This is a genomic window from Variovorax sp. 01T432 (assembly GCF_056398605.1).
This window is the reverse complement of the sequence record NZ_JBFTPS010000036.1, coordinates 1-57,671: the sequence shown is the minus strand read 5'-3', so window position 1 is coordinate 57,671 and position 57,671 is coordinate 1. Positions and strand designations below refer to the sequence as shown.

Here is a 57,671-nt window from a genome sequence, read left to right as displayed (position 1 = left end):
GCAGGCCGCGCCCAGGCTGGAGCAGCTGCTCGCCGACGGCGTCTGCGCCATCGAGATCAAGTCCGGCTACGGGCTCGCGCTCGAACACGAGCGCAAGCAGCTGCGCGTCGCGCGGCGGCTGGGCGAGGCCTACGGCGTCACGGTGCGCACCACCTTCCTGGGCGCCCATGCCCTGCCGCCCGAATACGCGGGGCGCAGCGGGGACTACATCGAGCTTGTCTGCAAGAGCATGCTGCCGGCACTGGTGGCCGAGGGGCTGGTCGATGCCGTCGACGTGTTCTGCGAGCGCATCGCGTTCTCGCTGGAGGAGACCGAGCGCGTGTTCCTCGCCGCCGGCGCGCTCGGCCTGCCGGTCAAGCTGCATGCGGAGCAGCTCTCCGACATGGGCGGCGCGGCGCTGGCGGCGCGCCATGGGGCGCTGTCGTGCGACCACATCGAGCACCTGTCGGCGCAAGGCATCGCGGCCATGCGCGAAGCGGGGACGGTGGCGGTGCTGCTGCCGGGGGCCTACTACACGCTGCGGGACACGCACTTGCCGCCCATCGATGCGCTGCGCGCCGCGGGCGTGCCGATGGCCGTCTCCACCGATCACAACCCGGGGACCTCGCCCGTGCTGAGTCTGCTGCTGATGGTGAACATGGCTTGCACGCTGTTCCGCCTCACGGTGCCGGAGGCGCTGGCGGGGGTGACCGTGCATGCGGCCAGGGCCCTGGGACTGCAGGATTCGCATGGGGTCATCCGGGTGGGGCTGCCCGCCAACTTCGTGTTGTGGAATGTGCGCGAGGCGGCGGAACTGGCCTATTGGTTCGGGCAGCGGCCCGTCAAGCGGATCGTCCGGCAGGGGCGGGTCGCGTCGTGAGCGCATCCCTCTTCGCGGCCAGCGCCTTGCTCCCCACGGGCTGGGCCTCCAATGTCCTGCTCGGCTGGAACGAGGCGGGCGAGCTGACGCAGGTGCGGCCGGACGCACGGCCGTCGGGCGACTCGCCGGTGGCCGGGGGCCCCGTCATTCCCGGCACGCCGAACCTCCACTCCCATGCCTTCCAGCGCGCCTTCGGCGGGCTCACCGAGTTCCGCGGCGCGGCGCAGGATAGCTTCTGGAGCTGGCGCACCCTGATGTACCGCTTCGCCGCGCGGCTCTCCCCCGAACAGGTGGAGGCGATCGCCACCTGGCTCTATGTCGAGATGCTCGAAGCCGGCTACACCGCCGTGTGCGAGTTCCACTACCTTCACCATGACATCGACGGCAAGCCTTACGCCGATGACGCGGAACTGGCGCTGGCATTGCTGCGCGCCGCGCGGCGCAGCGGCATCGGCCTCACGCTGCTGCCCGTGCTCTACCAGGCCAGCGGCTTCGGCGGCTTGCCGCCCGGCGAAGGGCAGCGCCGCTTCATCCGCTCGACCGATTCGATGCTGCGCCTGCTGGAGCGCCTGCGTCCCCTGTGCGAGGCGCAGGGCGGCCGGCTCGGTCTCGCGCCGCATTCGCTGCGCGCGGTGCCGCCCGCGGCCTTGCGCGAGGCGCTCGCGGGGCTGGATGCCATCGACGCGACCGCGCCCATCCACATTCACATCGCCGAGCAGACGGCGGAGGTCGATGCCTGTCTCGCGTGGAGCGGCCAGCGGCCCGTCGCGTGGCTGCTCGACCATGCGGCGGTCGACGCGCGATGGTGCCTGGTGCATGCCACGCACATGGACGCGGACGAATACCGCTGCGCCGCGGCGAGCGGCGCCGTCGCCGGCCTGTGCCCGACCACCGAGGCCAACCTGGGCGACGGCATCTTCGATCTCGGGGCCTGGCGCGCGGCGGCGGGCCACTGGGGCGTCGGTTCGGACAGCCATGCCTGCGTCAGCGCGGCGGAGGAACTGCTGATGCTCGAATACAGCCAGCGCCTGGCCACGCGCCAGCGCAACGTCGGCGCCGATGCGGCGCAGCCCTCCGTCGCGACCGCGATGACGCTCGCGGCGGCGAGCGGCGGCGCACGGGCTTCGGGCCGCGCGGTGGCCGGCCTGCAAGAAGGCCAGCAGGCCGACTTCGTCGTGCTCGATGCGCGGCATCCGGCGCTGCAAGGCCTGCCGGCCGTCGACATGCTCTCGGGCCATGTCTTCGCGAGCCATCGCACGAATGCCATCGACGCGGTGTGGGTGGCCGGACGCCCTGTCGTATCGGCCGGCCGCCACCCGCATCACGACAGCGCCGCGGCGGCCTTCGTCGCCGCGCGCGCACAATTGTTGAAACCATGAACTTCCAGACCACCGAGCCTCCTTTCCGCTTTCACCAGGGCACGCAGCCGCTGTTGATATCGATGCCGCATGTCGGCACGCACGTGCCCCCCGACCTGGCCGCGCGCCTGACCGACGAGGCGCGCCAGGTGCCCGACACCGACTGGCACCTGGAGCGGCTCTACGGCTTCGCCGAGGCGATGGGCGCATCGGTGCTCGCGGCCACGCATTCGCGCTACGTGATCGACCTCAACCGCCCGCCGGATGGCGCGAGCCTCTACCCCGGCCAGAGCGTGACCGGCCTGTGCCCGATCGACACCTTCGATTCCACGCCGGTCTACCGCGACCCGGCCGACCTGCCGGGCGAGCCGGAAGTCGCCGCGCGGCGCGATGCCATCTGGTACCCCTACCACCGCCAGCTCGAAGCCGAACTCGCCCGCCTGAAGGCGGCGCACGGCGCCGTGGTGCTGTGGGATGCGCATTCGATCCGCTCGGTGCTGCCGCGCTTCTTCGACGGCAAGCTGACCGATCTGAACTTCGGCAGCGCCAGGGGCGCGAGCTGCGATCCGGGGCTCTCCAGCGCATTGATGGCCATCGCCGATACCGTGCCGGGCCACACGGCGGTGTTGAATGGCCGCTTCACGGGCGGCCACATCACGCGGCAGCACGGCCACCCGGAGAAGGGCGTGCATGCCATCCAGCTCGAGATGACGCAGTGCAGCTACATGCGGGAAGCCCTGCCTTTCGAGTACCTGCCGGAAGTGGCGGGCCGCATCCAGCCTTACCTGCACCGCATGGTCGAGGCGGCGCTCGCCTTTGCCCTGGCGCAAGCGCGAGGCGCCACCAGGGCCTGATCCGGCGCCCATGCCCGCCCGGGATGGAGGGGCGGGGCGCGCTCCCTACAATCCGGGCCATGAAGCCCGTCGTCTATACCCGCGCCCAGCAACTGCCCGGCATCCTGGCCCAACGCATCGTCATCCTCGATGGCGCGATGGGCACGATGATCCAGCGCTTCAAGCTGACGGAGGCGCAATACCGCGGCGAGCGCTTCAAGGATTTTCCGCGCGACGTCAAGGGCAACAACGAGCTGCTCTCGCTGACGCGGCCGGATGTGATCCGCGACATCCATGAGGGCTACCTCGCCGCCGGCGCCGACCTGATCGAAACCAACACCTTCGGCGCGACCCGCATCGCGCAAGAGGACTACAAGATGGCCGATCTCGCCCGCGAGATGAACCTCGAATCCGCCCGGCTGGCGCGCGCGGCCTGCGACAAGTTCAGCACGCCGGACAAGCCGCGCTTCGTCGTCGGCGCCCTCGGCCCGACGCCCAAGACCGCGAGCATCAGCCCCGACGTCAACGACCCCGGCGCGCGCAACGTGAGCTTCGAGGAGCTGCGCGCCTCCTACTACGAGCAGGTCGAGGCGCTGGTCGAGGGCGGCGCCGACGTGCTGCTGGTCGAGACCATCTTCGACACGCTCAACGCCAAGGCCGCGCTGTTCGCGATCGACGAATACTTCGACAACAGCGGCGAGCGCCTGCCCCTGATCATCAGCGGCACCGTGACCGATGCCTCGGGCCGCATCCTCAGCGGCCAGACCGTGACGGCCTTCTGGCACAGCGTGCGGCACGCGCGGCCGATGGCCATCGGCCTCAACTGCGCGCTCGGCGCGGCCCTGATGCGCCCCTACATCCAGGAACTGGCGCGGGTGGCGGACGACACCTTCATCAGCTGCTACCCGAACGCCGGCCTGCCCAACCCGATGAGCGAGACCGGCTTCGACGAGACGCCGGCCGTGACCTCGCGCCTGCTGCACGAGTTCGCGGCCGAAGGGCTGGTCAACATCGTGGGCGGCTGCTGCGGCACGACGCCGGAGCACATCGCGGCCATCGGGCAGGCGGTGGCGCCGATCGCGGGGCGCGCGCTCCACCGCGCGGCCTTCTACAGCGAAGCGGCCTGACCGGGACGTCGGGCGGGCAGGACGGGGCGGGGCGAGGCCCCGGGACGCGGTCGTGGCTGATTGACAACATGTCGAGCGCCAGCCTAGGCTGACCGCAAAGGAACCTATCCCATGTTCAAGTACGCCAAACGTTGGATCGCCATCGGCGCCTTCACCCTTGCCTTGCCGGTTGCCGCGTCGGCGCAGCAGGCCTTCGCGCGAGGTGCGGTGAACCTGCGCGCCGGGCCTTCGGCCAACTACCCGCTCGTCGCGCAACTGGGACCGGGCCAGCCGGTCGAGGTGATGGGTTGCACCAACGGCTACGGCTGGTGCGACGTCGTGCTGCCCGATGGCCTGCGCGGCTGGGTTTATGCGCAAAGCCTCGACTACGCCTACGAAGATCGGCGCGTCCCGCTCGCGACCTACGGCGCCCTCATCGGCGTGCCCATTGTCAGCTTCGTGATCGGCAGCTATTGGTCAGACTACTACCGCGACCGGCCCTGGTATGGCGACCGCCGCTGGTGGCGCGGCGGTCCGCCACCGCCGGCTGCCGGCTGGCACCCGCCGCCGCCGGCGCGTCCGGAATGGCGGCCCCAGCCGTTTCGTCCCGGCCCCGGCTTCGCGCCGCAGCCCGGCTACAGGCCGCAGCAGCGGCCGCCCGCCGTCCAGCAGCCGCACGAGAACATCATGCGACCGCAATTCGCTCCGGGTCGGGAGATGCGGCAACCGCGGGCCGCGCCTGAAATGCGGCCGCAGCAGCGCGCGCCGGAAGTGCAGCCAGCCCGACCGAGCCCCCAGGTGCGGCAGCCCCCCGCAGCCCAGATGCGATCCCAGCAACCCGGGGGCCGCCCGGCCGCCGGCGGCCCACCGCCCGGCRCCGCACGCCCGCAGGGAGGAGGTGGCCGACCCGGCGGTGGGGGCGGSCGCCCGCAGGAGGCGGGCGGTGGCGCGCCCSGCGGCGAGCCGCCGCCGAACATCATGGCGCCGCGTCGATAGAACGCGACCATCGCGCCTGATCGCGCTCAGTCCTTCTTGCGCGCGATGAGCGCGACGAAGCGCTGGGCGCCCAGGCCGAGCGGTCGTTCGCGCGACCACACGACGTCCACCCACAGGTCCAGCCCGTTCGACAGGTTCTCGAAGGGGATCTCGACCAGCGCACCGGCGGCGACGTGCGGGCGGACGAAGTTGCGCGGCAGCCAGCCCCAGCCGAGGCCCGCCGTGAGCAGGCTCAGCGCCGCGAGCGCGTTGTCGGCGCGCCAGACGTGGCGCGCGAAGACGAAGCGCGGGTCGCTGGTGGCGAGATCGCGCCCCGCCACCACGATCTGCCGCGTGGTCGTCAGGTGCTCCTCGCGCAGGCGCCCGCCGGCGGCGGCCAGGACCGGATGGTCGGGCGCCATCACCGCGACCATCGTGTCGTTGGCCACTTCCTGAAAGCCCTCCCGGCCGTCGAGGCTCGGGCGCTCGAACACCAGCGCGAGCTGCGCGCGGCCGCTGTGCAGCAGCTCCAGCGCGTCGGCCTGCGGGGCCGCCAGCACCTCGACTTCCAGCAGCGGGTATTCCTGCGCCAGCGCGGCCAGGGGACCGCTCCAGGGCGCGGCCAGCAGTTCGGGCGCGATCGCCAGCGTGAGCCGGTTCTCGAGGCCCTGCGTCAGCGCGAGCGCCTGGACTTGGAGCTGCTTCAACTGGGCGGCGAGCAGCCGCGCCTGCGGCTCCAGCGAGCGCGCCGCGGGCGTGGGCTGCGGTTCGCGGCCGGCGCGGTCGAACAGCGGCAGGTCGAGCTCGGCCTCCAGGGTCGCGATCGCCATGCTGACGGCCGAAGGAACCCTGCGCAGCGCCCGCGCCGCGGCCGAGAAGGAGCCGTGGTCGAGCACGGCGAGGAACACCTGGACGTTGTCGCTGGAAAAGCTCATGCCGGCCTATCTATCAAATTTTCTGAAGGAACATGACTTTTTATATCAGAGATGCGCACATAAAGTCGCTGCAAACATCGATCAAGAAGGAAGATTCATGCAAGGGCTCAAGCGCCGCGTCGTCTACATCACGCTCTACGAAGGCATTGCCATCGTCGCGGCCAGCGTCGGGCTTTCGCTCGTCTCGGGGCAGGGGATGGGCCATTCGGGCGTGCTGGCGGTCGTCGCGTCGGTGATCGCCGTGGTCTGGAATCTGGCCTTCAATGCCCTGTTTGAGCGCTGGGAGTCGCGCCAGGCGGTGCGCGGGCGCGGCGTGCGGCGGCGCATCGCCCATGCGGTCGGCTTCGAGGGCGGGCTCATCGCCTTCCTGGTGCCGATGTTCGCCTGGGGGCTGGGCGTGAGCCTCTGGCAGGCGCTGGTGATGGACCTGGGCCTGGTCGCGTTCTTCCTGGTCTACACCTTCGTCTTCAACTGGGTCTTCGACCTTCTGTTCGGCTTGCCCGCATCGGCGGCCGGGGCGGCGCAGCCGGCGTAAAATCCGCGCTCCCCAAGGAGCGTTGCAGCGCGGGCCGTCGCCATTCGACGGCGCCGCGTCAGGCTTGGGCTTCCAGCCACTGGATTGCAACGACGCTCGCCTGAACCCACGTTGCGCAGGTGAGCCCATGTCTACTTCCGATTCTTCCGCCCTCCCGGTCCCCTCCATGAAGCTGTCCGGCCTCGAGCCCGTGCAGATCGGCGAGGGCACGCTGTTCGTCAACATCGGCGAGCGCACCAACGTCACCGGCTCCAAGGCCTTCGCGCGAATGATCCTCAACGGCCAGTTCGAGGAAGCGCTGGCCGTGGCCCGCCAGCAGGTCGAGAACGGCGCGCAGGTGATCGACATCAACATGGACGAGGCCATGCTCGACAGCAAGGCCGCGATGGTGCGCTTCCTGAACCTGATCGCGAGCGAGCCCGACATCGCGCGCGTGCCGATCATGGTCGACAGCTCCAAGTGGGAAGTGATCGAGGCCGGCCTGCGCTGCATCCAGGGCAAGGGCATCGTCAACTCCATCAGCATGAAGGAGGGCGAGGCGCAGTTCATGCACCAGGCCAGGCTCGTGCGGCGCTACGGCGCGGCGGCGGTCGTCATGGCCTTCGACGAGAAGGGCCAGGCCGACACCTACGAGCGCAAGATCGAGATCTGCGAGCGCGCCTACCGCCTGCTGGTCGACGAGATCGGCTTTCCGCCCGAGGACATCATCTTCGACCCCAACATCTTCGCGATCGCCACCGGCATCGAGGAGCACAACAACTACGCCGTCGACTTCATCAACGCCGTGCGCTGGATCAAGCAGAACCTGCCGGGCGCCAAGGTGTCGGGCGGCGTGTCGAACGTGAGCTTCAGCTTCCGCGGCAACGACCCGGTGCGCGAGGCGATCCACACCGTGTTCCTGTACCACGCGATCAAGGCGGGCATGGACATGGGCATCGTGAACGCGGGCATGGTGGGCGTCTACGACGACCTGGAGCCGACGCTGCGCGAGCGCGTGGAAGACGTGGTGCTCAACCGCCGCCCCGACGCCGGCGAGCGCCTGGTCGAGGTGGCCGAGAGCGCGAAGAGCGGCGCCAAGGACGAGAGCAAGAAGCTCGAATGGCGCGGCACGCCGGAGAACTTCGTGCACGTCAACCAGCGGCTCTCGCATGCCATGGTGCACGGCATCACGGACTTCATCGTCGAGGACACCGAGGAGGCCTACCAGCAGATCCTGGCCACGGGCGGGCGGCCGCTGCACGTGATCGAGGGCCCGCTGATGGCCGGCATGAACATCGTCGGCGACCTGTTCGGCCAGGGCAAGATGTTCCTGCCGCAGGTGGTGAAGTCGGCGCGCGTGATGAAGTCCGCCGTGGCCCACCTGATTCCCTACATCGAGGAAGAAAAGCGCCAGGACGAAGCCGCGGGACGCGACGTCCGCACCAAGGGCAAGATCGTCATCGCCACCGTCAAGGGCGACGTGCACGACATCGGCAAGAACATCGTCACCGTCGTGCTCCAGTGCAACAACTTCGAGGTGGTGAACATGGGCGTGATGGTGCCCTGCCACGAGATCCTCGCGCGGGCGAAGGTCGAGGGCGCGGACATCGTCGGGCTCTCGGGCCTGATCACGCCCAGCCTGGAAGAGATGCAGTACGTCGCCGGCGAGATGCAGAAGGACGATCATTTCCGCATCCGGAAGATCCCGCTCATGATCGGCGGCGCCACCACCAGCCGGGTGCACACGGCGGTCAAGATCGCGCCGCACTACGAAGGGCCGGTGGTCTACGTGCCCGATGCATCGCGCAGCGTGAGCGTGGCGCAGTCGCTGCTGTCCGACCAGGCCACCAGCTACATCGACGAGCTCAACGCCGACTACGACAAGGTGCGGCTGCAGCACGCCAACAAGAAGCAGACGCCCATGTGGCCGCTCGCCAAGGCGCGGGCGAACAAGACGCCGATCGACTGGTCGAGCTACACGCCGCCGGTGCCCAAGTTCATCGGCCGCCGCGTGTTCAGGAACTTCGACCTGAGCGAACTCGCCAGGTACATCGATTGGGGGCCGTTCTTCCAGACCTGGGATCTGGCGGGTCCGTTCCCGGCCATCCTGAAGGACGAGATCGTCGGCACCGAGGCCGTGCGCGTCTACGCCGACGGCCAGCGCATGCTCAAGCGGCTGATCGAAGGGCGCTGGCTGACCGCCAGCGGCGTGGTCGGCTTCTGGCCGGCCAACACGGTGAACGACGACGACATCGTGCTGTACACCGACGAGTCGCGCACCGAGGTGGCGCTCACCTGGTACGGCATGCGCCAGCAGACCGAGAAGCAGGTGATCGAAGGCGTGATGCGTCCGAGCCGCTGCCTGGCCGACTTCGTCGCGCCGCGCGAGAGCGGGCTCAAGGACTATGTGGGCGTGTTCGCGGTCACGGCAGGCCTGGGCGTCGAGAAGAAGGAGAAGTATTTCCTGGACGATCTCGACGACTACTCGGCCATCATGCTGAAGGCGCTGGCCGACCGGCTGGCCGAAGCCTTCGCCGAGGCGCTGCACCACCGGGCGCGCACCGACCTGTGGGGCTACGCGGCCGACGAGGGCTTGAGCATCGAAGACATGATCCGCGAGAAGTACCGCGGCATCCGGCCGGCGCCGGGCTACCCCGCCTGCCCCGACCACAGCGTGAAGCGGCAGATGTTCGAGCTGTTGAACTGCAACGAGATCGGCATGATCCTGACGGAAAGCCTTGCCATGATGCCTGCGGCCAGCGTGAGTGGTTTCCAGCTGAGCCATCCCGCCGCGACCTACTTCAACGTCGGCAAGATCGGGCGCGACCAGCTGCAGGACATGGCCGCGCGCCGCACGGAGAGCGAATCCGACCTCGAACGGCTCCTCGCGCCGAATCTTTGACTCACCCCCAAGGCTTCGCGCACTTCGTGTCGCTGCGCCTTCCCCCTCACCGGGGGCAACATCGGCGGCCCGGCGGAGCCGGTTCCGCGGTGTTTCTGGGCTCACCCGGCCCAGGCTTGGCCGGACCGGCGTCGCTCAGTGGGCGCCGGAGACCACGGTGGGCACCTCGGTGGCGGGGGGCGTGTTGCGGCTGCGGCCGCAGCGCACGATGCCGTCGATCATCACCATGCCGACGCCCGGGAGGTCGCCGAGCCGCACGCTTTCGAGCAGGCCCGCCGCCGGCGAGTGCTGCGCGCGGTCCATGAAGACGAAGTCCGCGTCGCGGCCGACCTCGATCAGGCCGCAGTTGAGCTTGCGGATGCGCGCCGTGTTGCCGGTCGCGAAGCAGAACACCAGCTCGGCCGGGATGTTGGCGATCGACGACAGCATCGCCACCATGCGCAGGATGCCCAGCGGCTGAACACCCGAACCGGCCGGCCCGTCGGTGCCGAGGATCACGCGGTGCGGACACTTCAGGTCCAGCGCCGCCCTGGCCGCCGCGATGGCGACACGCTCGTTGCCGTTGTGCACGATCTCGATCGCGCGCGAGGACTTCTCGCACAGCTCGCACACGTGCGCCTCGGGCAACGAGGTATGGCCACCGTTGATGTGGCCGATGATGTCGGCGTCGGCTTCGAGCACCACATCCTTGTCGATCAGGCCCGAACCGGGAATCGAGGGGCCGCCCGTGTGGATGGTGCTCTGGATGCCGTACTTGCGCGCCCAGGCCACCATCTCTTTGGCCTCGTAGCCCGCCTTGACCGAGCCCAGGCCGACCTCGCCGAGCAGCCCGACGCCGGCCTCGGCCAGCTCCTTGAAATCGCTCTCGACCATGCCCTTCTCGATCACCGGCGCGCCGGCCAGCACCTTGACGCCGCCGGGGCGGAAGTTGTCGAAGGCGCGCTGCGCGGTGATGGCCAGCGCCTTCAGGCCCACGATGTCCTTCGGCCGGCCGGGCAGGTGCACCTCGCCGGCGGAGATCATGGTGGTGACGCCGCCGTTCATCGTCGAATCGATCCAGCCGAGCTGGCTCTGGCGCGGCGTCCAGTCGCCGAACACGGGGTGCACGTGGCTGTCGATCAGGCCGGGCGCCACGCAGGTCCCGCGCACGTCGATCACGGTCTGCGCGCCTTCGAGGTCGCAGTCCTTCTCCTTGCCGACCGCGACGATCAGTCCGTCGTTGACGACGATCGTGTCGGCGTCGAGGATCGGCTTGTCGATGTCGCCCGAGAGCAGCAGGCCTATGTTCCGGATGACGACCTTGCCCGACTTTGCGCCGGTTGCGACTTCTGCCATTTCTTTGCCTCGTGGGGTGGGGTGGTTTGTGTTTCCGCGTCGGAAGCGCCCGCGTCGACCGTGCGCAGCACGGTTTCGATCACGAAGTCTTCCCAGTGCGCGACGGCCTCCGGCGTCTCCAGGGGCTCGCCCAGGAAGGCGGTCAGCGTGTGCCGGTTCGACGTGTAGAAGTAGCCGGTCGACGCGATCAGCAGGTAGAGATCGCGCGCCGCCACGTCGCCGCGGAACAGGCCCTGCTCGGCGCCGCTCTCCAGCAGCTTCTGGATGATCGAGATGGCCCGCGAGGAATACTCGCGCGCGCGCAGCGACTTCGCGACGTGCCGGCCCTTGTGCAGGTTCTCGGTGTTCAGCAAGGTGACGAACTCGGGGTTCTTGCGGTAGTAGCCGAGCACGAAGCGGATCACCGCCGTCAATGCCTCGACCGGCCGCGTCGCATCGAGGTCGATCGCCGCCTCGGCATCGTCCATGCGCCGGTAGATGCCTTCGAGCACGGCGATGAAGAGGCCTTCCTTGCTGCCGAAGTAGTAGTAGATCATCCGGTCGTACGACTTGGCGGCCTTGGAGATCTTCTCGACGCTGCCGCCGTCGTAGCCGTACTTGGCGAACACCTTCGTGGCCGCCTTCAGGATGCTGTCGCGCGTGGCCTGCGCGGCCGCCTCGCGCACGCCGGTGCGGCGTGTCGGCTTCGCGGCGGCCTTGCGCTCGGCCATCATCGACTCCTGCGCAAGGCGGCCCAGCGGCCGCCGCCGGGCCGCCCCAAGGCGAGCCGCGCCTCCCCCCCGCGGGGTGGCGAAGCACACGAAGTGGCAAGCCGGGGGGCTGTCATTTCTCGGCGAAGGCGCGTTCGACCACGAAGTCGCCGGGAGTCGAGGTGTTGCCTTCCTTGAAGCCGCGCGCTTCGAGGATGTGCCTCGCATCGACCAGCAGGCCCGGGCTGCCGCAAAGCATCACCCGGTCTTCGGCGGGATTGAGCGGCGGCAGGCCGAGGTCGTCGGTCAGCTTGTTGTTCTCGATCAGGTCGGTGATGCGGCCCATGTTGCGGAACTCTTCGCGCGTGACAGTCGGGTAGTAGAGCAGCTGCTTCGCGATCATCTCGCCCAGGAATTCATGCTTGGGCAGGTGGTCCGTCACGAGGTCGTGGTACGCCAGCTCATCGACCTGGCGCACGCCGTGCACCAGGATGACCTTCTCGAATTTCTCGTAGGTGTCGGGGTCGCGGATGATGCTCATGAACGGTGCGAGGCCTGTGCCGGTGCCGAACAGGTAGAGCCGCTTGCCGGGCAGCGTGTAGTCGATCAGCAGGGTGCCCGTGGGCTTGCGGCCGACGATGACGGTGTCGCCCACCTGGATGTGCTGCAGCTTCGAGGTGAGGGGGCCTTCCTCGACCTTGATGCTCAGGAACTCAAGATGTTCCTCGTAGTTGGGGCTCACGATGCTGTACGCCCGCAGCAAGGGCTTGTTGTTGACCTTGAGGCCGATCATCGTGAAATGGCCGTTCGAGAAACGCAGCGCGGGGTCGCGCGTGGTGGTGAAGGTGAACAGGCGGTCGGTCCAATGGTGGACGCTCAACACGCGTTCTTCGCTGAAAGCACTCATAGGGATCAGGGCTGGTTATGAATGAAAGGGAACCCGCCGATTGTCGGCGACCGCCGCGAAAACACCATTGCAAGCATCGGACCTGTTTGCTACATTGACCTTCAATGTAGTGATTGCCACATGAAAGTGTAGGGAATGCTACACAAACGTCAATTCCGGCACAAGCGGGTTCCCGGCACATTTGTTGCACACCCGTCTGTCTCCATTGGCCCGTTCTCCACGAGATCCCCGCGATGACCGAACACACGAAGACAGACGGATTGCCCGGCATGGACATGCCGGTGATGCCCGAGGCCACCGGCCGGGCGCCCCTGCGCAACGAGCGCATGAACGCGGCCAAGGTCGAGTGCAACGCCTGCCCGGTGCTGTGCCAGATCTCCGAGGGGCGCACCGGCGCCTGCGACCGCTATGCCAACCGCGAAGGCGTGCTGGTGCGCGTCGACCCAGTCGTGCTGCTGCGCCGCGAACTGGCGAGCGAATCCCCGGCGCTCGTTGCCTTCGCGAAGTCGGGGGCGGCCGAGACGCCATCGGCCGATCCCGACTGGAACGGCGATCTCCTGCACGCCGACGAGGTCTTCGTGACCGGCGTGGGCTCCTCCACCACCTATCCCGACTACAAGCCGGCGCCCTTCATCGTCGCCTCGAAGGCGCAGGGCGTGGACATGGTCACGGTCGTCACCGAGGGCATCTTCAGCTACTGCAGCTTCAAGGTGAAGATCGACACCGACCGCTTCCTGGGCGCCGAGCAGGCCAATGTGCGCTATCGCGGCGAAGTCGTCGGCCATGTCACCACGGCCGAATACGGCTCCCAGATGCTGTCGCTCGGCGGCGTGCACCACCTCACCGGCGGCAGCAAGAAGGAGGGCCGCATGACGGTCGAGCTGATGCAGCTGCTGGGCAACAAGAAGCCCGTCGAATGCGTGATCGACGGCGGCGCCAGCATGGTGATCCAGGCCGGCCGCGCGCCCATCGTCAACGGCGTCGAGGAGAAGCGCATGCGCGTGGGTTGCGGCTCGGCGGCCATCGGCATCTTCGCGCGCCAGTTCTTCGGCCAGGCCGACGAGGTGGTGGTGGTCGACGACCACATCACCGGCGTGCTGACCGAGCACCAGGCCGGGCGCTGTCTCGACATGCTGCCCTCGGGCATCCAGATGCGCGGGCGCAAGTCGACGCCGGGGCGCTACTTCCAGGTGGCCAACCCCGGCAACGGCTGGGGCGGCACCGACATCGACGATCCGCTCTCCATCATCGAAGGCTGGGAGGAGGGCGTGGCGCGCCCGGGCCTGCGCCTGCTGATGACTTCGACCACCGGCGAGCATGCGCAGTGGTACGTGCTCGACGAGCAGCTGCGGCCGGTCGAGCAGGAGATGCCGGCGGAGGTGCGCCGCATCGTCGCGCGCATCGGCGAGAACTGCGAGCCATCGCTGTGCAGCGTGCTCTTCCTCGGCGGCGCGGGCGGCAGTCTGCGCGCCGGCGTCACCGAGAACCCGGTGCTGCTGACGCGCGCGATCAAGCGCGCGCTGGTCAACGTGACCTGCGGCGGCGCGCCCGCCTATGTGTGGCCGGGCGGCGGCATCACGGTGATGGTGGATGTGCTGCGCATGCCGGACGACAGCTTCGGCACGGTGCCCACGCCGGCAATCGTCGCGCCGATCGAGTTCAGCATGCGGCGCGACGATTACGCCGCCCTCGGCGGTCACATGGAGCATGTGTTCTCGCTCGAGCAGGCGCTGGCGCGTGGCGCCTGGCAGGCCGACGGCGCGCCGCTCGCGCGCCAATGGCTGCGCATGGACGCCGCCAATCCCTGGCCTCTTGGGCAAGCCCCGATGCTCGGCTGAATGGACCTCCTCCCATGAGCGCCCAACGCAGCGCACTCGAAGGCGGCCGCTGGCACCTGAACCACGGTCCGATCGATATCGTGGCCGAGGCGCACGGTGAGGCCGCGGCCGTCGCCGCCGCGCACGAATCGGCGTGGCAGCGCTTCGGCACGGTGCTCGGCGAACTGGTGGCGGAGCTGCCCTTGCTGCGGCAGCCCGTGGGCGCGGCCTGCCCGCTGCAGGGCCGTGTCGCGTGGCGCATGTGGCAGGCTTGCGCGCCGTTCCGCGCCGGCTTCATCACGCCGATGGCGGCCGTCGCGGGCGCGGTCGCGCAGGAGCTCATCGCCTGCTACGAGCGCCCCGGCGTCGAGCGGGCGTGGATCAACAACGGCGGCGATATCGCGCTGCATCTTGCGCCCGGCCAGTCCGCGCGCGTCGGGCTGTTCGCCGACCTCGCCCGCTTCGATCCGAGCGACGGCGCGCCGCTCGCGACCGATGGCCAGTTCGAGGTCGGCGCCGCGCTGCCGGTGCGCGGCATCGCCACCAGCGGCTGGCGCGGGCGCAGCTTTTCGCTCGGCATCGCCGACAGCGTGACCGTGCTCGCGGCCACCGCCGCGCAAGCGGATGCGGCGGCCACCGTCATCGCCAACGCCGTGAACGTCGACGACCCCGGCATCCACCGCCTGCCCGCGAGCGCGTGCAAGGACGACAGCGACCTGGGCGACATCCCGGTGACCACGGGCGTCGCGATCCTCGCGCCCGCGCAGGTGCGCCGCGCGCTGGATGCGGGCGCCGCGCGCGCCGCCGCGCTGCAGCGCGGCGGGCTCGTGTGGTCCGTCGTGCTCGTTTGCCAGGGGCAGTGGCGGCTCGTCGAGCCTTTAAGCTCGCAGGATCCCGGCGCCCCGCGCCTGGCGGACCGAAGTGCCGACGATGCAGTTGGTTCAGTATTTGCTTAACGAAAAGCAGGGCTTCTTTTCATGATCGATATACGTCGCGTCTTCACCCATGTCGAGCACATCCACCACGAGTTCGGGCCGCGCGCCGCGACGCCGCTGGTGCGTGGCGCCATCGGCGCCGTGCTGACCAATCCTTTCGCGGGCCGCTACGAGCCCGACATCCTGCCGATGATGAGCCTGCTCGATCCCGTGGGCCTCGACATGGCGCACCGGCTGCACGCCGCGATGGGCGTGCCGCTGGAGCAGATCGCGACCTACGGCAAGGGGGCCATCGTCGGGGCGGAGGGCGAGCTTGAGCATGGCGCGCTGTGGCACGTGCCCGGCGGCTATGCCATGCGCGAGCTGCTCGGCTGGAAGGGCGACCGCAATGCCTACCGCAAGGGCGAGGCGGAAGAGAAGACGGGGCAGCCCGCGAATGCGCTGTCGATCGTGCCCTCGACCAAGAAGGTGGGGCCGCCCGGCGCCACGCTCGACGTACCGCTCACCAACATCAACGCCAGCTACGTGCGCGGCCAGTTCGATGCGATCGAAGTGCGCGTGCCCGGCGCGCCGGCGGCGGACGAGATCGTGTTCATCCTCGCGATGTCCACCGGCTACCGCATCCACGAGCGCGTCGGCGGCCTGCGCGCCGAGAACATCACCAAGTGGGATGGATTGAGATGAAACACCCCCGAAGCGCCTGCGGCGCCTCCCCCTCAAGGGGGCGATACCGGCGGTCCGGCAAAGCCGTTGTGGCCGCTGCCGGCTTGAACCGCCTGCGTCGGTTCCCAACGAAATGAACAAAGGAAAGTCAATGAAGGCCAACATTCGCAAGCTCGTCGTTCAGGTCGACGAGACCCGCAAGGAAATGGGCAAGACCATCGAGCCGCCGGCGCGCCGCGCGGTCGCCATCGCGGTGATCGAGAACCCCTACGCCGGCCGCTACAGCGAATCGCTCGACGAGCTGATCGCGATCGGCGAGGAGCTGGGCGCGCTGCTCGGGCAGAAGGCCGTGCAGGCGCTGGGCATCGAACCGGGCCAGGCGCAGAGCTACGGCAAGGCCGCGATCGTCGGCGAAGGCGGCGAGCTCGAACACGCCGCCGCCATCCTCCATCCCAAGCTGGGCGCGCCGCTGCGCCTGGCGGTGGAGAAAGGCGCGGCGCTCGTGCCTTCCAGCAAGAAGCGCGGCACGCTCGGCACCGCCATCGACGTGCCGCTCGGCCACAAGGACGCGGCCTTCGTGCGCAGTCATTTCGACGCCATCGAGGCCCGCGTGTCGGACGCGCCCCGCGCCAACGAGATCGTCGTCGCGGTCGCCGTCACCGACAGCGGCCGGCCGCTGGCCCGCATCGGCGGCCTGCAGGTCTCCGAGATCAAGGGCGAGGATGGTCTTCGCTGACCGTCCGATCCCGCTGCATCCTTCCAGCCGCACCTCTTTCTTCCGTTCGACCTCCAGGAGTTTTTTGATGAATCCATTGCGTCATGTGTTCACCGCGGCCGCTGTCGCCACGCTCGCCACCGCACTCGTCCCGGCGCACGCGCAGGGCGTGATCAAGATCGGCGAGATCAACAGCTACAAGGCGCAGCCCGCCTTCCTCGAGCCCTACAAGAAGGGCATGGAACTGGCGGTCGACGAGATCAATGCCGCGGGCGGCGTCAACGGCAAGAAGATCGAACTCATCAGCCGCGACGACAACGCCAACCCCGGCGACGCCGTGCGCGTGGCCGAGGAACTGGTCTCGCGCGAGAAGGTCGACATGCTGACCGGCACCTTCCTGTCGAACACCGGCCTGGCCGTGGCCGACTTCGCCAAGCAGAAGAAGTTCTTCTTCCTCGGTGGCGAGCCGCTGACCGACAAGATGACCTGGCAGGGCGGCAACCAGTACACCTTCCGCCTGCGCCCCGGCACCTACATGCAGGCCGCGATGCTGGTGCCCGAAGCGGTCAAGCTCAAGAAGAAGCGCTGGGCCGTCGTGTACCCCAACTACGAATATGGCCAGTCTGCCGTGGCCGCCTTCAAGCAGCTCATGCAGGCCGCGCAGCCCGACGTGGAATTCGTCGCCGAGCAGGCCACGCCGCTCGGCAAGGTCGATGCCGGCAGCGTGGTGCAGGCGCTGGCCGATGCCAAGCCCGACGCCATCTTCAACGTGCTCTTCGGCGCCGACCTCTCCAAGTTCGTGCGCGAAGGCAACACGCGCGGCCTCTTCAAGGACCGTGAAGTGGTGAGCGTGCTGACCGGCGAGCCCGAGTACCTGGACCCGCTCAAGGACGAGGCCCCCAACGGCTGGATCGTCACCGGCTACCCCTGGTACGGCATCACGACGCCCGCGCACAAGGCCTTCGAGCAGGCCTACCAGGCCAAGTTCAAGGACTACCCGCGCCTGGGCTCGGTGGTGGGCTACAGCATGATCAAGTCAGCCGCCGCGGGCATCGCCAAGGCCAAGAGCACCGACACCGAGAAGCTGGTTGCCGCCTTCAAGGGCCTGCAGGTGGACACGCCCTTCGGCAAGATCACCTACCGCCCCGAAGACCATCAGTCGACGATGGGGGCCTTCGTGGGCCGCACCAAGAACGAGGGCGGCAAGGGTGTGATGGTGGACTACGTCTACCTCGACGGTGCGGATGCGAAATACCAGCCCTCCGCTGCCGACGTCAAGAAATCGCGCGCCGCCGATTGACATGTTGCTCGCCCCCAGGCTGCGCGCACTTCGTGTCGCTTCGCCCTTCCCCCGGCGGGGGCGGGCCGGCCGCTTCGGGCGGCCGGGCGCGGCGGCCCTCTCGCATGAATGCTGCGTTCCGAGGATCCTTGCATGAGCTTTTCTGGTTTCATCGTCCAGCTGTTGAACGGGCTTGCCAGCGCGTCGTCGCTCTTTCTGGTGGCGGCGGGGCTGTCGCTGATCTTCGGCGTCACGCGGATCGTTAACTTCGCGCATGGCTCGTTCTTCATGGTGGGCATCTACATTGCCTACACATTGGTCGACCGGCTCGGCACGGGCCTGGGCTTCTGGCCGGCGCTGGTGATGGCCGCATTGGCCGTCGGCGTGCTCGGCGCGCTGATCGAAATGGTGTTGCTGCGGCGTATCTACAAGGCACCCGAACTCTTCCAGCTGCTCGCCACCTTCGCGCTGGTGCTGGTGATCAAGGACGCCGTGCTGTGGCTCTGGGGCCCCGACGAACTGCTCGGGCCGCGCGCGCCGGGGCTTTCGGGCTCCGTCATGATCCTGGGGCGGCAGTTCCCGTCCTATGACCTGTTCCTGATCGTCGTCGGGCCACTGGTGCTCGGGCTGGTCTGGATGCTGCTCACCCGCACGCGCTTCGGCACGCTGATTCGCGCCGCGACGCAGGACCGCGAGATGGTCAGCGCGCTCGGCGTCAACCAGGCCTGGCTCTTCACGGCGGTGTTCGCGCTGGGCGCGCTGCTGGCGGGCCTCGGCGGCGCCTTGCAGTTGCCGCACGAGCCGGCGACGCTGGAGATGGACCTCAACACCATCGGCGCGGCCTTCGTGGTGGTGGTCGTCGGCGGCATGGGCTCGATCCCCGGCGCCTACGCCGCCGCGCTGCTGATCGCCGAGATCAAGGCCATCTGCATCTGGCTCGGCGTGGTCGACATCCTGGGTGTCAGCATCTCCTTTTCCAAGCTCACGCTGGTGGTGGACTTCCTCGTGATGGCCATCGTGCTGGTGTGGCGCCCCTGGGGCCTGTTCGGCAAGCCGCAGGCACCGAGCCGCTACGTGGGCATGCAGGAGGAGCCGCTGCGCCGGCCGGGCAAGGCCTATCTGTGGGCCGCCGCGGCGCTGGGCCTCGTGCTCGTGCTGATGCCTCTTCTCACCGCCGACTCGCCCTATACGACGGTGCTGATGATCGACCTGATGATCGCCGCGCTGTTCGCGACCAGCCTTCACTTCATCATGGGGCCGGCCGGCATGCACTCCTTCGGCCATGCGGCCTACTTCGGGCTCGGGGCCTACGGCGCCGCCTTGCTGGTGCGCGCCGTCGGCCTGCCGATGGAGCTCGCGCTCATCGTCGCGCCGCTGGTGGCGGCGGCGGGCGCCTTCGTCTTCGGCTGGTTCGCGGTGCGGCTGTCGGGCGTGTACCTCGCGATGCTCACGCTCGCCTTCGCGCAGATCACCTGGGCGATCACCTACCAGTGGGACGACTTCACGGGCGGCAGCAACGGGCTGACGGGCGTGTGGCCCTCGGCCTGGCTGTCGGACAAGCGCATCTACTACTGGCTCACGCTCGTGCTGGTGGGCCTGGGCGTGCTGTGGCTGCGCCGCGTGCTGTTCTCTCCCTTCGGCTATGCGTTGCGCGCGGGGCGGGACTCGGCGCTGCGCGCCGATGCGATCGGCATCGACGTCAAGCGCATGCAATGGGCCGCCTTCGTGATCGCGGGCACCGCGGCCGGGCTGGCCGGCGCGCTCTTCGCGTTCTCCAAGGGCAGCATTTCGCCGGAGACGCTGGGCATCGGCAAGTCGGTCGACGGCCTGGTGATGGTGCTGCTGGGCGGCATCCAGACGCTGGCGGGGCCGGTGGTCGGCGCGGTCACCTTCACCTGGCTGCACGACACGGTGGCGCGCAACACCGACTATTGGCGCGCGATGCTGGGCGGCATCATCCTGCTGCTGGTCCTGCTGTTCCCGCAGGGGATCGCGGGCTTCGCCAAGCAGCTCTTCGAGCGGCGCCGCCCCGGCGGGAAGGCGGCCGAAGCGGCGGCACTCAAGGAGGTGAAGGCATGAGCCTCCTCCAGGTCAACGAACTCGGCAAGTCCTTCGGCGGCGTGAAGGCCGTCGACGGCATCAGCTTCGAGTTGGCCGCGGGCGAACTGCTCGCCCTGATCGGCCCGAACGGCGCGGGCAAGTCCACCACCTTCAACATGGTCAACGGCCAGCTCAAGGCCGACCGCGGCTCGATCCTGCTCGACGGCCAGGAACTGGTCGGGCGCAAGCCGCGCGAGATCTGGCGCATGGGCGTCGGGCGCACATTCCAGATCGCGGAGACTTTCGCTTCGCTGACGGTGGTGGAGAACGTGCAGATGGCATTGCTCTCGCACCATCACAAGCTCTTTTCCACCTGGCGCCGCGCCGCCGACCACAAACGCGACCTTGCCATCGACCTGCTCGACCAGGTCGGCATGAAGCCGCAGGCCGACCGGCCGTGCAGCGTGCTCGCCTACGGTGACGTCAAGCGCGTCGAGCTCGCCATCGCGATGGCCAACAGCCCCAAGCTCCTGCTCATGGACGAACCCACCGCCGGCATGGCGCCCAAGGAACGCAATTCGCTCATGGCCCTGACCAAGCAGCTGGTGATCGACCGCGGCATGGCCGTGCTCTTCACCGAGCACAGCATGGACGTGGTCTTTGCCTACGCCGACCGCATGATCGTGCTGGCGCGCGGCCGCCTGATCGCACAGGGCAAGCCGCTGGAGATCCGCGACCATCCGAAGGTGCAGGAGGTGTACTTCGGCAGCGGCAAGACCTTCGAGAAGATTGCCGGGAAGGCCGCCGCGGCGGCGGCCGCGACGGGAGTGGCGGCATGAGCAAGCATGAAGTCCTGCTGGAAGCCAAGGCGCTCGCCGCCTGGTACGGCGCCGCCCAGATCCTCTACGACGTCGACCTCGAGGTGCGGCGCGGCGAAGTGGTGGCGCTCATGGGGCGCAACGGCGCGGGCAAGTCGACCACGCTCAAGGCGCTGATCGGCATGCTCGCCAAGCGCCGGGGCGCCGTGCGCTTCCTGGGCCATGACATCTCGAAGAGCGAGCCGCACCACGCGGCGCGCCTGGGCCTCGGCTTCGTGCCCGAAGACCGCCGCGTGTTCACCGACCTCACGGTGATGGAGAACCTCGAAGTCGGCAGGCAGCCCGCGCGCCGCTGGGCCGACGGCACCGATGCGCCGCTGTGGACGCCCGAGCGCCTGTTCAAGCTCTTCCCGAACCTCGGCGAAATGCCGAACCGGCCCGGCGGCCGCATGAGCGGTGGCGAGCAGCAGATGCTGACCGTGGCGCGCACGCTGATGGGCAACCCCTATCTCGTGCTGCTGGACGAGCCCTCCGAAGGCGTCGCGCCGGTCATCGTCGAGCAGATGGCCCACATGATCCTGGAGCTCAAGGCGCAGGGCGTGAGCATCCTGCTGTCGGAGCAGAACATGCACTTCGCCGAGCTCGTGTCCGACCGTGCCTACGTGCTCGAGAAGGGGCAGATCCGCTACCAGGCGTCGATGGCCGAACTCGCCGCCAACGACGAGGTACGCCGTGCCTACCTGAGTGTCTGAGCGGCGTTGGAGTTTTCAACCAGAGGAGCGCACACCATGCAACGCAGAACCCTACTCAAGTCGTCCAGCGTCTTCGGCCTCATGGCAGGCCTGGGCATGTCCGCGCCGCTGTTCGCGGCGACGAAGATCAAGCCGGCGGCCAACGCGGCGCTGATCGTGGTCGACGTGCAGAACTGCTTCGTCGACGGCGGCACGCTGCCGGTCAAGGGCGGGGCCGAGGTGGTGCCGGTGATCAACCAGCTGGCGGGCGCGTTCGAGAACATCGTCGTCACGCAGGACTGGCACACGCCGGGCCACGCCTCCTTCGCCAGCAGCTATCCGGGCAAGAAGCCCTTCGAGACCACCAAGCTGAGCTACGGCACGCAGGTGCTGTGGCCCGATCACTGCGTGCAGGGCACCGACGACGCGGCGCTGCACAAAGACCTCAAGCTGCCGACCGCGCAGGTCATCATCCGCAAGGGCTTCCACAAGGATGTCGACAGCTACTCGGCCTTCGAGGAAGCGGACCGCAAGACCCCCACCGGCCTGGGCGCCTACCTCCGGCAGCGCGGCATCAAGACGGTGTTCGTGACAGGCCTGGCGACCGACTTCTGCGTCGCGTGGACGGCGCTGGATGCGCGCAAGGCCGGCTTCGATGTCTACGTGATCGAGGACGCGACGCGCGCCATCGACCTCAACGGCTCGCTCGCCGCCGCCTGGAAGCAGATGAGGGCCAAGGGCGTGAAGCGCATCCAGTCCGCCGACATCGAAGCCGCCTGAGTCCGCCGCGCCGCATGTCCCAGCTCGCCCTGACGGTCAACGCACGCGATGTCGAGCTCGAGGTGCCGCGCGCGGCATCGCTGCTGCACGTGCTGCGCAACGACCTGGGCCTCAACGGCCCCAAGTACGGCTGCGGGCTCGGCCAGTGCGGCGCCTGCACGGTGTGGGTCGACGGCGTCGCGGCGCGGGCCTGCGTGATTCCGGCGCATGGCGTTGCCGGGCGCGCGATCACCACGCTCGAAGGGCTGGGCACGCGCGCGCACTGGCATCCGGTGCAGCAGGGCTTTGAAGACGCGCAGGCCGCGCAATGCGGCTACTGCCTCAACGGCATGGTGATGCAGGCCGCCGCCCTGCTGGCGCGTGAGCCGAACCCGAGCGCGGCACGGATCCGCAGCGAGCTCTCCGGCAACCTGTGCCGCTGCGGCACGCACGTCGAGATCGTGGCCGCGGTCCAGCGCGCCGCCCTGCTGATGGCCAAGGGCGCCGAGTCGTGACGCGGCGCGCCGACCTGCCTCGCACGCGCAGCGAATTCCTCCAGGCCGACGGCGTTCTCGTCGTCGTGCGAGAAACGCCACCCGCGCCGCCTCCCGCCAACGGTCAGCCGGCGCTGGTCTCTGGCAATCCGGCCGAGGGCCCTGAAGTCCTGCTGGCAATATGGGACGACGGCAGCGCGACGGCCCTCAACGGCCATGTGGACCTGGGCACCGGCATCCAGACCGCGCTCGCGCAGATCGTCGCGGAGGAGCTGGACGTGCCGATGGCGCGGGTCCGCATGATGCTCGGCGACACCGCGCGCGCGCCCAACCAGGGCGCGACGATCGCCAGCGCGTCGATCCAGATCCACGCCGCCCCGCTGCGCCTCGCGGCGGCACAGGCGCGCGCGTGGCTGCTGGCGCAGGCCTCGGAGCGCTTCGGCGTGCAGCCATCGCTCCTGAAGGTGCGCGACGGCCGCATCCATGCGGGCGACGATCCGGCCTTCAGCGTCGGCTTCGGCGAACTGGTGGCGGGCGGACGGGCGCTTCTCGAACTCGACACCGGCGCGCGGCCGAAGGACCCGAAGGACTACCGCATCGTCGGCAGCAGCATCCCGCGCGTCGACATCCCCGGCAAGCTGGCGGGCGAGCTGGTCTTCGTGCACGACATGCGCGTGCCCGGCATGCTGCACGGTCGCGTGCTGCGCCCGCCCTATGCCGGCGCGGACCATGGCGACTTCATCGGCAATACGCTGGAGTCGGTGGACGAATCATCGATCGCGCACATCCCCGGCATCCGCGCCGTGGTGGTGATCCGCGATTTCGTCGGCATCGTCGCGGAGCGCGAGGAACACGCGGAACAGGCGCTGCGCGAGCTGCGCGTGCGCTGGAAGCAGTGGCCCGGCCTGCCGTCGCTCGACGACCTCGAAGGCGCCATCCGCGCCAACCCGGCGACGCAGCGCCTGCTGGTCGACGAAGGCGACGTGGACGGGGCGCTCGCCGCCGCCGCGCAGGCGATGCCGCGCACCTACGTCTGGCCCTACCAGATGCACGCGTCGATCGGGCCCTCGTGCGCGCTGGCGCATTGGCAGCCCGGGGGCGAGGATGGCTTCCAGCTGCGCGTGTGGGCCGGTTCGCAGAACCCCCATGTGCTGCGCGCCGACCTGGCCAGGCTGATGGGCCTGGACGATGTCGCCATCGATGTCGTGCGCATGGAGGCGGCGGGCTGCTATGGCCGCAACAGCGCCGATGACGTCGCGGCGGACGCGGCCCTGCTCGCGCGCGCCGCCGGTGCGCCGGTGCGCGTGCAGCTCACGCGCGAGCAGGAACATGTGTGGGAGCCCAAGGGCGCCGCGCAGCTGATGCAGATCCGGGGCGGGCTCGATGCCGAGGGAGGCGTCGCCGCCTATGACTTCGAGACTTCGTACCCGTCGAACGGCGCGCCGACGCTCGCGCTGCTGCTCACCCGCACCATCGAGCCGGCGGCGCACGCCTTCGAGATGGGCGACCGCACCGCGCGGCCGCCCTACGCCTACGGCAACCTCCGCGTGAAGGTCAATGACATGGCGCCGATCGTGCGCGCCTCGTGGCTGCGCGGCGTCTCGGCCCTGCCGAACGCGTTCGCGCACGAGTCCTATGTCGACGAGCTGGCGACCGCCGCCGGCGTCGACCCGGTCGCGTTCCGGCTGCGGCATCTTCATGATCCGCGCGCGGCCGACCTGGTGCGCGAGACCGCGCAGAAGGCCGGCTGGCGCATGCGCACCGGGCCGCAGGAAAACGCGGATGGCGGACTGGGCCCGGGCGGCGACGTGCTGTTCGGCCAGGGCTTCGCCTACGCGCGCTACGTGCACAGCAAGTGGCCCGGTTTCGGCGCCGCATGGTCGGCCTGGGTGGCGGACGTCGAGGTCAACCGCAAGACCGGTGAGGTGCACGTGCGCCGCGTGGTGGTGGGCCACGATGCGGGCCTGATGGTGAACCCGGCCGGCGTCGAGCACCAGATCCACGGCAACGTGATCCAGACCACGAGCCGCGCGCTCAAGGAGCGCGTGCAGTTCGCGCCGCCGACGGCGCCGGCCCCCGGCGCGGTGGTGAGCCGCGAGTGGGGCGCCTATCCGATCATCAACTTCCGCGAAGTGCCGGTGATCGAGGTGATGCACATGCAGCGCCCCGGCGAGCCCCCGCTGGGCGCGGGGGAGTCGTCCTCGGTGCCGGGAACGGCGGCGATCGCGAATGCGATCTTCGATGCGACGGGGGTGCGCTTTCGGTCGCCGCCGTTCACGCCCGAGGTGGTGCGCGCGGCCCTGAACCCGGGCTTGCTTCCCGCCCCGGCGCGGGAAGGTCGGGCCGAGGGGGAGCGGGCGCCCTTGCCACTCTCCCCGGCGGGAGCGGGAAGCGGAAGAAGCAGGATGGCCTGGGCCGGCGCGCTGCTCGTCGGCGGCATCGGCGCCGTTGCCGGCTTGCTGGGCTGGCGGTCCACCATCGCGCCCGTCTCCCTGAGCGCCCCCGTCTACAGCCAGGCCACCGTCGAGCGCGGCCGCACGCTCGCCGCGCTCGGCGACTGCGCCGTGTGCCACACCGCGCCCGGCGACACGCCCAATGCGGGCGGCCGAGCGATGGAAACGCCCTTCGGCACCATCTACACCACGAACCTCACGCCCGACGCCGACACGGGCCTGGGCCGCTGGTCCTTCAGCGCCTTCCAGCGCGCCATGCGCGAGGGCGTCTCGCGCGACGGCCATCACCTGTATCCGGCCTTTCCCTACACGGCCTTCGCCAAGACCAGCGACGACGACCTGCAGGCGCTCTATGCGTACTTCATGTCCTTGCCGGCCGTGCGCGCCGAGACGCCCGAGGCCGAACTCCGATTCCCCTTCGGCCTGCGGCCGCTGATGGCGGGCTGGAACGCGCTCTTCCATGATTCTTCGCCTTATCGGCCGGTCAGCACCCGCAGCGCCGAGTGGAACCGCGGCGCGTATCTGGTCAACGGCCTCGGCCACTGCGGCGCCTGCCACACGCCGCGCAACGCGATGGGCGCGGAGCAGGCCGGCGCGGCCTTCCTGTCGGGCGCGATGGTCGATGGCTGGGAGGCGCCCGCGCTGACCTCGCTTGCCACATCCTCGGTGCCGTGGAACGCCGACGCGCTCTACAGCTACCTTCGCGACGGGCATGCGCAGCATCACGGCGTCGCCGGCGGGCCGATGGCGGAGGTCGTGCGCGAACTCGCCGCCGTGCCGGACGCCGACATCCGCGCGATGGCGAGCTACCTCGCATCCTTCAGTCCCGCCACGACGCGGGACGACGCCGCGGCGAAGGCGCGGGACGCGGTCACCGCCGCGGCCGCCGGCCAGGGCCGCCTGCTCGGCGCGGGCCAACGCATGTTCGACAGCGCCTGCGCGGCCTGCCACCACGACGGCGACGGGCCGACGCTGCTCGGCGTGAACACGCCGCTCGCCCTCAACAGCAACCTGACGAGCGCGCGGCCGGACAACCTGCTGCGAACCATCCTCGACGGCGTGCGCGAACCGGCCTCGCGCGACATCGGCTTCATGCCCGCCTTCCGCGACGCGCTGGACGACACGCAGATCGCCGAGCTGGCCGGCTACATGCGCTCGCGCTTCGCGCCACAGGAGCCGGCGTGGAAGAACATGGCGCAGGAGGTCGCGCGCCTGCGCGCGGCGGGTCCCTTACGATAAGGGGCACAGAAGCCGAATCACCGGCCCCTTCATCTGGAGACCCGCATGCCTTCGTCCCTCACGTCCGCCCATTCCCTGCCTCGCGATGCCGAGCGCGCCACTCTCATCGGACGCCTGTGGCAGCCCGACGTCGGGCCCGTGCTGGTCGCGGTGCATGAGGGTGGCCTGCACGATCTGTCGCGCATCGCGGCGACGACGAGCCAGTTGCTGGAGCTCGACGATCCCGTGGGGGCGGTGCGCCAGGGCCTGCGCGACAACCTCGCGCCGCGCGCGGCTTCGCTGGAAGCCGCGCTCACCAACAGCGACGAGGCGAAGCGCGACACCGAGCACCCATGGCTCCTGGCGCCCTGCGACCTGCAGGCCGTGAAGGCGAGCGGCGTGACCTTCGTCGCCAGCCTGCTGGAGCGGGTGATCGAGGAGCAGTCGCGCGGCGATGCCTCCAAGGCCGAATCCATCCGCGCCGCGCTCGGCGGCGTGCTCGGCGACAACCTCGCGGGCATCGTGCCGGGCTCGCCCCAGGCCGCCAAGGTCAAGGACGTGCTGATCGCACAGGGCGCGTGGTCGCAGTACCTGGAGGTCGGCATCGGCCCCGACGCCGAGATCTTCACCAAGGCGCCGGTGCTGGCGGCCGTGGGCACCGGTGCCGACGTCGGCATTCATTCGGCATCGGTCTGGAACAACCCGGAGCCCGAGGTCGTGCTCGCCGTCAACAGCCGGGGCCAGACGCTGGGCGCCGCGCTGGGCAACGACGTCAACCTGCGCGACTTCGAAGGCCGCAGCGCGTTGCTGCTCGGCAAGGCCAAGGACAACAATGCCTCCTGCGCGATCGGCCCTTTCATCCGCCTCTTCGACGAGCACTTCGGCATCGACGACGTGCGCCGCATCACGGTGGCGCTGCGCGTCGCCGGGCCCGAGGGCTTCACGCTCGAAGGCTCCAGCTCGCTTTCGAAGATCAGCCGCGATCCGCTGGATCTGGTGGCGCAGGCGATCGGCCCGCACCATGCCTACCCCGATGGGCTCATGCTCTTCCTCGGCACCATGTTCGCGCCGACGCAGGACCGCCATGGGCCGGGCCAGGGCTTCACGCACGTGGTGGGCGACCGGGTCACGATCTCGGCACCCGAACTCGGCGCGCTGGAAAACCGTGTCGTGCATTCGGACCAGGCGACGCGCTGGTCTTTCGGCATCGGCGCGCTGATGCGCAATCTCGCGGGACGCGGCTTGATCTGAGGCGGATCGGCCGCTCAGGCCGAAGGCGCCGTCGGAGCGGCTTGCGGCAGCAGGCGGCCCTGGAACCACAGGCGCAGGGTGGCGAGCGCGAGCAGCCCGATGAGCAGGTTCGCCAGCCCGAACAGGTAGGGCGCCATGAGCATCGCCGGCCCGATGTCGCCGCGGCCGATCATCACGATCGGGGCGGTCGCGATGGCCGTGGCGCCGAAACTGAAGCCCCAGTAGGAAGGCGCGAAGGCCTGTTCGCGAATCCAGGGCAGCAGGCGAATCAGCAGCAGTGCCTGCAGCAGGCCGTAGCCGAGAAGCGCGTGCGCGAGCAGGCCTGGCGGCCCATCCGCGACGCTGAGAAAGGCGAGCAGGCCGACCGTCGGCGGCGCCAGCTGGATGCCCAGCGTGGGGCGCAAGGCGGGCAGCAGGGCGGGGGCCGTGTAGAGGCGAGTCAACAGGACCGATTCGATGGCAAGCCACGAGAACAGCCCCGCCCCGAAGGCGAGCTGCCCCCAGTCGGGATGGCCAAGGGTCGATGCCACGATGGCCGTGACGAAGGAGCCCGCGACCGTCGGCAGATAGAGCACGGCGGTGGTCGTCGCGGGGTCGCGTTCGCCGTGCCACAGCTGGCCCGTGCGCCAGAGCGCGAAGGCGAGGGTGAAGGTCGCGCCGAGCGCGAAGAGCGCCTCGGCCGCGAGTCGCGAGTAGGGAAGGGCGGCGCCCGCGACCAGCATCGTGGAGACGCCGACGAGTCCGACGAAACAACATTGGATCGGATGACGGGTCTCGCCGACGGCGTCCTGGCGCATCAGGATCCACTTGCCCAGGTACAGGACCAGAAGCAGCGCCCAGACGGCGGCGGCCACGGCCATGATGCATTCCCCGACGGCGTGCGGCAGGCCCCAGACCCGGCTGGCCTGCCGCCACGCACTGCCCAAGCCAGCCAGCCCGAGGATGATGCCGAAGAAGGACGCCGGGATGGTGGGGAGTCGAAGCATTGCGTCGGTCAAGAAGCCTTGGGATCGATCTGATCTTAGGACGCGGCTTGGGGCGCCGCAATGCGCCGCCTCCGCCCTCCGGCGGCGTTTCGTGCGGGTCCTTGGAACGCGCGCGCCTATGACTTCTGGCGGATGCGCCTTGCGTGGCCAGGCTTCACAGTCAGGGAGTGACGTCCTCTTCCTGGAGCTGTGCCATGCCGATCCTCGCGCCCCCTTCGCCCCGACGCCAACGCGGCCCGACCCGCGTGCGGACTGTGCGCTCGAAGCGCCTGTTCCGGAACTATCTCGACCGCCTGCTGTGGCTTTTCGAAGGGGTCATTCGACGCGGTTGAGGGCTTCACCCAGGCACTCCGAGGCGCGAACCCGACCCATCACCCCGCCGCGTGCAACGCACGACGGTACTGCACCGCCTCCGCCACGTGCGGAACCGCCACCTCGGCCGCGCCCGCCAGATCGGCGATGGTGCGCGCGACCTTCAAGACGCGGTGGGTGCTGCGCGCCGACCAGCCGAGCTTCGCCGCCGCCGTGTGCATGAAGGTCAGGGCCGCCGGAGCCAGCGACGCATGCTGGTCGATCTCCACACCCTGCAACGCCTGATTGGGTTTGCCCTGCCGCGTCACTGCCCGCGCGCGCGCCGCCGCCACGCGGCCACGGATGCATTCGGTGGCCTCGCCGGCCGGGGCTTCCAGCAACTGCCGCGCCGAAACCGCCGGCACTTCGATGTGGAGATCGATGCGGTCGAGCAGCGGGCCGCTGAGCTTTCCCTGATAGCGCGCGACCTGGTCCGGCGTGCAGCGGCAGGTCTTGAGCGCCGAGCCGAGATAGCCGCAGGGGCAGGGGTTCATTGCCGCGATCAGCTGGAAGCGCGCGGGAAACTCCGCGGGCCGCGCGCCGCGCGGCCCGCGCAATCGTGATCGTGCCGGTCTCCAGCTCGCGCAGCGCCTCGAGGGAGGAGCGGGCGAATTCGGACCTCGTCGAGAAACAGCACGCCCTGGTGCGCCAGCGAGATCTCGCCCGGCCGCGGCGGCGAGCCGCCGCCCACGAGCGCGACGGCACTCGATGTGTGGTGCGGGCTCGAGGTCGGCCGGCACATCCACCGCTGCGTCGCGAAGCGGCCGCTCAGGCTGGCGATGGCCGCGCTCTCGAGCGCTTCGTCCACGCTCATGTCCGGCAGCAGCCCGGCAAAGCGCTGGGCCAGCATCGACTTGCCGGAACCCGGCGGGCCGACCATCAGCAGGCTGTGGTTGCCGGCCGCCGCGATCTCCAATGCCCGCTTCGCGCCCGCGTGACCTTTGACGTCGGCCAGGTCGGGGTGTCGCGTGGCCTCGGCGCCGGGCCGCGGCAGCACCCGTGCCCAGCCTTCGTCCATCGGCGGCGCGGGCTCGGCACCGCCGGCCGGCATGAACTGGCGCACGACGTCCAGCAGGTGTCTGGCGCCGTACACCTCGGCGCCCGGCACCAGTGCGGCTTCCTGCGCACTGTCGGCCGGAAGCACCAGCCGCGTCGCGACCTTGCGCTTGTGCAAGGCGAGCGCCATGGCCAGCGCACCACGCACGGGCCTCAACTGCCCTGAAAGAGAGAGTTCGCCGGCGAACTCATGGCCGGCCAGCCGGGCCGCCTCGATCTGGCCGCTGGCCGCCAGGATGCCGAGCGCGATCGGGAGATCGAAGCGTCCGGAATCCTTGGGCAGATCGGCCGGGGCCAGATTGACGGTGATGCGCTTGTTATTGGGGAATTCCAGCCCGGCGTTCTGAATGGCCGAACGCACCCGTTCGCGGGCTTCCTTGACTTCCACATCCACCAGGCCCACCAGCATGAAGCTCGGCAAGCCGTTGGCCAGATGCACCTCAACCGTGACAACAGCCGCTTCTGGTTGTGTGCAAAAGAGTCGTTCCCTGCCATCAGACGCTAAGTCGTTGACTTCAAAGACTTTGTGCATAGACGGTGATACCCACCAACCAAAAGAGTTCTTCCTTCATGCCTTTGCACGAAAGGGCGATGTGGTCAAAAGAGTTGTTCCCTGCCGCCGCACATGGGCGAGCGACTGGAATAACCCGGACACCGACCCTGGAAGATGTAATCCGCCTCGGATTCCCGTGTCACAGTGCGCCTGCCTCAATGTCTGGGCGTCGACGCATCACTTTCCAATGGCAAGCCCGTACGCACGGATTTGGCCTCACGGGGCCTATTGCGAGCGAGCCTCGATGCGACCAAACAGTCTGGTCATGAGCGGAAGTTTGCCTGGAGCCGCATTCTGCACCCATGGAGGACTCCGATACATGCACCTCAAGCAACGATATGCGTACTCTATGTACTCGCGCGACTCATCTCCGGAAGGGTAGAGTCTTAAGTGGTGGATATTGAATCGGCAGCGCTGTTTGTCGTGCACTCTTGGGCCTTAGGTCCCAAGATTCTAGGCGCGCGGTGGCGAGCGAGTTCTGGATGGGGCCCCGTCGGCACCTGCAGCGCATTGCGCAGGAGCCAAGCACAAGGCAACAGCACCAGGAGCGACCAGTACATCCCCATGGACACGCCTGCAAGGCCTGGGAGGGCGAGCCATGCGGCCTGTGCCAACGCCTGATCTCGAACCCTTGGCAAGACGGCGGGCACGTCGACGGACACGCTGCCGTCTTCGAGTTGAACTGCGGTCACGAGGAACTCCGGCTGGGCCGACAGTACCTGCATTGCGAGCCCATTCAGCCGCAGGTGGTGAAGGTCGAACGCCCTAACGGTGCCCCGGTCGAATAACTGCTTCAGTTTCGGGGAGACATGGACCAACGAGATGCCGTGTCTCTGCTTCGTCTGCGTTGCGCAGACCAGAATGTACAGGTCCCTAGCCGGCAACGGGGGGTCGAAGATAACTTGGCGGAGTTCAGCATGGATGGGTTGGATGAGGCGGCTCATAAAAGGGTATAGCAACGGTCCACTGGTGAAGGGCCTGGAGCCGTCTCGAGGCTACGTATGCTGACCTGCACCTTCTCAGGCTTCACTATCGAAATCCTCGGTCAGGCGAGTCGACATCAACCATCACATAGACCGTGACACCTTCATTCCGAGCCCCAATTGGATGCGGACTCACAGCGTGGTTACACCGCATGCGTTCGCCGTCCRGCACATGCACGCTTCATTCTCCGCGAAACTTGGAACGGGCGCAGTTTGAAACTGAAGGTAGGGGACGGCTGACCGCTGTCGCAGAGCCCCAACAGATGCAACAAGCATGATGGTAGCTTCCATCGTCGGCGCAATAGGCGTCCATCGGCAACATCGAGCGCAGCAGATGCGCGAGATTCCGGCCTGCAAGGCCGTCGCCGGGATTCCTGGCGATGGCCTTCTCACTTCGACGGCGGTCGTCGCGAGTATCGGGTCACCCCCAGCGTTCAAGGACGCGCGCGAGTTCGCAGCCTGGATCGGGTTGGTTCCGCGACAGACCGGAACCGGCGGCCGAGTGAGGCAACTCGGCATCATTTCTTGACTGGCGCTTGTTCGTTCCGATATGCCGCGCGACAAAGAAACGATAACATATGGACATCGCGCGAGAGTTGTAGTGCTTGATTTTTCCGCGAGCGGTGGCCCCTAGCTGCCGCGTCTTTGAGTAAACCTAAGTTTTGTTTTAGAAACTAGAAGAGCTGCAAATTAAGAGAGGCTTGACGCGCATCGCTCAATTCATGACTAGCAGCCATCCGACGCTCATCTTCATCGTGAAGTATCGCGTGAGCCATTAGGTCTGCAAGGCGTTGCATCAAACCTACTACAGACGCATTGCCGTTCAACAATGCAATACGCCTTGCGTCAGGATTTTGGAAGTTAGGCTTGCCGCCGCCCGTTTGAGGGATGACCCAGGTCGGCGAAAAGTTGAAGCTAGTTAAATCTCTTGCCTCAACATGGGAAGTCCAAACTCCGCCTTCAAACAAAATTCCAGAATTAAAAAATGCAGTAGTACCCCGTGTGTCGGTTGCATAAAGATACTCGGCATCGGAGGCACATCGACCAATATTGAAGGCTTTGATGTAATCACCCATGCGCACGGAGCTTACGGGGAGAGTCGCCGAAAGAATACCGTCTGTTTTTATCCAGCCAATGGGTGAGACCCCCAATCTCAAACTCAATCGCCGAAACAGCTTGGTGCTGCGATGATATGCAACAAGGAAGGTTCGACGCCGCTTCTTCGGGTATCCGAAATTCGCAAAGTCGACCACTCGCCATTCCGCCGCATAGCCCAGTTCCGAAAGTGAGGCAAGGACGATTGCGAAATTCCGCCCCCGGCAAGCTCTAGGCGATTTCAGCAGCCGCTCTTCACTCTCTAGTATCAAAAATTTGACCGGCTGTCCGACGGACATTTGCCTGGTCAAAACGCCGGAAATGACAAACCAGGGGACGGCCGCGGAGCCGACTTCCTCGTCCCCATTCCTGACTTTGTTGTAGCCTTGGTACAAGAACTCGCTTACAAGAACGTCCGGTCGAGCGCTAGTTATGGCACTCAACTTTATCGGGTCGGCCAATAGGCCCAGCATGTCTTCAGCGTGAGACTTGGCGCAGAAATTCGGCCCTTGTTCGTCGGGTGCTTGCGAGAACTCGGAGCGTGCCAATTGGTTGGACCAGACCACGCGGAAGTTGCTAAAAGACCCCCGGTCAGCGCCAGGCTTGTCTAGGCGGCCATAGCCGCCCGATTCCGAATACAACTCCATGACGCGCAGTGGCCCGCCGCTTACTTCTGACAAAGGCAAGGAGAACCTCTTTTTGACGGGTCGGCTGTGCGGTGCACCATTGAAACCTCCCGTGCGAGCATCTAGGTAATCGTTTTTATGCAGATCGCCTCAAGAGCGGCACCACTGGCCGGCGTCAACTACCGTGGACTGGCGCAACCTAATTGGCGCCAGCCACACCACAGACTTCCGCTTGCTCTGAAGACCTCTAACGGCAGTGCCCATCTGTAAGAGTAAAGTTCGACGCCGATCTGATTCTTTTCACGGATTCATCGGCCTCAAGCCGCAACCAAGCGACATTCCAGTCCGATCTCCCTTTTTGGGGACATGTGCGCAGCGGCTGGTCGCGCCGGAACGAGGGGGCAGGTCACGACCGCTGCATCGGCGGGACTGAGGCTTCTGAGTTCTATGGCAGCACTGCCACCAGTTCAGCGGTGCTACCGCGTGCACTGGCGTCCGCAGCGACGGTCCGATGCACTTGAAGCGAATGAATCGTGAAACCGCTGTAGAGCGCTCGAGTCTCCGGCGTGTCGTGGTTCGAAATCAACACCGTAGCTCCTCGCATGTGCGCGTCGCGCGCTGCTCTCACCAGGTCTTCATGGTCGTTCAAGCCGAACCCATGTGCTGTGTAGTTTGCAAAGCTGTTCCCTGCCACGGAGGGGGAGTAGGGAGGGTCGCAGTAAACAACGTCACCCGCCCCGGCGAGCGCCATTGCGAGAGCGAAACCGCCATCCATTAGCGTTGCGCGTCTGACCGTCACTGACGCTCGCTCAAAAGCGCCCAAGGGAAAGTGCGCTGGCGCCTTGGGCTTGCCATACGGCACGTTGTATACGCCTTGCCGATTGACACGGTACAGACCGTTGAACCCATTACGGTTAAGGTAAGGCAGTCGCACCGCCCGCTCGTAGGCATCGGTCGCGCCGTTGAACTCTTCGCGAATGCGCAGGTACGCCGCTTCGCTGTGGTTCGCCGCTCCGAAAAGTGCTTCGGCGTCGTTGATATATTTGGCGGGATGGTCGCGCAGCGCGCGCCACATTGTCATCAGGTCGATATTGGCGTCGCTCAACAGATAGGCCGAATATTTGTGATTGAGGAACACCGCACCTGCGCCGACGAAGGGCTCGATGAGTCGGCGACCATGAGGCAGTAGCGGCGACAGCTGGGGGAGTAGGCGAATCTTGCCACCAGTCCACTTGAGGGGAGGGCGCTCACGCTGGAGGGTCGGCTTGCACGCAAAGCGCGCTTCGGTCTGGGCGGGATGATGTTGCATCCCACCTGTAGCCATCGGCTTTAGACGCCGCCCGCCAACTAAGGCGCTCGACGCCTGCTTGCTAAAGTCCTCCTACGGGAACAGAGAGATGTGCAACGTGGCAATCGCGCGGCACCATCGGTAGATCGTGCCTTGGGGACGGCAGTCCACCGATGTGGTCCTAAGAGTGAAACGGACTGGGTACAACTTGCGGAGTTCAACTCTATAGGCTTCAATCAAGACGTCGGGCGCACCGAGTAAGTCGGCGCGCCCGACAGGTCGGGCCCAGGCGCGAATGTGAACCCGGCATCAGTGCAGGGTCCGCACTTGGCGCGAACCCGACTACCGAGTTCAATCCGGGTTGCGAGCAGCGGCCATAACTAGCCAGTGCGGAGCGTCTCGGTTTGCAAGCTCCTCTTCCGCGGCTTCCTTGAGCTCCTGCTCTGAAAAAATTCGATACGGCTCGTAGTTCAGCTCGCTGAACGAAAGCGACTGCAGGTCATATTCATCGAGGGGCTTCTGATTGCAGATTCTGCGAATCCTGAGTTCATCTGCGCAAGCTATGGCGAGAAAGAAACTACTGGCCCCTTCCACCAAACCCCACAGTGCGTGCCAATCGATGGCCAAGCTGCTTGTGTCAGTTGACAGCATGAGTACCGATTTGCACTTCAAAAGCCCGTCGTATTGCATGGTCAGGGCCTCGAAAGGCTTCTCGAGAAGGTCGTCCAAGTAGGGCGCAGCGGCAGGGGGCAAGACCACAAGTACGCCCGGGCAATCAAGTTGTTCAGCGTCGAGTAGCCCTTCAAGTTCCCGAAACTCCTCACCTACCTTCGTGAGGGGGCAGGCCGCAGGGATGAACACCGAGTTGTCAACGCCCCAACCGCAGCTCGTCAAGGCTTCGACGTTGTGCCTCAAGTAAGGTGCGAGCTCGTACGCGGCTGAAAGAGGCAAGGTGATGGTCGTGTTCGGTTCGATTTTCATATTGATGGATAGGTCTTTTGTTAACGCCGTCGCCGGCGGAGAAGCGATTCGTTTCCGAATTCCTCTTGTTTAGGACAGGGTTTTATGACTTGCAGAGAGTTGACTGTCGCGGGTGAGGACTCAGATCTGCCTGCCACAGATTGCGGGCGATGAGCTCATCGCCCGTTACTCGGCACCTCGTCGGCAAGGCTGCGCCGGAAGCCGGGAGGCGCTCCGGCGCTGGACAGCTGCGTGCATATTGCGCGGGCAAACTGTGGTTTAGCGCTCCCTGCCTCAATGAAGCGTTGAGCTATTCGCAGAGAGGCTCCATCCATGGGTTGGGAATGAAACCCATGGGGCCAAGCAGCGCCCAGCCGATAAGTTCCAGCTCCACTTGGCCTCGACGGTTGAACTGGACGTCGCCGCCTTGGGTCTCGACGACGAAGTTGGGGGATGAGCTGATCATCTGCCACCAGTCATAGCTGGCTCCTTGCGCAGAGCCATTCTGGGAAAACGAAACGGACACGAGAGGCTTGCGCTTTCCATCAAGACGCTCGCATGTAATCGTTGCAACCAGGGCGCCTTGACCTGCTAGCCATTCGCCCCGAAGCCTTGTTTCGGCTTGCCCGATTCGCGCGCTGGGAAGTGGTGCGTTGTTCATGGATTTGAAGACGGTGGGGTTGAAAAAGCGGCGCACAGCGCCTCGAGATTCTCTGGGCGCATGCGCCGAGCCATGGTTGTCGGCGGCCTAGTCACCTGCGACGTCACCAATCAAGACGACGACCGCTACGGCGCTCCCGCAGCCGGAAATCAATGAGCATTCAGGTCCACCCATCCTGTTGGCAGGTACCCCATGGGCGCGAGCAAATCCCAAACGAGCGTTTCGACCTCGTCTCGCACGTTGCAATCAAAAGCTACCGTGCCCATGGCCGTTTCAGCGATGAACGTGGGTGGTTGCACCATCAACTCCCACCAATCGTAGTAAGGACCAGGCCCTTCATGCTCGCGCCCGAAAGCGACGGCAACCTCGGGTGTCCCGTCTTCACCGCGGACGCATTGAATGGCAGCAAAGAGCGTCTCATCAGTAGCGACATCCGGACTAAAAAGTGGCGTGACAGTTCGCGCCATGTGCGCAGCAGAAAGCGGGTCGTGTTTCACATTCGCAAACGAAGTTAGAGACATCCTCTATAGCAACGGCCTTTAACGAAGGGCGATAGCATCTAGACCTTTCCATTCGTTCAAATTTCTATGTCTCACGAGCAGACAGAGCTCATCACAGCGGTCGCTGGTCTGGGCGCAGTTGGGGATTTTGTTTCCACAGAAGCGGTGGAAGGGCTGTTTTCCAGCACGGCTAGCGCAAATGCCGTGGCGAAATTTCGCTATGCGGATGCCAAATGCAGGACTGCCGTTCGCATCATCATCCCGGCGAAGTCGAAAGCTGGCAGGAAAAAGAGTCCGTCTTCATACTTCAGCACCTCACCGGCGAAGCACAAGGTTGGATGTACAAGAAGAGCGCCAATGCGCGAGGGTGACTCGTCCGCCGGGGCAACAACTCGGCCCGCTGCACCTCACAGGAGCGAGATGCCTGCTGTCTGGGTGAGCAACTCAGGCGAGGAGAACAAGGCGAGCGTGTCAAGCTCCAGCGACGCGGCTTCGACCGCTAGTTGGCGTTCGAGGGTATCGACAGTCGGCGGCGGCCGAAGCATTGGACGCGTCGCGACTGTGAAGAAGCTAGCCGGCCATTGGGAGACCGCGCCCCCCTCGCTCCGAGCCAGCGCACCTCTGAAGGCGGCATGGAACCCGGGCGGGACATACGGGTCAGCATTCTTCGAACTCTCGGCGAGTCCTCCCTCGGACAGTCCCTCGACCGCTGAGCACGTCTTGGTCGGTACAGTTGATTCCATCGTCAGTGGAAAGACGGGCTTCACGATCGTACTTCACGAGCGACACGGCGACGGCTTGCCACTATGGGTTTGGCTTAAAGACATCGTCCGCGCCAACTCAGTTGGCGAAGCTCTATGGAGCCGTCTGGCTGGCAAGGCGGTTAGCCCGGGGGGCGAGGATCTACTGCCTAGGAAGGTTTCACTTGAACACGCGCGGGGCTAACTCGTGGTACTCGCTGCCGGTGGAGAATCAGCAGCACATCTGGCTTCCGTAAACGTCCAACAGAATCTAGATTTGGCTGGTCGGTGTCGCAGCTCGACGTCAAGAAAGAACACTGAATAAAGATAGAGCACGACCAAAGCCCGCGTCATTGAAGGTGCAGCGTGCAGTCTGCGGCTGAGGCCTGAGTTCTGGAATCAGAATCCGTCCCCGTGCCGTTCGCGATTTCGTTGAGGCACGCGGTGGCAAAACTGGAGCTGACTTGCTTGCCGCAACGCTGTTCAAACGGTCTGGACTAGCTGCCAGCCAATTCGTCTAAGACCTCCTTCCAAAGACCCGCTCGTCGCAGCAGGAACATTAGATTCTGCGCAGCGTCAGCAAGGCCTTCCACCGCCGAGATTTTCGACCATGGGCTGCCTGAACCTAGCTTCAACACAACCAAATCGAGGATGTCTCTAATGGAATGCTTGCGCGAAACTCCCCCCCGCCCCTTAGTCCAGCGCGCCTTGAGCCAAGCATCGACTCGTGCCCACGTTGCGTCACTCATCGGCCCCAAAGCGCTTTGTGCTTGCAACCTTGAATCTGACGTTGGCGGCGTTGCCTTTCCATGAGTGGGGCCACGACGCTCAATATGGAAAACGAACTCACTGCGAGCAAGCCCTTCTGCGAACTCAAAGGGCGCTTCGAGAGGGGTCAGCGTGTGCACATCAAGGTTGGTCACGAGCAGTATGTCGTCGGCCTGTCGAGTCCAGACTGTGGCTTCGACAACCGCACGGGGAAGTGTCATGTCGAACCGGCCGTCTAAGGCATTCCGGTAGACGCTGTTCCAGGCTGCGTGAGCGGATGGGTACGTCATCATCCACTCGATACGAATCGCCACTCCTTGCTTCTCAACCTGAAACCTGAGCATTCTGTGTGGTGTCGGAAAAACCTCTATCGTCCGGTCGTTTGCCAAAACTGTCATAAGGCGCGATGGGCTCCAAGGCTTCAGCATGACGCAACGCAGTCCAATTTTCGAGCCCAAAATTGCAAGGACCAGCAGTTGCCCGGGAATCATCAGCTTGATGCCACCAAGCTCTGCTTCATAGACGTGTTGGCCGCTTGCTTCAAGTGCCCCTAGCCCGAGTCCCTCGAGGTAGGTCATCGTGTTTCCGGTCTGCAAGGACGTGAGGTCAAGCCGAATCTTTCGACCCGATAGTTTCGGAAGCCCGAGGTTCGCGTCGGCGGCCTCTAGAGGAGTAAGCGCCTTCGAGCCATCCAGCGCTTGCAGTTCGACGCACATGCCGTCTTCAGTCCGGCCGATACCTGTAATCCATACCATGTGCTCCTGTAGGGCACTGGTTTATCCTGAGCTTAAGGAAAACGGAAACGTCGCTACTTACTCGATCAGCGGGCGTCCGGTAAAGCGAGGGAAGCCATGATTGAGAAAGGGTGCAGACGTGAGCGGCGAAACGGTGATCGCCGACTCGAGAATGAGGTGCTTCACCGGTGGGAATGACATGCCAGCCGCTGGTCGGACCATGAGACTCGCCCACTCGAGCTTCGTGTCCTTGGCGGATAAGCCGAAGCGCCCCAGGGGGCCGCTCATCAGACGCTGCAGCCAAGAAGTCAGCTTTGGGGCGCTGGCGGACCGGTCTGTGGAGAGTAGTCCTTTACTCACAAAGGCATCCCGATGCTGCTGCGCGCGGTGAGCGCCGCTCGTGAGGCCTTCGCTGCCAAGGAGCGCGATGGAGCGGCGCGTCAATTCAAGCTCAAAGGCGTTCGGCGGTCTACGAATCAGCCGTCTACCTGGAACTTCATGCGGAAGTGCATATGACCAGAGATGTCTGCCCGCGGTCGGCACTTCCGTCACGTGTAGCGACTTTCGGTGAATTGGGCAGACGAGGACGCCTGGGAGGTTGTGAGAAACATGCCAATAGCTCTCGCCTAGCCGAAATAGCTCGCTGCGGGCGCACGCCTGACAGTAGCGGCGCAGCGGGACATAGTCGGATACGCTCTGGGTAACCGAGGCCATGCCGGCCGCGGCACGCCCGGAGGTTAGCGCCGCTGCAAGCACTCGACTTCGCAGATCGTCGTCGAAATAGGCGGTGGTGTAGGGCACTACGGTGTGTTCGCCAACCGCCGTCATTTCCCTGATATCAAGTAAAGGTGCCACCTCATGAAGGTGGCACACCGAAAAGAAGCTGGGGGTCCATTGCGTCCCGGTCAAAGCGCGCGTCGCCATGGCAACGCTGAGCCCCGCACGCCGAACAGACCTCACCAGCATGCTGCTCCAGAGCTCGTCACGCATCGGCCGTTGAAGCAGATGGCGCATGCTCGGTCACACAGGAAAGAAGGGGCCGTTCAGGTTGACTCCGACCGTGCCGGCGACAGGCGCGCCAGACGACGGCAGGGTCCTCATATCTGCGTGGGATGGCACATCAATCACAACCGGGCGCAATGGAGGTGGCGTGGGCTTTGCCTTCGGCTTGGCGGCAACCTTCAGCAGCAAGGGCGTGGGCGGAGCACGTTTTCCGATGACTTTCTGACGCGGCAGGGGAAGCTCTTCTGCTGCCTCCTTCAGCCTCTCTCGACGAGAGGGCTGGTAAAGGTCTGTGACGGCTTCGAGCAGAGTGGGGTCAGATTCACGTAGTGCAGTAATGCCGAAGCTCGCGGTCGCGAACTCCGAGCTATACACCGAGGCGAGCATCTCAGGCGTGAAAGTTTCCACGTGGCTCGTGATTGCTCTTTCCTGCAGCGACTCGAACAACTTGACCATCATGTCCGGAATTCCTTGCGTGTACTCAAAGATCAACTTGGCCCAAGATTCAGTCATTTCGACCGGGGAGCGCACCCATTGGTAGCGCCACAGGCAGATCAGGAGCATTTCGAACTCGCCGGGGATGCTGAGGTCGCCGCTACGCTCCAGAGGTTGCCATACTGCGGAGCCATGCCCGGCAAGGCGGCGCGCTCGGGTGAAGCGGGAACCAACTAAGTCCTGCATTTCCAGCGTGCCTGCGAAGAGGATCGGGATGTGGCTGACGTTGGAGGCTGTGACCAAGAGCTTCGTCAACGGTGTTTCGACTTTGGGAAGGGCGATCGTCGCTCTCCTAGGGCTTCGACTCGCTCTGTCGTCGTTTCCAATCGACCGCTGATTCTGTGATTCGTCCACGACAATCATGCCGACACCGTGCTCGTGCGCAATCGCGAGGGCCTTCGCCAGGCGCTGCTGCGCGTTCATCCCTCTGCGCTCCATATACAAGCTTGTGTAGCCAGCATCCGGCAGCCGCCGGTCGAGTTCCTGGAACAACTCGGATGCCAGGGTGTGAACGCTTTCGCCGTCGTACGACATCTCAACGAACAGGAATGGCAGCTGCCATTTTCCAATATTTCTATGGTAGATGGCTGGTGGAAACATCCCCGCTATGTGCCTCAGGCTGAACGACTTGCCGCAGCCCGAGGCGCCTATGAGCGCCATCGAAAGCTGCGACGCCAGCGCGGTCTGTCGCAAAGAGTGAAATGCACCGGACTGCTGGAGCGCGTACATCTCTTGCAGCGTCTTGTTGTCTGCCTTCGAGAATGGCTTGCGAGTGTTGTAGCCAGTGCGCAGCATCTTCAGCATGGCTTGCGCAAGACGTACAACTCTCGGCAGCGCCAGCAACACGGACTGCAGTGCGTCGAGCCGCTGAATTCGTTCGGGCCCGGGCAGCTGACGCTCGGCAGGGTCGAACGTTGGAAGGTGAGACAGGCGCGTCGCCAGCGTTGCTTCATCCTGAAGCGCTGGAAGCGCCTCGATGTACGGGTTGCCGGCGTAGCGAGGAATCGGCTCCGTGCGGTACTGCGCGTCTACGAAGGGGAAGTTGAAGTCGTTCATTTAATGCCTAACATGAGGTGGAGCGCCGAGAGGGCGTCGGGGTTTGGCAAAATCGCCGAAGAGGTTTGAGGTGACGCAGATTCGGCGTCAGTTGCCTGCGCTTCAGAATGGCTTGGCTCTCGTCTGACCTCGACGTCATCGAAGTCCGGAACATCTTCGAATTGTTCGACTGCGATGGACTCCTGTATCTGTGCGTAGTGCAGGCCTGGGCTGTCGAAGCCTTGGACTTCACGGCGTCGGTCTTTCGCCTCCAGCGCCCGCAGCTTGTCGCCGTCGGTGAGACGCATGCCGGGCGTCACATTGACGGTCAGCTGCAACGTCTCTGCGAGGGCAGGCTGCGTCACCTCTTGCATATCCTGCAAAAGAGCTACCTCATGTCCCTCGTTGTTCCGCTCACCGGTTCGGACTTTGGCGGCAGCAACGGATTGCACGAACGCCACTTCGGCGAAGGTATAGCCCCTGAACAAGCTGCTCTTCCTGGTAAGGGTCGCGGTATGTTCCTTGCCCGGCGCAAATCTGTCATGTACTACGACGCTATCGACGAGGTTCGTTGTGTAGGAGACGACGACCTCAAAAGTTCCTCGCATGCTAGCGCGCGTGAACCACTCGCGCAGCCCATCAGCTTCATAGACGCATCCAAGGAAATGGAGGCCATCTTTCTTCACCTGGGCCTTACCTCGCGGCATGAGCTTCCGACGAAGCAACTCGATGGGCATGCGTCTGGTCGTCCCCATTCGCACTTCGACCGCACGCTGCCAGATATGGATGGGTGCAGATGAATGATCGCCCAAGATCTCTTCCGGCGAGGCCTGATAGCCTGCTTTCTCTTTCCTGTTGTGGGCAATGATCACTCGAAGCAGCACCGCCGCCATCTCATCCAGGGTCATCGAAGCACCCTTGTGGTACTTTTTTCCACGGCGCTTTCCGATGTTCACGGGAGGCTCGTAGCCCGGCGCATGCTGGCGTAGCGGCGCCTGAATGGACTTGAATCCGCTCTCGACAATAGCCTTGTCCGCAGACATCAACGCCGGCGCGTTGGTCACCGACACGCCCACTCCGTCACAGAGCGCATTGCTTTCGTACGTAATCATGTCTGCACGATCCCCGAAGAACCTGGCCGGCATGACTCCCGCAGCAGGCCAGTCGGAGGCCTTGTATGGCACCTTCAAGCGCTCGCACAATGACTTCCAATCGCCGGAGATGCTCAGAATGGCCTGCGTGGCTTCCGTCCATGATGGGTTCTCGAGCGTGAGATAGAACCCCACGATGAGCCGAGAGCTGCGGTCGATAACCAAGAACAGGGCCGGCTTGCCAATGACGTACTTCCTGTTGGCCTTTGCCACTACGTACACGTCGAGCACGGTGCCATCAATTTCGAACACGTCACCTGGGCCATTGGTGTCATCTAGGACAGACCCCGTCGATGGCGCGTGGTTGTTCTCGTATTCAGCGGCACTGTTTCGGCGCTTGAATGCGGCCGAGACTACGAGGGCTTTGTTCAGCAAGTACTTGATTTGCTTATAAGAAGGCCGTTGCCCGGGTGGCCTGAGTACGGCTGCGCCCTCGTCGTCGCGCAGGAACTTGCCGTCGGGCCCGCGGAGCGCGAAGAACTGCGCGAGCACGGCCGTCGTCGCGCCTTTGACGGACTTTGAAAAATCCTCCTCGAAGTGCTCTCTCGCCGCTTTGAGTAGTTCCTCCCGCAGTGCCGCTGGAATTGGGAATGGCAAGTGCGTTCCGTCCTTTGGCCTGCGTCCGCGCGCGTGTTGCTTGGCGGGCGCAAAGACGATAGTGAAAGCCCCATTGGGCGACTTCTCCGTCACGGTCAGGGCACCAGGAGTGCTCTCTTCGATCCGACCGCTTCGATGGTAGTCGCCCAGCAGCGCATCCTCTATCTGGCCGCCGGCCCACCATGCGCGCAAGTTCGCGCGTAAGGTCTTCGTTGAGACCTTGATTTTCGATGCGTGCTCCTTAAGCAGCGTGGGTCGTTTGCCCTTGTCCCAGAGGTCCGGGTGTTTCACTAGGCTTTCGATACGTGACCAGCGCTTGTTGCGTACCTCGACATCAGAAGGACTCGGGTCCACGGGATGCGGCGCGGCGTCGTCGAGAAGCAATCGGAAGTTCTTCCTGTCGCTGCACATTGCCGTGAGAGCTGCGAGCTTCCAGCAAACTGGGTCGCTTTTGCCGTCGAGTGGGATGACATGGACGACTTTCAGTTGCGTGTCGACGTGAACGAGCCGGTAGCGGCGTTCGTTCCACTCGAACATATCGTTTGTCAGTAGGCGAATGGTCATACGAAGCACCCGCCCAGGTCCATGGGGCTTCCCGGATCCGCCACCCGAACACGAGCCAGCTCGATACGGTCAGCAGAAAGGTCGGTGACGGCACTGTGGTCCCAAAGGAGCTGCTTCATGATGCTGAGTCCGGTTCCTCGCGGGAGAGCGTGTGCTGCGTCGTATTGGGCGCAGAACTCGGTCAGGACGGGAGCCTTCTTGCAGGAGGACAAGCGCTCGAGCATCTGGGCCGGATGCTTTGAAAACATGTCGTCGACCGTGTCACTTCCACGATCCTTCGGGATGGCCATGCGAATCCAGTCGATATTGCGGACCATCTGCCTGGAATAGCTTTGCTCGGTGAAGACATAGTGAGGGATACCGGCATGAGCGCAGTACGCCTTGTGAATGCTCAGCTTCTCAAGTACGCGCGCCTTCTCCAGCATCCGCGCCGGTTTCACGTCCCAGCCGGCCACGCTTTGCTCCCCGCCTTTCCCACTCATGGTGACCACCGCATCCATCGTCATCACCACTGGGTTGCGCGTCTTCGGGTAGACAGGGTGCTTGATACCGAGCGTCTTGGCCGCGCCCAGGGTCACGGCACGGTCCATTGGAAACTGCTCCCGAAAGTCGACAAACCCGCGTTGGAATTCGGCCAGCAGGAAAAGAGCTCGTTCGAGGTATGAGAACGTGTGAACAGTGCGAGCAACTTTCACTCCCGGAATCCGGGTCTGTGTGCCCCTTGACGAGAACTCCTGCACGTACATCCACGGCTGGTAACTGCGGTACGAGCCCTGCCCGCGGCCGTTCTTGATGCGCTCTGCGATGAGCTCTTCGGACCAAACCTTTGGACCAGCCATGTTCAAATTTCCTTTCGATGATGGAGAAATGCCGGGGCCGCACAGAAGCGGGTCCCCATCTCTTTGATGAAGCGAATGGATGCCGTCTGCAATCCAAATGGATTGAACATACTGTCTAATGGATGCGAAGGAGAGCCATTTAGATGATGTACGCTTGCTACCATGACAACCGCGAAGCAAAAAGCACCTGCTGTGAATCCGGCCCGAACTCCTCCTGACGCCTGGGAGCGCGAGGCAAGACGGCTCCTGAAGGGAGCGATGCATGTGCATGGCTACGAGAGCTACAAGTCCCTCGCTCGAGCGCTGGAGAAGGCCGGCGAAGAGCGCATCACGGAGGCTTCGCTGGCGTTGCGAATCAACCGGGGGACGTTCAGCATGGCGTTCGCGCTGCGCGTCCTGCGAGTCATGGGCGTGAAGAGCCTCGATATCTCGCACGTGAAAGTCCACAAGCCGGGCGGAGACCACTGACGAGCAGTCTTGTTGCCAAGTGCAATCCGTACTAGTTTCAGTGGCGGGCAGCGCTTTCGGCTGCTGCGACCTGCACGGCGGACGCTGCCGCTTCATCTGGATTCTCCAGAAGAGCCCGGCCAGACGTCCACGCCACCGGGCAGAAGTTCAGTCGTGACGTCGCGGACATCCCGCACTTTGTTGATAAGGCAGTACGTGCGCCACACGTATTCGCCGTCGGAACTCCAGCCTGGCCGACCCGCAAGCTGATAGACCCTGCCGCTTCTTGTCGTCCCTCTACGCGAGGAGGCATCGAACACTTCAATGCGCGAAGAAACTCGCCCTGAGCCGCTGTCGGCTCTTGCTCCCACGAAGTGCCGAGAGAAGTTGTCTCCGTAGAGGCCGTGTACTTCGTACACGCGCCAGTCTCTGAGTACAAGAGATGGCTCGTCCTCGATGGAGGCGACAGTCCAGATTGGCATTGCAGTTGCTCGGATTTGGCTGTTCTCGGGCAAGGCTCCGCCCAGCGCGCCTCGCGCGAATGTGCTGAGGTGGGAAGTAGCGGCGGCCGAGACGGGCGGCGGCTGGCAGTCGGGCGGCCTAGCCGCAGGTGAGAGTGAGCGAATACAGGGATGCACCTCCTGGAGAGAGAGCAGATCCGCGGTCCGAACTCTTCAGCCCGCGGGAGGGCGATTGTTGAGCTACTTCCGCCGAGATGCATCAGGGTAAGCCCGAGATGCATACATCTCATTGAGCCATGGTTCTGCCATGTTCGATGCGGTACGCCATGCGGCCATGGCTGCACACGCCGCCGCGGAGCGTTCTTCTGAGAACTCTCCGGCGCATCGTCGCGCGATCCCTTGGTCAGCATGCTACGGAACGGGACTAACGAGCGTCAGGGGCGGAGTTGCGTGGGTAGTTTCACCGACGAGGCTGATACCTGCTTGGGGAACAGCGCGTCGCAGAAGGAGTGGTTTTTCACGCTGAATTGAGGAAATGAAGCGCGGTCCTGCTCCAAGCGCATTGCCAACGCGTTGACTTGGGGTAACGTGCGACCGACGCAATTGCCGAGGAGCACGGCTTGCGTCGAACGCGATATCGGGCGACCGGGACGCGGCTCCGCTTGCTCCGGGCTCACTCTCGTTTGAAGGAACGCAGCGCATGGCACGGAAGAAGAACGGTGCGGGGGGATTTGTCCTTGGGGCGCTCGTCCTTGGTCTCTACTTCCTATCCAAGGTGCCAAAGGAGGTCTGGGTTCTTATTGGTGTCGTGGCCGGCGTGTCGGTTTGCGTCGTGATTTTCTCTCGGATGAAGGCAAGCTCTGCCCGCAAACAGGAAGTTCGCCGAGCCGAGTTCCAACGCTCCAGGCCTGTCGGTGGGGCCGACCCGATCCGTACAAGGCGACCGGGTAAGCTCAAACACACGTACGACCACGAACTTGAGCGCGCGAATGAGCGAACGGCGGTCGTTGAGGCTGCACGAGCCGCGGGCAGCGGTCGCACGCCTGAGGCAGGAAGTCCGGTCGGGGTCCCGGAGTCCGCAAGTCGATTCATGGCTCCCAAGCGCTCGGTTCGGCAAGTCAGTGGCGCGGGTCGCTGGGTACCAGCTCACGAGAAAGTCTCCGTCGCCGGCGCCGTCATCTCGGGCGGAATGATTTACGTAGGCACCTCATTGGCGACCGCTTCGGGCACCGTCGACCCGTGCCTCATCGACCCTGATAAGACAGTCGCRGTGAATGGTAGCTTCCTGCAACGTGATATGGGCTACTGGCCTAGCTACTCCAACATTTCGGCGACTGCTCGATGCGCTTATCTCAACTGGCTTGCCAGCGGACGCGGCGACCCAGCGGCCGACGTCGGGTACGTCTTCCTATATTTCTACGGGCTCGAGCGCCGCCTCATCACTGACGCCGCTGTCGTGACGTCCGAAGAGCGCCGGCTGATCGGCGATGAATTGCGTCGGCTGCTAGGCATCTATGGTGGGTCGTCGAGCTCCTTTCGGCGGTACGCCGGTGACCTTCTCGACTGGGTATCGATCTCGGAATGTTCGTCAACAATCTACAACGACGCGGTGCCATCCTTCGAGCGGTCCATCGAGGTGCCGCTCTATGTGCGCTTGGCTCTAGGCCAAACCGCTGTGGACAAGGTACCAGTGCCTGCGCACCTCGCCTTGGCTTGGGCAAGGCTCGACCCGGTCATCAGCCTGCGCACCCCTGTTGTTCGCTGCGCAGATGAGTTCGACAGGCTGTTCGTGTTGAAGTACGCGAACTGGGGTGAGGGCATCCTGCTGCCAAAGAATCGCTCAAGGCTCCGCCTTGTCTACAAGCCTGCGTCTGCCGGATTTCGCGGACAAACCATCACCCTCAGCTTCGGGGACACGCCCGATGTCACGGCGCTGACGAGCCCGCAGAAAAAGCTTCAGCTAATCGTGGATGCGACGACCGAGGCGCTCGAGGCGTACAGCCGCGCTATTGGACGGAGCCCTGAGGCAGCAGGCACCCTCGAGGGAATTCTTCAATTGCCGACGGCGCTCTGGCCTGAAAAGGCACGCGGCGCAATTGAAGACCTGAAAACGCGGGTCGGCTCGGGCATGCTATCAATGTCCTTCCAAGAGCTTCAGGTCTCTCTGGATGCTGCCTCCACGCTCACGCGCGATAGGACGCTTGCACTTGCAAGGGCCCTCGAAGGGTTCGACATTGGGGTTGAGCCGGATGTTATCGGCGGGGCTAGGACGCCGAAGCCTGATGACAAGCTGGTCCTGTTCGCAATGCCTTCAGGTCAGCCGACGTCCAGCGGGGACGCAAGCTACAAGGCGGCTGCCCTGACGCTCGACCTTGCTGCTGCAGTCGCCGCAGCTGATGGCAACTTTAGCGCTGGCGAAATGGCGCTCCTGCGGAGACAGATTCATTCTTGGAACCACCTCTCGGAGGGCCACAACCGACGCCTGCTTGCACATCTGCGGCTGCTCATGTTGGCACCCGTACCGCTCTCTATGCTGAAGCGAAAGCTTGAGCCCCTGGACGCCAGCGCCAAGGAGACCCTGGCGGTGTTCATGGCGACGGTTGCCGCCTCGGATGGCGAGGTCTCTCCCAAGGAGATTCGCCTTCTCGAGTCGATCTACAAAGCGCTGGACATAGATGTCAGCCGGGTCTTCTCGGACGTCCATGCTGTCGTTGCGCATGCGGAAGACCTTGCGGCCCGCCGTTCCGCCGCTGCCAAGAGGCACGCGCCAAGTACCGTAGAGCCCGCACAGGCCACCGAGCCAGTCGCCATCTCTAAAGGGATCCCGCCATCCGTGGTGCCTGCCGAGCAATCAGTAGAAGACGACACTACGCCAGCGGCGGAGCGACGCGGCGTGCCAGTCGATGACGAGCCGGTCCAGATGACGGAAGGCGCGGCTGAGCCGGTCTTCCGCATTCCTTCGGCGCCAACCGCGCCACCTGCCATCGCGCTGCCATTGGAGGTCCCGCGTGCCTCTGATCCGGCCTCCACACTGCCGCCAAGCCGGCCCGAGGCACCGGAAATGCCCGAAATACCGGTGTATGTTCCACCTCCGCAGAAGCCTAAGGTAGCAAAGCTTGCCGCTCCTGGCTTCAAGCTGGATTCCGAACGGATTGCTGCGCTGCGCAAAGACACGGAGCGAGTGTCGGCTCTGCTAGCAGGGATTTTCCAGGACGACTCGCTGGAGGAGCAGGTCCAACCCGCGACCCCACCGCCGGAACTAGAGGCTGCGTCCACCGAAGATGGCCGGGCTCGGTTGCTGGGGCTTGACGACGCACACGCTGCGTTCGCGCGGATGCTGATTTCCAGGCCCCAATGGTCTCGCGACGAGTTGCAGGACCTGGCTACCGACTTGGAGTTGATGTTGGACGGTGCACTCGAGCGCATCAACGAAGCGGCATTTGACATTCACGACGTACCATTCACCGAGGGAGATGACCCGGTTGACGTCAATCCCGAAGTTCTGGAGAAGATTGCAGCATGAGCACCATCCGTCCCCGTGACCGCGATTCGGTCATTCAATCCTTGCGTGCAGGGGTTGTCCCTCGCAGCGGCCAGCACCTTATTCAGGTGGGCCGAGCTCGCGAAATCGAGACGCTCATCGGCGACATCCTGCGCATCGCGGATGGCGGCTCGACTTTTCGCCTCGTCGTGGGGGAGTACGGCGCGGGGAAAACCTTTTTCTTGAACCTGGTCCGAGCCGTCGCGCTTGAGAAGAAGCTCGTTGTTGCCAGCGCCGACTTGAACCCCGATCGTAGGTTGCATGCGTCCGGCGGGCAGGCCCGTTCGCTCTACGCGGAGCTGATGCGCAACGTGGCAACTCGCACGCGGCCGGAAGGTGGTGCTCTATCGGGCGTTGTGGAGAAGTTCATCTCCACTGCTCAGGCCGAAGCCAAGCAAGAAGGCGTCGAATCGGAGGTCGTGATCAGGCGCAAGCTCGATAGCCTGACGGAACTCGTGAACGGGTACGACTTTGCAGACGTCATCGCCGCGTACTGCCGCGGCGTGGAAAAGGACAACGAGCAACTCAAATCCGATGCCGTCCGATGGCTTCGCGGCGAGTTCGCCACTAAGACTGACGCGCGGCAGGCACTCGGAGTGCGTTCCATCGTGGACGATGGCGCGGTCTATGACCAACTGAAGCTCATGGGGCGCTTCGTGCGCCTGGCCGGTTTCGCGGGCTTGCTGGTGAATCTTGACGAGATGGTCAACCTCTACAAGATGGCCAACAAGCAAGGGCGCGACGGCAACTATGAGCAGATTCTGCGGATCCTCAACGATTCCCTGCAGGGCAACACCGAAGGACTTGGGTTCATTCTGGGAGGCACACCTGAGTTCGTCCTGGACCCTCGGCGCGGGTTATACAGCTACCAAGCCCTCGCCACTCGACTTGCGCAGAACGGTTTCGCGACGGACGGGTTGGTCGACTTCAGCGGTCCGGTCGTTCGGCTTGCGGCGCTCTCGCAGGAGGACCTCTATTTGCTGCTCCACAAGGTGGTTGATGTGTACGCCCTGGGCGACCCCGAGAAGCACCTGCTGCCAGAGCAAGGCATCGCGAGCTTCATGGAGCATTGTTCACGGCGAGTAGGGGAGACCTACTTCCGCACGCCACGCACCACCATCACCGCGTTCGTTAATCTGCTGGCGGTGCTCGAACAGAACCCCGGTACAGCCTGGGAGGAGCTCCTGGGTGGAATTGCTGTGGCGGCTGATGTGGGTGGTGCCGGTGACCTTTCTGTCGAGGCTGAAGCCAACGACGCAGAGGGCTTCGCCACCTTCAAGCTGTAGTGCGCGGACGAAGTGTCGACGGAGTCCTCTGCCTTTTTCGAGTTGGATGAGCGCATTCAGCGCTTCATCTGGGCTGAAGGCTGGGAGGCGCTTCGAGAGGCACAGGAAGCTGCCATTCCCCTTGTCGTCAAAGGTGACCGCGACGTTATCGTCGCGGCGGCGACGGCTGCAGGCAAGACCGAGGCGGCATTTTTCCCGGCGCTGACAAACCTGGTGCGGCTACCCGCGCCAGGCCTCATCGTCTATGTCAGCCCGCTCAAAGCCCTAATTAACGACCAGTTCGGCCGTCTCGATCGCCTTTGCGAGCAGCTCGAGCTTCCGGTTTGGCCGTGGCACGGGGACATCTCGTCGTCGCAGAAAATTCGTTTTCTACAGAAGCGGCATGGCGTCCTTCTCATCACGCCAGAGTCGCTTGAGGCAATGCTGTGCAATCGCGGCTCTTCGGTGGCTGGGGTGTTCGAGCGCATGTCGTACTTCGTTGTTGACGAGCTTCACGCGTTCATTGGCTCGGAGCGCGGGAAGCAGTTGCAGTCGCTCATGCATCGCATCGAAAAGGTGCTGAATCGAACCGTTCCACGCGTCGGGCTCTCCGCCACTCTCGGGGACATGAACCTGGCAAGGGAATTTCTCCGACCCGGCCACGGACCACAGGTGGAACTCGTCGAGTCGAGATCTTCAGGGACCAGCTTGAAAGTTCAAATCAGGGGCTACGAGGAGCCACTGGTTCTGGCGATCGCCGCTAGCCAGGCGCCGCCGAAGCCTTCTGATGAAACCGAACGGGACGAGCATGAGGAGGTGTCACCAGGCCACGTCGCGGCGCACATGTTCGAGAACCTGCGCGGCTCGAATAACCTGATTTTTCCGAACTCAAGACGTGACGTCGAGCTTTACACCCACCTGCTGAACCGCATGTGCGAGCAGCACCACGTTCCGAGCGAGTTCTGGCCGCACCACGGGAGCTTGAGCAAGGACATCCGTGCAGACACGGAGGCTGCCCTCAAACAAAATGAGATGCCCGCAAGCGCGGTCTGCACGAACACGTTGGAGCTGGGCATCGACATTGGTGCGGTGAAGAGCGTTGCTCAAATCGGTCCACCGCCGACCGTGGCTAGCCTGCGGCAGAGACTGGGACGAAGCGGTCGCCGCAAGGGCGAGCCTGCGATTTTGCGCGGGTACTGCATCGAGAAGGCCATCGGTCCTGGGGCAGCGCTGGGAACAGAGTTGCGCCTGGACACGGTCCAAATGGCAGCCATGGTTTCATTGCTGGCAGAGGGCTGGTTCGAGCCGCCGCGGGTGAAGGGAGCTCACCTCTCAACGCTCATCCAGCAGATGCTTTCGGTCATCGCCCAGAAGGGCTGGGTGGCGATTGGCGAGCTCTTCGGTCTGCTGTGTGCGCCTAACGCTCCATTCGCTGGCGTCACGAAGCAGGAGTTCATGGAACTGGTTCGCCATCTTGGGAGCAAGGAAATCCTGGTTCAGGACTCGGGCGGCGACCTGCTGCCGGGAACCCTCGGCGAGAAGCTCTTGAACCATTATCAGTTCTACGCCGCTTTCGCTACCGATGAGGAGTTTCGAATCGTCGCCGGCGGCCGGCCGCTCGGAACCCTGCCGGTTGAGCAATCCCTGCGGGTGGGCGAGCGGATCCTCTTTGCCGGCAAGACTTGGCGGGTCGAGGAAATCGATGAGCCTCGCAAGACCATCTACGTCTCTCGCACCGGTGGCGGCGTACCGCCGATATTTTCGAGCGGCGGAGGTCGTGTGCACACCAAGGTGCGCACGCGGATGCGAGAGCTTCTCGAAGCGAGAGACCTCCCGGCGTACTTGGACAGGACCTCGCAGCGCTTCCTTGTCGAAGCTCGAAAGGGATATCAAGGCCTCGGCCTGGCCGGCGCCCACTACATCGTCTATGGCCGCAATGTCTTGCTCACGACCTGGTTGGGCGACGCTGCCAATGAGGCCATTGCATGCCTGCTCATGCGCCGCAACTTCGAGGTGTCCTGCGGTGCGCTGGGTGTGACGGTGTACCAGGGTGAGCATACCGGCCAGGACGTTCTCGACGCGCTTGTGGATGCAGGTTCCGAAGAGCCGCCTCCCTTGGAAATCCTGCTCAGCGGAGCGAAGAATCTCGGCCGCGAAAAGTGGGACTGGGCCCTGCCGGAGGGTCTACTTCAGAAGACTTATGCCAGCTTGCACTTAGATTTGGACGAAGCCCTTGAGTGGATTCGTCGGCTTGGCGCCGCGGCACACACAATGAGAGACGACATATAAGCTTCTCCGTCCGACACCTCGTCACTCGGACTGGCGACGACCTTTCCGTTTCTTCGCCCGCAACTCACGCAGTATCTAGCACAACGCGCGTCACAGCCCCGACGCGATCTCACCGTGTCTGCAGCTTCCTGGAGCAAAGCGGACGTCGAGGCATGGTTGGCAACATCGGTGGTGCAATGACGCCCCTCACCCCTCACCCTCACTTGGGCCACAGCTAGTTGTTGGGAAGCGCGACTACACCCTGCGGGAGGCCGGCGCGTTGTGTTCCAGTGTCGTTGGTAAGCGCGGGCATCCTTGGAGCACAGCATTCGCGCGGTAGCTGAGGGGGGAAGTACTCGACAAGAGTTGCTCTGTTCGCCCCCTATGGCGGCGGAGCGCGGGCGGGATGGGTTTGCGATCAACAGCATTGGATGTCATGGTGACCCCTCGATTGAAGGTGACGCCACCTTCGATGGAAGCGAACAACCCGCCTTGACCACACTCCCGCTATTCCGCAACGCTTCACTCCTCGCCCGATCGGATATCTCCTCTGGCTGGGGCGATGTTTCTTATTTTTGATCGATTTGAAAAGTATTAGAGTCATGGCTTCATCACAAACTTCGGGACCGCATGCAATGACCCAGAGCTATAAGCAACTCCAGAGGCAAATCGAGGTGCTTCAGCGTGAGGCTGAAAAGCTTCGCAGCCAAGAGATAAGGGAAGTCGTCGGCCAGATCAAGGTCGCCGTCGCGCACTATGGAATCTCCGCCGCACAGTTGGGCTTCGGGACAGCAGCTTCTGGCAGCGCAAGAGCGGCAAAGGCCAGCAAACCCGCCCTCTCGCGATCCGCGAAGTACGCCGATGGCCAGGGCAATGAATGGTCAGGCCGGGGTCCGAGGCCTCATTGGTTGCGTGATGCGTTGAAAGCCGGTAAAGATGTTGAGGAATTTGCCGTCAGTTCAGCGTCGACAAAGGCAGACCGCGGAGATGGCAAAGTCTCTGCCAAGCGGAGGGCGAAGACTCAATATCGCGACCGAGCTGGAAACAGTTGGAGCGGGATGGGGCCGCGGCCGCGCTGGTTGAAGGAGGCTTTGGAGGCAGGGCAGACGCTGAAACAACTCGCCGCCTGAGAGCGCGTCACTCGACCGCACTGCGGCGCGCCACCTCGCCGCCCTTTCCTCTGGGTATGCGTGCCCCTCAACCTTGTTTGTCAAGCTCGTCGTGCGTTACGGATGAACTCGGAGCCTAACGTCGGGTCGAATTGAACGCCGCGGCACTGTGCCTTTCCGCGCATTCGCTGGCGATCGCAGCCAGCCGGCACAGTCCCGCCTCGACTGTTTTCTCGTGGAGCCATCCGCAATTGATGCGCAGGTAATGGTCGAAGCGCGCCGAATTCGAGAACAGCGTGCCCGGCGCCACCAGGATGCGCTCACGCAACGCCGCATCGAACACCTGCATGGATGGCAGTCGCCCAGGCAGTTCCACCCACAGCTGAAGACCGCCTGGCGGCAGGTTCAGCCGCGTGCCTGGCGGAAAGTGCGCGGCGATCGCATCGGCCGTCTGCTCGCGTTGCACCTTGAGCCTTTCGCGCAGGCGGCGCAAGTGGCGGTCGTAGGCGCCGGTGCCCATGAATTCGCCGGCCGCCCATTGCGAGAGTTCCTCGTTGCCGCGTGTTTGCGTGTACTTGAGCATCTCGACGCGCCCGTGCCAGCGACCGGCCGAGATCCAGCCCAGCCGCATGCCGGGCGCAAGGATCTTGTGCAGCGATGCGCAGTGGATCACGTTGCCGGTGCGGTCCCATGACTTGATCGCGCGCGGCGGCAGGTCGGCGTCGAGCAGTTCGCTGTAGGTGTCATCCTCGATCACCGCGACCGCGTGCTGTTCGCACAGCGCGACCAGGCGCTGCTTGTGCGCGTCGGGCATGACGCTGCCGAGCGGGTTCTGCAGGTGCGGCACGACCACCACGGCCTTGATGTTGTCGTAGGCGTCGAGCGCCATTTCCAGAGCCTCGATCGACAGGCCGGTCTGCGGGCTGGTGGGAATCTCGACAGCGCGCATGCCGAGGCTTTCGAGCACCTGCAGCAGGCCGTAGAAGGTCGGCGATTCGACCGCCACCGTGTCGCCGGGCTGGGCCACCGCGCGCAGCGCGAGGTTGAGCGCCTCGATGCAGCCGTTGGTGACGAGCACATCATCGGGCGTGAGCGTCATGCCCACGCGCAGGCCGCGCCGCGCCACCACTTCGCGCAACGGCGTGCGGCCGCGCGAGGGCGCGGCTGTGGTGAGCAGGGCCGGCCGCTGGCGCAGAAGCCGCATCATGGCCGTGCGCAGCGCCTGCGCGGGATACAGCTCCGGCGCGCCGCGCGCCGTCGAGAAATCGACCCGCAGCTCACCCTGGCGCCGACGCGCGACGAAATCTGAGACCTTCGCATGAATGCCGACGTACTGGGCCGGATCGGGAGGCATGTTGGCGGCGGGCTCCTCCATCGCCGCGATCATGAGCCGGCGTGGACGCCGCACGAAGTAGCCAGAACGGTCACGGGCCTCGACCCAGCCTTCGCTTTCCATCGTTCGGCAGAGCTGCAGCGCAGTCGAAAGGCTGATGTCGTGCAGGCGCATTAGCCTGCGCAGCGAGGGGAGCTTGTCGCCGGGCTTGAGCGCCCCGGCGCGGACGGCGTCGACATAGTGCGTGGCCAGTTGCCGGTAGAGCGGTGACGATTCCATTCGTTCGATACTCCCTCAGCCAGAATGTCGGAAACAGATGCAGATTCGAAGGAAGGCAACCATAACAGATGCCCTGCTTGTAGGCCTGTTGTGTCTCTGAGTGCGCACGGCTGTGCCTGTTTCTTGGGCAGGCCACTGGCTACGATGAAGCCACGCAACCTTCCTCTTGAGGTATTCCAGATGACGACCGAGCTTCCCGAAACCACGCGCCTGCAGCCGGGCCAGACGCTGCGCATGGCCGTCGATCCCGGCTACTGCATGCTCGTCGTTCAAGGTTGCGTCAATGTGGCATTGCCGCCTTCCTGGCTGGGAGAAACCATGTTCAGCATTAGGACGCTGCTCCACGAGGGCGAACTCTATGTCTCTGAGCGAAGCGGGTGGATCGAAGTCTCAGCACTGTCGCCCGCGCAGGTCAGCGCCGTGCCGTGTCCGGCTCCCACGGTCCCCCCAGGGGCTTCCTGCGTGACGCGGCTCGTCCAGCTGCTGACAGGCCGCATGGCTGTCCGCGAAGGTCAAGTGCCGAGGTAGACCGGCCGTTCGCCGAGAGGATTGCCAAGGGCTGCTTTCGCCGGCCACCGACTTTCCAGAGGCCGAAGTCGAATGGCGGCAGCCTGTCTGAGCGCACCTTCGAGCCAACGGCGTGAACTGGCCATGTCGGCCACACCCGACATTCGCCTGCCGCGCTTAGCACCCGAGCCGAAGTTCAAACACACTGCTCCCACCGTAAACGTTACGCGTGCTATTCGGCGCCGGGGTAGAAGAAGTCAAGCCTCGCGGGGCGCGGTCCCAGCAAGTCGCCGAAGACCACCCAACTGGACTGATCTGGCGCGGTGGCGGCGTACAGCCAGAGTTGCGCAATCGCCCCCTGTGGAAGGCGGAGGTCGTTTGGCTCGAGCCGTATGTCGCGGTTGACGTGAAACGCGACGACCAGATCGGCCGAATCTGCGTACTTGCTGAGCTTATCCAGTTCAACCTGCAGATTGGCGGTCGCGTTCACGCGAGCGGGCACTAATTCCTTGAGTTGAACCGGCGCGTAGTGGGCGACATCGTTACGGATGAACCGTGCGACGATGTCGTAGTCGCTCGCCTCGGTTGGCGCGAACCAGACGGGCACGTCGACCATCTTGGACATTGCATAGCAGAACAGTGCAGCCTGACGGCCTTCGCCAAACTGGCGGACGTCCCTCCTTCTAAGCGACGAGAATTCGTAAGAAAACTCGCTCAGCGGGTACGTTGTAGCGATGTCGCGTAACCCGATCAGGACACGCTCGGGATCGAGAAAGCGCAGATTCTTCCAAGCGTTCAAACGAGTCGTCATGTGCCGGGAAACCCTCTCACAAATTGCGAACGATCGCCGCGTCAGTCCGCACCCGCCGGGAGCCAGAACGCAAGGGACACGCGCCGCCCATTGTGAATCAGGGAGGCGCGTGCGCACTGACCTCTCGTACGGCTACAGTCGGGCCACCGCGAGACTACCCCCAATTTGGGTATTTGCCAATTCGCTCCCATGTATTCCACGGGGACGGGGATAGTCCCATTCCACGAAGGCCGTCACTCAATCCGCCGTGCTTCATTTCTCTTCGGCAGATCCGCTCTCTCTCCTTTGATCACGAAGCCAGCTCCACCATCGGTAGGGCACCCCTGCACGCCAGTCATCGTGTCGCGCATCAGCATGACGCCGCGATCCTCGCCGAGGTGTCCATTTTCGCGTTGTGTCGCACCGCCATTCTCGTTTTTTTCCCGCTCGGCTTGAATTGCGCGCCCAATACTTGACGGCCGTCGCCGCGAGTGACTCCGTTGGAATTTGCGCTACCGACGTCTCGGTGTCCTCAACGTTCATCCGACTGTCGAACGATTGACAACCCTGCGTTTCGCGCGCCCCCTTGTAGGGCTGACCCAATTCCGATGATTGGCGGCTCTACGGCTCTTGGCGGCTACGACCCGCAGTACAGGTCCTTTACCAGTCTCGAAGTCGGTCGGGAGGTCCGTAAAAAGATTAACGAGTTTCTTCGCGTCCTTCGCCCTGAGCGCAAGCCTCGGACTGTGCGAAGCTTGCTAAGCTGGTTCTCTATGAGCGTCCATGCTGTACAACTTCTTGACCATCGCCGAGTGCCTTCAGCACAAAGCTCAACGCCGATCGCAGACTCACTTCCACCAGGACTGCTGGCACATCCTGGCCTCAGGAGATAGGGCAGATGCGTTTTGGATTATTTCACCGCCTCGGGGCTGGTGTTGCAAAGGGCAAGAGACGGACTGATATGGCCCGTTTTGTCAAGAGGGCACGAGGTATTTCCTCGCGAAGCTTCGCGATAGCGCATGGGATGACGAAGTTAAAAGAACGTCACACCGCACCTTGGACTCGACGCATGCAGCTTTAGCGACGATGAATCACGCTGAT

The 57,671-nt window shown here is 64.9% G+C and carries 42 protein-coding genes, 2 pseudogenes and 1 riboswitch (1 of these 45 running past the window's edge); of the genes and pseudogenes, 26 read left to right on the top strand and 18 right to left on the bottom strand.

The features are described 5' to 3' along the window. From hutI to AC1DNF_RS23965, 5 genes are all read left to right on the top strand, one after another. A protein-coding gene (gene hutI / locus AC1DNF_RS23985) for an imidazolonepropionase (protein WP_478151143.1) crosses the window boundary here: on the top strand, positions 1-859 show its 3' portion. The gene continues 380 nt to the left of window position 1, outside the view; the window shows 859 of its 1,239 coding nt (coding positions 381-1,239); its start codon lies beyond the left edge, outside the window; its stop codon occupies positions 857-859. After that, on the top strand, positions 856-2,238 hold the full coding sequence (locus AC1DNF_RS23980; RefSeq protein ID WP_478151142.1) for a formimidoylglutamate deiminase: 1,383 nt from the start codon (positions 856-858) through the stop codon (positions 2,236-2,238). The genes hutI and AC1DNF_RS23980 overlap by 4 nt, the downstream gene beginning before the upstream one ends. Continuing rightward, the gene (hutG, locus tag AC1DNF_RS23975) at positions 2,235-3,071 is read left to right on the top strand and encodes an N-formylglutamate deformylase (protein WP_478151141.1); all 837 of its coding nucleotides are present in this window, start codon (positions 2,235-2,237) and stop codon (positions 3,069-3,071) included. Before AC1DNF_RS23980 ends, hutG begins: the two co-directional genes overlap by 4 nt. A gap of 59 nt (positions 3,072-3,130) precedes the next feature. Next, on the top strand, positions 3,131-4,177 hold the full coding sequence (locus AC1DNF_RS23970) for a homocysteine S-methyltransferase family protein (protein ID WP_478151140.1): 1,047 nt from the start codon (positions 3,131-3,133) through the stop codon (positions 4,175-4,177). A 111-nt stretch (positions 4,178-4,288) separates the two neighbouring features. Next, positions 4,289-5,152 (top strand): SH3 domain-containing protein, encoded by an 864-nt coding sequence (locus tag AC1DNF_RS23965; RefSeq protein WP_478151139.1) that lies wholly within the window; start codon positions 4,289-4,291, stop codon positions 5,150-5,152. A 26-nt stretch (positions 5,153-5,178) separates the two neighbouring features. On the opposite strand, the gene AC1DNF_RS23960 is transcribed toward AC1DNF_RS23965, so the two are convergent. Then, on the bottom strand, positions 5,179-6,066 hold the full coding sequence (locus tag AC1DNF_RS23960; protein ID WP_478151138.1) for a LysR family transcriptional regulator: 888 nt from the start codon (positions 6,064-6,066) through the stop codon (positions 5,179-5,181). A 97-nt stretch (positions 6,067-6,163) separates the two neighbouring features. On the opposite strand from AC1DNF_RS23960, the gene AC1DNF_RS23955 reads away from it, so the two are divergent. Next, the gene (locus AC1DNF_RS23955; RefSeq protein ID WP_478151137.1) at positions 6,164-6,601 is read left to right on the top strand and encodes a PACE efflux transporter; all 438 of its coding nucleotides are present in this window, start codon (positions 6,164-6,166) and stop codon (positions 6,599-6,601) included. An 8-nt stretch (positions 6,602-6,609) separates the two neighbouring features. After that, positions 6,610-6,706: riboswitch (S-adenosyl-L-homocysteine riboswitch) on the top strand. A gap of 61 nt (positions 6,707-6,767) precedes the next feature. Further along, positions 6,768-9,482, top strand: a complete 2,715-nt coding sequence (gene metH, locus AC1DNF_RS23950) for a methionine synthase (RefSeq protein ID WP_478151157.1) — start codon at positions 6,768-6,770, stop codon at positions 9,480-9,482. A 135-nt stretch (positions 9,483-9,617) separates the two neighbouring features. Here the strand turns inward: metH and AC1DNF_RS23945 are convergent, their stop codons facing one another. The 3 genes from AC1DNF_RS23945 to AC1DNF_RS23935 all read right to left on the bottom strand — a co-directional run bounded on the left by AC1DNF_RS23945 (position 9,618) and on the right by AC1DNF_RS23935 (position 12,413). Next, positions 9,618-10,817, bottom strand: a complete 1,200-nt coding sequence (locus AC1DNF_RS23945; RefSeq protein WP_478151136.1) for an amidohydrolase family protein — start codon at positions 10,815-10,817, stop codon at positions 9,618-9,620. Then, the gene (locus AC1DNF_RS23940) at positions 10,763-11,527 is read right to left on the bottom strand and encodes a TetR/AcrR family transcriptional regulator (protein WP_478151135.1); all 765 of its coding nucleotides are present in this window, start codon (positions 11,525-11,527) and stop codon (positions 10,763-10,765) included. The genes AC1DNF_RS23945 and AC1DNF_RS23940 overlap by 55 nt, the downstream gene beginning before the upstream one ends. A gap of 112 nt (positions 11,528-11,639) precedes the next feature. Then, positions 11,640-12,413, bottom strand: coding sequence for a ferredoxin--NADP reductase (locus AC1DNF_RS23935; protein ID WP_478151134.1), 774 nt, complete (start codon positions 12,411-12,413; stop codon positions 11,640-11,642). 233 nt (positions 12,414-12,646) lie between these two features. Between AC1DNF_RS23935 and AC1DNF_RS23930 the strand changes: the two genes are divergently transcribed. The 12 genes from AC1DNF_RS23930 to AC1DNF_RS23875 all read left to right on the top strand — a co-directional run bounded on the left by AC1DNF_RS23930 (position 12,647) and on the right by AC1DNF_RS23875 (position 27,586). Further along, positions 12,647-14,251, top strand: a complete 1,605-nt coding sequence (locus AC1DNF_RS23930) for a 6-hydroxynicotinate reductase (RefSeq protein ID WP_478151133.1) — start codon at positions 12,647-12,649, stop codon at positions 14,249-14,251. Between the two features lie 14 nt (positions 14,252-14,265). Next, positions 14,266-15,186, top strand: coding sequence for a UPF0280 family protein (locus AC1DNF_RS23925; protein ID WP_478151132.1), 921 nt, complete (start codon positions 14,266-14,268; stop codon positions 15,184-15,186). Between the two features lie 21 nt (positions 15,187-15,207). After that, positions 15,208-15,849: an amino acid synthesis family protein gene (locus tag AC1DNF_RS23920; protein ID WP_478151131.1), complete on the top strand. Its 642-nt coding sequence runs from the start codon at positions 15,208-15,210 to the stop codon at positions 15,847-15,849. Between the two features lie 130 nt (positions 15,850-15,979). Then, on the top strand, positions 15,980-16,564 hold the full coding sequence (locus AC1DNF_RS23915) for an amino acid synthesis family protein (protein ID WP_478151130.1): 585 nt from the start codon (positions 15,980-15,982) through the stop codon (positions 16,562-16,564). A gap of 67 nt (positions 16,565-16,631) precedes the next feature. Beyond that, positions 16,632-17,843 (top strand): ABC transporter substrate-binding protein, encoded by a 1,212-nt coding sequence (locus AC1DNF_RS23910; RefSeq protein WP_478151129.1) that lies wholly within the window; start codon positions 16,632-16,634, stop codon positions 17,841-17,843. 132 nt (positions 17,844-17,975) lie between these two features. Beyond that, positions 17,976-19,901: an ABC transporter permease gene (locus tag AC1DNF_RS23905; protein ID WP_478151128.1), complete on the top strand. Its 1,926-nt coding sequence runs from the start codon at positions 17,976-17,978 to the stop codon at positions 19,899-19,901. Next, a complete protein-coding gene (locus AC1DNF_RS23900; RefSeq protein ID WP_478151127.1) occupies positions 19,898-20,701 on the top strand; it encodes an ABC transporter ATP-binding protein in 804 nt (267 codons plus the stop codon). The genes AC1DNF_RS23905 and AC1DNF_RS23900 overlap by 4 nt, the downstream gene beginning before the upstream one ends. Continuing rightward, a complete protein-coding gene (locus AC1DNF_RS23895; protein ID WP_478151126.1) occupies positions 20,698-21,432 on the top strand; it encodes an ABC transporter ATP-binding protein in 735 nt (244 codons plus the stop codon). The genes AC1DNF_RS23900 and AC1DNF_RS23895 overlap by 4 nt, the downstream gene beginning before the upstream one ends. Before the next feature lie 36 nt (positions 21,433-21,468). Beyond that, the gene (pncA, locus tag AC1DNF_RS23890) at positions 21,469-22,191 is read left to right on the top strand and encodes a bifunctional nicotinamidase/pyrazinamidase (RefSeq protein WP_478151125.1); all 723 of its coding nucleotides are present in this window, start codon (positions 21,469-21,471) and stop codon (positions 22,189-22,191) included. A gap of 14 nt (positions 22,192-22,205) precedes the next feature. Beyond that, positions 22,206-22,685 (top strand): (2Fe-2S)-binding protein, encoded by a 480-nt coding sequence (locus AC1DNF_RS23885; RefSeq protein ID WP_478151124.1) that lies wholly within the window; start codon positions 22,206-22,208, stop codon positions 22,683-22,685. Continuing rightward, complete coding sequence (locus AC1DNF_RS23880; protein ID WP_478151123.1) at positions 22,682-26,356, top strand: molybdopterin cofactor-binding domain-containing protein; 3,675 nt, start codon at positions 22,682-22,684, stop codon at positions 26,354-26,356. Before AC1DNF_RS23885 ends, AC1DNF_RS23880 begins: the two co-directional genes overlap by 4 nt. Positions 26,357-26,401: 45 nt before the next feature. Continuing rightward, a complete protein-coding gene (locus AC1DNF_RS23875; RefSeq protein WP_478151122.1) occupies positions 26,402-27,586 on the top strand; it encodes a fumarylacetoacetate hydrolase family protein in 1,185 nt (394 codons plus the stop codon). Between the two features lie 14 nt (positions 27,587-27,600). Here the strand turns inward: AC1DNF_RS23875 and tehA are convergent, their stop codons facing one another. Both tehA and AC1DNF_RS23865 read right to left on the bottom strand, forming a co-directional pair. Continuing rightward, entirely contained in the window at positions 27,601-28,572 is a 972-nt protein-coding gene (gene tehA, locus AC1DNF_RS23870; protein ID WP_478151121.1) for a dicarboxylate transporter/tellurite-resistance protein TehA, read from the bottom strand. A 371-nt stretch (positions 28,573-28,943) separates the two neighbouring features. Beyond that, positions 28,944-30,418 (bottom strand): annotated as a pseudogene (locus AC1DNF_RS23865) (YifB family Mg chelatase-like AAA ATPase). 1,434 nt (positions 30,419-31,852) lie between these two features. Between AC1DNF_RS23865 and AC1DNF_RS23860 the strand changes: the two are divergent. Further along, positions 31,853-32,035: pseudogene (locus AC1DNF_RS23860) on the top strand (transposase); the annotation flags it as partial. Positions 32,036-32,189: 154 nt separating this feature from the next. On the opposite strand, the gene AC1DNF_RS23855 reads toward AC1DNF_RS23860, so the two are convergent. The 10 genes from AC1DNF_RS23855 to AC1DNF_RS23810 form a co-directional block, all read right to left on the bottom strand. After that, positions 32,190-33,296, bottom strand: coding sequence for a DNA cytosine methyltransferase (locus tag AC1DNF_RS23855; protein ID WP_478151120.1), 1,107 nt, complete (start codon positions 33,294-33,296; stop codon positions 32,190-32,192). Between the two features lie 385 nt (positions 33,297-33,681). Next, a complete protein-coding gene (locus AC1DNF_RS23850) occupies positions 33,682-34,545 on the bottom strand; it encodes a DNA adenine methylase (RefSeq protein WP_478151119.1) in 864 nt (287 codons plus the stop codon). A gap of 330 nt (positions 34,546-34,875) precedes the next feature. Continuing rightward, positions 34,876-35,505, bottom strand: a complete 630-nt coding sequence (locus tag AC1DNF_RS23845; RefSeq protein WP_478151118.1) for a hypothetical protein — start codon at positions 35,503-35,505, stop codon at positions 34,876-34,878. Between the two features lie 289 nt (positions 35,506-35,794). After that, entirely contained in the window at positions 35,795-36,145 is a 351-nt protein-coding gene (locus AC1DNF_RS23840; protein WP_478151117.1) for a hypothetical protein, read from the bottom strand. A 149-nt stretch (positions 36,146-36,294) separates the two neighbouring features. Continuing rightward, positions 36,295-36,612 (bottom strand): hypothetical protein, encoded by a 318-nt coding sequence (locus tag AC1DNF_RS23835; RefSeq protein WP_478151116.1) that lies wholly within the window; start codon positions 36,610-36,612, stop codon positions 36,295-36,297. Positions 36,613-37,882: 1,270 nt separating this feature from the next. Further along, on the bottom strand, positions 37,883-38,908 hold the full coding sequence (locus AC1DNF_RS23830) for a hypothetical protein (protein ID WP_478151115.1): 1,026 nt from the start codon (positions 38,906-38,908) through the stop codon (positions 37,883-37,885). 57 nt (positions 38,909-38,965) lie between these two features. Continuing rightward, positions 38,966-39,877 carry a TniQ family protein gene (locus AC1DNF_RS23825; RefSeq protein WP_478151114.1) on the bottom strand — a complete coding sequence of 304 codons (912 nt, stop codon included), beginning with the start codon at positions 39,875-39,877 and terminating at the stop codon, positions 38,966-38,968. 30 nt (positions 39,878-39,907) lie between these two features. After that, positions 39,908-41,440 (bottom strand): ATP-binding protein, encoded by a 1,533-nt coding sequence (locus AC1DNF_RS23820; RefSeq protein ID WP_478151113.1) that lies wholly within the window; start codon positions 41,438-41,440, stop codon positions 39,908-39,910. Then, entirely contained in the window at positions 41,437-43,704 is a 2,268-nt protein-coding gene (locus AC1DNF_RS23815) for a Mu transposase C-terminal domain-containing protein (protein WP_478151112.1), read from the bottom strand. The genes AC1DNF_RS23820 and AC1DNF_RS23815 overlap by 4 nt, the downstream gene beginning before the upstream one ends. A 23-nt stretch (positions 43,705-43,727) precedes the next feature. Continuing rightward, the gene (locus tag AC1DNF_RS23810; protein ID WP_478151111.1) at positions 43,728-44,570 is read right to left on the bottom strand and encodes a TnsA endonuclease N-terminal domain-containing protein; all 843 of its coding nucleotides are present in this window, start codon (positions 44,568-44,570) and stop codon (positions 43,728-43,730) included. A gap of 162 nt (positions 44,571-44,732) precedes the next feature. On the opposite strand from AC1DNF_RS23810, the gene AC1DNF_RS23805 reads away from it, so the two are divergent. The 5 genes from AC1DNF_RS23805 (at position 44,733) to AC1DNF_RS23785 (ending at position 53,682) form a co-directional block, all read left to right on the top strand. Then, the gene (locus tag AC1DNF_RS23805; RefSeq protein WP_478151110.1) at positions 44,733-45,038 is read left to right on the top strand and encodes a DUF6471 domain-containing protein; all 306 of its coding nucleotides are present in this window, start codon (positions 44,733-44,735) and stop codon (positions 45,036-45,038) included. Positions 45,039-46,178: 1,140 nt separating this feature from the next. Beyond that, a complete protein-coding gene (locus tag AC1DNF_RS23800) occupies positions 46,179-49,001 on the top strand; it encodes a tellurite resistance TerB family protein (RefSeq protein WP_478151109.1) in 2,823 nt (940 codons plus the stop codon). Beyond that, positions 48,998-50,305 (top strand): ATP-binding protein, encoded by a 1,308-nt coding sequence (locus AC1DNF_RS23795; protein ID WP_478151108.1) that lies wholly within the window; start codon positions 48,998-49,000, stop codon positions 50,303-50,305. The genes AC1DNF_RS23800 and AC1DNF_RS23795 overlap by 4 nt, the downstream gene beginning before the upstream one ends. Positions 50,306-50,317: 12 nt before the next feature. Next, positions 50,318-52,573, top strand: a complete 2,256-nt coding sequence (locus AC1DNF_RS23790; protein ID WP_478151107.1) for a DEAD/DEAH box helicase — start codon at positions 50,318-50,320, stop codon at positions 52,571-52,573. A 614-nt stretch (positions 52,574-53,187) separates the two neighbouring features. Continuing rightward, on the top strand, positions 53,188-53,682 hold the full coding sequence (locus tag AC1DNF_RS23785) for an H-NS family nucleoid-associated regulatory protein (protein WP_478151106.1): 495 nt from the start codon (positions 53,188-53,190) through the stop codon (positions 53,680-53,682). Positions 53,683-53,797: 115 nt separating this feature from the next. Here the strand turns inward: AC1DNF_RS23785 and AC1DNF_RS23780 are convergent, their stop codons facing one another. Beyond that, positions 53,798-55,273: an aminotransferase-like domain-containing protein gene (locus AC1DNF_RS23780; protein ID WP_478151105.1), complete on the bottom strand. Its 1,476-nt coding sequence runs from the start codon at positions 55,271-55,273 to the stop codon at positions 53,798-53,800. 180 nt (positions 55,274-55,453) lie between these two features. Between AC1DNF_RS23780 and AC1DNF_RS23775 the strand changes: the two genes are divergently transcribed. Further along, entirely contained in the window at positions 55,454-55,801 is a 348-nt protein-coding gene (locus AC1DNF_RS23775) for a hypothetical protein (protein ID WP_478151104.1), read from the top strand. Positions 55,802-56,012: 211 nt separating this feature from the next. Here the strand turns inward: AC1DNF_RS23775 and AC1DNF_RS23770 are convergent, their stop codons facing one another. Next, positions 56,013-56,591, bottom strand: coding sequence for a hypothetical protein (locus AC1DNF_RS23770; protein ID WP_478151103.1), 579 nt, complete (start codon positions 56,589-56,591; stop codon positions 56,013-56,015). Between the last annotated feature and the right edge of the window lie 1,080 nt (positions 56,592-57,671).

Coding starts and splice junctions, on each gene's coding strand:
- AC1DNF_RS23930 (WP_478151133.1), top strand. CDS start 12,647: ATGACCGAACACACGAAGACAGACGGATTGCCCGGCATGGACATGCCG.
- AC1DNF_RS23960 (WP_478151138.1), bottom strand. CDS start 6,066: ATGAGCTTTTCCAGCGACAACGTCCAGGTGTTCCTCGCCGTGCTCGAC.
- metH (WP_478151157.1), top strand. CDS start 6,768: ATGAAGCTGTCCGGCCTCGAGCCCGTGCAGATCGGCGAGGGCACGCTG.
- AC1DNF_RS23925 (WP_478151132.1), top strand. CDS start 14,266: ATGAGCGCCCAACGCAGCGCACTCGAAGGCGGCCGCTGGCACCTGAAC.
- AC1DNF_RS23795 (WP_478151108.1), top strand. CDS start 48,998: ATGAGCACCATCCGTCCCCGTGACCGCGATTCGGTCATTCAATCCTTG.
- hutG (WP_478151141.1), top strand. CDS start 2,235: ATGAACTTCCAGACCACCGAGCCTCCTTTCCGCTTTCACCAGGGCACG.
- AC1DNF_RS23805 (WP_478151110.1), top strand. CDS start 44,733: ATGACAACCGCGAAGCAAAAAGCACCTGCTGTGAATCCGGCCCGAACT.
- AC1DNF_RS23915 (WP_478151130.1), top strand. CDS start 15,980: ATGAAGGCCAACATTCGCAAGCTCGTCGTTCAGGTCGACGAGACCCGC.
- AC1DNF_RS23770 (WP_478151103.1), bottom strand. CDS start 56,591: ATGACGACTCGTTTGAACGCTTGGAAGAATCTGCGCTTTCTCGATCCC.
- AC1DNF_RS23940 (WP_478151135.1), bottom strand. CDS start 11,527: ATGGCCGAGCGCAAGGCCGCCGCGAAGCCGACACGCCGCACCGGCGTG.
- AC1DNF_RS23820 (WP_478151113.1), bottom strand. CDS start 41,440: ATGAACGACTTCAACTTCCCCTTCGTAGACGCGCAGTACCGCACGGAG.
- AC1DNF_RS23845 (WP_478151118.1), bottom strand. CDS start 35,505: ATGAAAATCGAACCGAACACGACCATCACCTTGCCTCTTTCAGCCGCG.
- AC1DNF_RS23835 (WP_478151116.1), bottom strand. CDS start 36,612: ATGGCGCGAACTGTCACGCCACTTTTTAGTCCGGATGTCGCTACTGAT.
- AC1DNF_RS23920 (WP_478151131.1), top strand. CDS start 15,208: ATGATCGATATACGTCGCGTCTTCACCCATGTCGAGCACATCCACCAC.
- AC1DNF_RS23810 (WP_478151111.1), bottom strand. CDS start 44,570: ATGGCTGGTCCAAAGGTTTGGTCCGAAGAGCTCATCGCAGAGCGCATC.
- AC1DNF_RS23905 (WP_478151128.1), top strand. CDS start 17,976: ATGAGCTTTTCTGGTTTCATCGTCCAGCTGTTGAACGGGCTTGCCAGC.
- AC1DNF_RS23830 (WP_478151115.1), bottom strand. CDS start 38,908: ATGGTATGGATTACAGGTATCGGCCGGACTGAAGACGGCATGTGCGTC.
- AC1DNF_RS23775 (WP_478151104.1), top strand. CDS start 55,454: ATGACGACCGAGCTTCCCGAAACCACGCGCCTGCAGCCGGGCCAGACG.
- tehA (WP_478151121.1), bottom strand. CDS start 28,572: ATGCTTCGACTCCCCACCATCCCGGCGTCCTTCTTCGGCATCATCCTC.
- AC1DNF_RS23815 (WP_478151112.1), bottom strand. CDS start 43,704: ATGTTCGAGTGGAACGAACGCCGCTACCGGCTCGTTCACGTCGACACG.
- AC1DNF_RS23895 (WP_478151126.1), top strand. CDS start 20,698: ATGAGCAAGCATGAAGTCCTGCTGGAAGCCAAGGCGCTCGCCGCCTGG.
- AC1DNF_RS23910 (WP_478151129.1), top strand. CDS start 16,632: ATGAATCCATTGCGTCATGTGTTCACCGCGGCCGCTGTCGCCACGCTC.
- AC1DNF_RS23900 (WP_478151127.1), top strand. CDS start 19,898: ATGAGCCTCCTCCAGGTCAACGAACTCGGCAAGTCCTTCGGCGGCGTG.
- AC1DNF_RS23840 (WP_478151117.1), bottom strand. CDS start 36,145: ATGAACAACGCACCACTTCCCAGCGCGCGAATCGGGCAAGCCGAAACA.
- AC1DNF_RS23875 (WP_478151122.1), top strand. CDS start 26,402: ATGCCTTCGTCCCTCACGTCCGCCCATTCCCTGCCTCGCGATGCCGAG.
- AC1DNF_RS23885 (WP_478151124.1), top strand. CDS start 22,206: ATGTCCCAGCTCGCCCTGACGGTCAACGCACGCGATGTCGAGCTCGAG.
- AC1DNF_RS23970 (WP_478151140.1), top strand. CDS start 3,131: ATGAAGCCCGTCGTCTATACCCGCGCCCAGCAACTGCCCGGCATCCTG.
- AC1DNF_RS23825 (WP_478151114.1), bottom strand. CDS start 39,877: ATGCGTGACGAGCTCTGGAGCAGCATGCTGGTGAGGTCTGTTCGGCGT.
- AC1DNF_RS23955 (WP_478151137.1), top strand. CDS start 6,164: ATGCAAGGGCTCAAGCGCCGCGTCGTCTACATCACGCTCTACGAAGGC.
- AC1DNF_RS23780 (WP_478151105.1), bottom strand. CDS start 55,273: ATGGAATCGTCACCGCTCTACCGGCAACTGGCCACGCACTATGTCGAC.
- AC1DNF_RS23850 (WP_478151119.1), bottom strand. CDS start 34,545: ATGCAACATCATCCCGCCCAGACCGAAGCGCGCTTTGCGTGCAAGCCG.
- AC1DNF_RS23935 (WP_478151134.1), bottom strand. CDS start 12,413: ATGAGTGCTTTCAGCGAAGAACGCGTGTTGAGCGTCCACCATTGGACC.
- AC1DNF_RS23945 (WP_478151136.1), bottom strand. CDS start 10,817: ATGGCAGAAGTCGCAACCGGCGCAAAGTCGGGCAAGGTCGTCATCCGG.
- pncA (WP_478151125.1), top strand. CDS start 21,469: ATGCAACGCAGAACCCTACTCAAGTCGTCCAGCGTCTTCGGCCTCATG.
- AC1DNF_RS23785 (WP_478151106.1), top strand. CDS start 53,188: ATGACCCAGAGCTATAAGCAACTCCAGAGGCAAATCGAGGTGCTTCAG.